This window comes from Lacrimispora sanguinis (assembly GCF_044987295.1).
Classification (GTDB): Bacteria; Bacillota; Clostridia; order Lachnospirales; family Lachnospiraceae; genus Lacrimispora; species Lacrimispora celerecrescens_B.
On sequence record NZ_CP173277.1, the window covers coordinates 1441788 to 1499458 of the forward strand.

The window sequence follows — 57671 nt, forward strand, 5'->3', positions numbered from 1 at the left end:
ACGTATTTAGGCTTATCGCTATTTTTCTTGTCGTCATGATATTTTTCCAAACGTTGCAGGGACCATTTACCCGTTTCCTTGTAATCCCTAGCAAACTCACGTTTTAACACATACTTGTCGAATAATACTCGACACTTCAATAAATGGTACAAGAAATCTTTTGCTTTTTTAGGTGTTGACCATGCCCAAGATAGGTTATTAAGGAAGTGTTTGTCATCAAGGCTTGCGTCTTCTTCTCCGAGATTTCTCATGACAGCATTGACTTGCAATAAGAAGTTTGGAAATGAAATAGTTGATTCAAAACGTTCATTCTCATTTTCGTATTGCGTGGTTGATAAATTAAGTAAACTATTCTCTCTTAAGATATCAATCAATGTTGTTTTATCTGCTGATTCATTCACTGACGAGATTTTACTTTTTATAGAATCAAAATCCTTTATTGATTGGCCTAGATTGCTCCAGTTCCTAGTAAAGATACTTCTTCTCACATTAACATCAAAATTCATCTGAACATATGAATTCATATCTGAACATTTTTCCCAAATCATAGCTGCTATATTTTTGTCTTCTTTGCTTTTAAGCACTTCTAGTAACTTAGCTTTAGCAATTTCATGAAGTTCCAACTGTTCCCCACGGGTATTCATAATCTCAAAATAATGGTTTAAATCAATGTTCCGAGGAACTTGAACTCGAATAAGAAAAACCTGTTTTAACTTTTTAATAAAGTTGTATTTGTCGATATTTTTATGCCTAAAGTAGTTATCAACCACTTGAAAACCATTTAAAATTTCTGGTGATGATAATTCTTCAATTAATTCCGGATTACTACTATTGCTAATATAAGAAAGGGTACGATTAGATTTTTCACGAGCCTCAAATCGTAATGCTTCTTTCGCAAATATAATCCCTAAATACTTCTCAAGAAGATATAAAGTTGTTAATCGCTGCTGACCATCAATCACTTCGTAAACATTGTTATCTGTTTGATTAACAATCAAATTCCCTAAGAAGTAATTTTTATTAGAACCGTCAATAGAGCTTTCAATATCTTCAATTAATTGTTCTATTTGCGTTTCACTCCAAGCATAATTACGCTGATAAATTGGCACTAGGTAATTGATGTTCTCAAAAACTTGCGATACCGGTATTTTTTTCAAATCGTTAGCCATATCCTACCACCTATTCCATTTGCAAAGCAATTCATAGACTGCTTTGTATTTTTCTTTATTAATGTCATCAATATCTGGCTGACTAAGTACAAGTAATTTCAATCCATCTGGATCCGCTATTTCGCTGATTGAAGAAAACATAGCAATTCCATAATTTGCTCTCTCATGCTGACCTTTTGCATATTTATTGATGGTCTGTGGATAAACCGCATTCATTGCAAGACGTAATGAATAACTCCATGTGTAAAGTTGCTGCATCACAGATTGGGTTAGGCTCTCAAGACCAAACCTATCCGCAAAAAATAATAAGGAGCATTCATACAGCTGCTTAATGTAAATATCACCAGAACGCTTGCATGGAATTTGATCCTTGTCATGAAAACAACTTATCTCTTTTTGTATTTTTTCTAGTAATTTTCCGTAATGAAGTGTGAAATTAAAGAATCGTTTCCCTGCAATTAAGGGCTGTGTCAATTGGAATTGATTCAAAAATTTTGTGGCAAGCATTTCATTACTACCATTAGCATTGAATTGTTCTACATACAGATTACTTGCTTTATGGTAAATTGCAAAACTATAGATATTTGCTCCCTTAATTCCTTTGAAAGAATCAATTTTACTTGTTGAATACCCTAAACCTTCTTTTCCCTTATACCATTGAGTCAGTGGGTACAAATAGCTTTTAAATAAATCATCTAGATCGTCTTGGTTCATGTTTTCCCAGCTATTTATAATTTTAACTTTTTGGTTTTCATCTTCATTATTCATTTCTCGTAAATGGTATGATTTTAACAAATCATGTGGTGCTAACTCTTTACCACGAGAATTTTGTGAATCGAAGAACTGAAATGCTTCTTGCTCACTATCTGTGACAATTTGAACCACAGTGCATTTATTCAGAAGATAATCTCTATATTTTTGACATTCATCTTTTGTTAATTCATTGACTCTTTTAGAAAGTACTCCATAATTTGTGACAATAACATCATTCGATAGTTTGCTGTATTTTTCTTTCAACATACTTTGTTTGCTATCTTTTAAACAAAAAAGCAAAATTGATAATGTAGTAAGCCTTTGTTGCCCATCAACAATATTATATTTTTCAGAGTATTCTTTGTGTAATATTACTGATCCTAGGCGATATTCGCTTATACCATCCTTAAACGCATCATATGTATCAACAAATAAGGTATTAGTTGACTTCACGCTCCATCTATATGGTCGCTGATAAGACGGTAACGCTAGATTTATATCAAACAAGTCTTTTAATTTGGTTATTTTTAATTCATCTTCAATTAGTGCCATTATTTATCTCCTAAAGTTTTTTATTAACATCATTTTCATCTTATCTGCTATGGCCTCAATAAAAACATAATAAACCATTTGGTTTCAATTTACAATAGAACCGTAATAAACTAAACCCGCAACTCAAGCACTAGAGCTGCGGGTAATTTTGCATTACTAATTATTTGTCTATTTGTATTTCTAGCCCTGATTTGAATTCAACGATGATGTGGTCATCAATGCAGATGGGTTGCTTTGCCATCTATGTGCAATCAAAGAATAGAAAGCACTTTTGGGCTATCCATGTTAAGGAATACCCCACCTTTAAACATTTCAAAATATATCACAAGCATAGCAGCTGAGATCAATATCACAGGCACATAGATGCTCGAAACCTTACAGTATATCGAGCAAATCAAAAGCAATATGCCTTTCAACTAAACGGAAGAAAACCAGTAGTGAAAATACTAACTGAAATAGTCAAGCATTAACAACAGTTCTATATGAGTAATCCGGAGCTGATTACACCATCTGTCCGGACTATGGAAACCGTTATTCCGTTTTAAAGGAAACCGACATTTCGGTGTTGGAAACCATTTAAACATAAAAGTCTTATAATGAAATCATGCACCCTGTCGGTGTAAATTCATTATGGGAGGTCACTATCATGACCAAATATCGAGAGATTTTAAGACTACATAGTCTACATCTCAGCCAACAGAGTATTGCAGATAGCTGCAGTGTCTCTAAAAAAACCGTCAACAGTGTTCTTAAGAAAGCCAGCGAATTAAATATTTCATGGCCACTCGATAAGAACCAGACCGACGAAGTCCTTGCTGGAATTCTTTTTCCAGAAAAAGGCAAGCATATCGAAGCATCGAATAAACGTATGCCTGATTATGCTTACATCCGCAAGGAGCTACTCCGCAATGGCGTTAGTAAAAAGCTCCTGTGGACTGAATACATGGAGGATTGCCGATTAAATGGCGATGAGCCTTTGATGTATTCCCAGTTCTGCTATTATATCCAGCAGGATGAGCAGAAACACCGTGCAACCATGCACATCAATCGTAAACCTGGTGAACAGGTGGAAGTGGATTGGGCTGGTGATCCAGCTCACCTCATCGATCCAGATACGGGTGAAATCATAAATGCTTACGTTTTCGTTGGTGTTATGACCTATAGCCAATACGTGTATGCAGAAGCATTCATTGATGAAAAGCAACCTGCGTGGATTAGAGCACATGTTCACATGTATCAGTTCTTTGGTGGTGTTGCTAAGATTCTGGTTCCTGACAACTGCAAAACAGCAGTAATACATAATAATAACTGGAATGATCAACGAATCAATGCCACATATCAGGAAATGGCTGAACACTATGGTACTGCTATTATTCCAGCCAGAGTGCGTGCACCTAAGGACAAGCCAAATGCAGAAGGATCCGTCGGAAATATTTCCACCTGGATTATCGCTGCACTACGTGATGAACAGTTCTTTTCACTTGCAGAATTAAATCGTGTGATACGTCAGAAACTAGAAGAATTCAATAAAAGGCTCTTTCAAAAGAAAGAAGGTAGCCGATTGGAACTCTTCCGCGACGAAGAACTGCCATTGCTGGCTCCCCTACCTGCTACCTCTTTTGAACTGGCGGACTGGAAACAGGCCACTGTTCAGTTCAATTATCACATATCCATTGATGGAATGCTATACTCGGTTCCATATGAATACATTAAACGCAAGGTAGATGTCAGGGTAACAGATACTACAATTGAAATTTTCTACAACCACAACCGCATAGCTTCTCACAAAAGACTTCATGGCAGAAAAGGTCAGTATGATACGATCCTGGAACATATGCCAGAAGACCACCAGAAATATCTGGAGTGGAACGGTGACCGTTTCCGTAAGTGGGGTGAGCGGATCGGTAACAATACGTACAAGGTAGTGGATGCAATCCTTACCTCCAAACGTGTGGAACAACAGACTTATAAAGGCTGTATGGGACTTCTTAAGCTTGCTGATAAATACTCAGTAGAGAGATTAGAAGCTGCCTGTGAAAAGGCTCTCAGCTACACAGCAACGCCTAGCTACAAAAGTATTAAAAACATACTCACCGCGGGGCATGACAAATCTGTTGATACTGATTTTGGAACAAAATCAGCAAACACACAAAACAAGTATGGCATCACAAGAGGTGCCGACTATTATCGGAGGTAAACACTTATGACAAACCAAAGTACGATTGATAAATTAATAGAAATGCGTCTTAGCTCTATGGCAGATGCATTCCGTAATCAGCTAAATGATCCAAAGATGAAAGAAGTTTCCTTCGAAGACCGCTTTGGTATGCTGACCGACATCGAATTCAGCAGCCGTAAGAATAATCGACTGAAAAGACTGATTCATAACGCTGGATTCGACCAGACTGAAGCAAGTATCATGGATATCGATTATACTTCAGGACGCAAGCTGAACAGAGAACTCATAAGGAGACTTGCTGCTTGCGAATATATATCTGAACACCGTAACTTATTTATTACTGGTGCAACAGGTAGTGGTAAGACTTACATGGCATGCGCGTTCGGTATGGAAGCATGTAAGCAGTATTACAATACTAAATATGTACGTCTCCCAGATCTTTTGATTGAGCTGGAGATGTCAAGAAATGAAGGTACATACAAAAAGGTCATGGCGAAATATGCCAATCCACTTCTTCTTATCATTGATGAATGGCTCTTGCTCAAACCAACTGACAATGAACAAAAAGATATATTTGAACTTCTGCATAGGAGACGTAAGAAATCATCTACGATTTTCTGCTCCCAGTATCTGCAGGAAGGATGGTATGAACAGTTAGGTGGTGAATCCAGTCCTCTGGCTGATGCCATTCTGGATCGTATTGTTTATGATGCCTATAAAATTAATATCCAAAGCATTGATCCTTCAAAGGATATCTCAATGCGAGAGGTATACGGACTAGACAAAAACATGAGCGAGTAAACTCGCATAAGGTGGTTCCCATGTTCCGGTCAATCGGTTCCCGATTTCCCGGAACTGCGGTTTCACCGCACAAGAATATTCACTATAGTCTCAACCAATCCTTAATACAGTAGTTTCCTTGTCTCGCAAGGCAAAAAGCAGTTCTGTGGTCTCAACTCTGACTTACATTTTATGTTCAAACTATACTAAGAGGATAAAAAACAAGGTGTCCAGCAATCGTTTATTTTACCGAAAGTCTGAAAACCTTGATTTCAAGCCTTTTATAGCCAATTTATTTATCTTTGCGTGACATCAATACAACCGTCTACCACATGCCTTGTTGCTGTAATTTGGATGGCCAGAGTACCTGATAACCCCTTGGCGTAAGTCTATATTTTCAATAATTCCAACACTTGCTTTTTATAAAATAGCTATGCTAATTACTCCTGCAGCATTTTCAAATACATATCCAAGCGTTCATTGATATATCCTGCAAATAGTTTTTCCATAGAAGAAAGATTATGTTTTACATGATATTCATCAAAAGCATTGTAGTATGCCATACGATCTGTAAATTTGATGTTAATAGGCGGAAAACCTGCTTTCATTAGTTCCAAATTCACAAGCAAACGTCCTGTTCTTCCGTTTCCGTCAATAAAGGGATGAATTCCTTCAAATTCAATGTGGAAACGCGCCAGCTTTGTCGCGGTATGCTCTGTGCTTTCAGCAAAATCAATCATCAACTGTTCCATTTTGGGTTGAATAAGATACGGCTGTACTGGTTCATTCTGCGCACCCATAATGCGAACAGGAACACGGCGGTATACACCTCGGTCCTCCTTCTTATCCGCAAGCACCAGATAATGAACCTGCTTGATAATACTCTCACTCATTGGAACATGGTCTTTTACCAGTTCACGAATAAATTCAAATGCCTCTTTGTGACCGACAGCCTCCATGTGGTCTTTCAGCGGTTTTCTATCGATGGTAAGACCTCTGAGAACCATATCCGTCTCACGCAATGTTAATGTATTTCCCTCGATGGCATTGGAGTTATATGTGTATTCAACAACAAATTCCTCATTCAGCCTGGTAACTTCACCTTCTGTGAAAGGACGTCTGGTGTCCAGTTCTTTCTTTTTGCGGTCAATCATATCCAATAGACTTTCTACCGATTTATATCTGCCGTCAGCCGGTTTCACTGCGTCTACTGGAATCTTCCATCCTCGTCCTTCCTGATATGCACCAGGAATTTTCCCTTCCGAACAAAGCACCCGGATTCGCCTATCGGAAATGCCCCATTTTTCTGTGGCTTGTTTTACACTCATAAACATAAAATATCCCTCCAGTCATTAATATTATACCCCTTTATCGGAACAATATCAACGAGTTCGGAATAATGTTTATATAAATATCGGAACACTATGGATTGTGTAATACTTCATCCGGATCCGGATTTGAAGAAATTACTTCCACTCCCTTTTTCTCCGATGTCTACCAGTTCCCTTTTCCGAAAACAAAAAAGCCGGAGAATCAGAATGCTGCAAATTCAGTTCAATTCCCCGGCTCTATCTGTGTTTCTGTTATAATTTTATTTCATAATCTCTTTTACTGGAAAGTGATTTCGGTATCATTTTGGAAGCTGCATCTAAAAATCAGCTTCTGCATCAGAATCACGCACTCCACATGCAGTGGAACGGAAGTTTTATACTACATAGCGATAATCCAGCATTCACCCTCTAAATTTAAGTCAGGCCTTTCACTTATAATAAAATAGCATGTCTTTAGTGTTTTTACTTATGTATTTAGCTTTTAGGTCAAGGAGTTACTAAAGTAAACTTATTCTTATGATTTTTTCCGCTATATTCAAATTACTTATTGCTAATTTATATTACAATTTATACTCTTTATTTTGGCTTTCTTACTGTATCTAAATGGTCAAAAATCACCTCTTTGCCATTCGCATAACCAACAATACTATCAAAATGTTCATTGTCAGATGATATATCAGATACTTTAATAATGCCATTAACACCCGTATCCCAAACTTCACATAGCGCCTCTATTATTAACCCCTGCAAAGTCTGAGAATGAAACCAACTTATACCATTATCAGGCCACTCTATGTATCTGTAATCACCGTGATATTGAAATATTCCTGGCTGCCCACTGTCTGACCAAAACACGTTTTCCATAAACTCCACTTTACAACTATGGTCTCTTTCATAAATATGTACGGAAGCATCCTGAATTACTAAATATGAATCATTGTTTTGCTCTTTTATATAATTTTCTATTTCATTATAATTACATGATCCGTTTTTATTAAACGCTATTTTTAACTGTTTTGTTTCACCTCCACACTCTCTAATGATGGATGCACATTCCAGTTCTGAATCCAATTCTAAAGAGAGATCTGATATAAGGTCAGCTTGATCTGTAGCCCACTCTTGCAAAGCTTGATTCGTAACTATTGGGATACCAATGTCTCTACTAGCCCTATCACTTTTCCCTATAAAAATGCCTATAATACCGCTTAAATGGGTAGTTCGAAATCCTCCAACAGTCACTACGCCATCTAAAAAATCTTTCCTTTTTAAACCAAAAGGTTCCTTGTAGATTAAAGCTCTGCCAACTATTTCCCCTTCTAACCCTTTAACAAAACGCATGTTTTTTGAGAGTTTCTGTAGAAATTGTTTTTCATCTTTAGTTAATGAATTAAAAGTCGATTTTCCTATGATTCTCTGTAACAATTTATAAGAAGAAATTTGCTTCCAATCATTAGCATTTATTATTGTTCTATTAATACTATTTTTTTCAAATAAAATATCACAATCAATACTAGGACAAAGATTTTCTATTATTTCTTCAAAACTTTTTTTCTTTTCCTTATGGCAATTTCTCATCAACATTTTTTCTAAAACACCTGCATCTTTTAGCCATACCCGAATCCTAGTGCCTCCGCTTTTTATAAATTCATTTGATCCAGCCTTCCTTAAGATTGGACGTACCGCAATGCCATCATTAAACTCCAATATTTTAGTTTTTTCCCTACCAGCTTCATACCTTCTGGTTGCAATTGTAACTCTTTTTCCCCACATGAATACAGAAAAAAAAACTATTCCGTACTTCCCCGTTGATGAAAATCCTTTTACTTCAAGACCAGGTAATTCTTCATGCATTAGTGAGGTACCCCATAATGATTTCCCAAAATCAAGGAATGGTCCAGTTAAAACTCGTTGCGACATACCTATTCCATTATCCTCAACTTCTATATAATAATGTTCATTTTTTTCTTTTCCAGTCCTAATAATAATATGACCATAATTTTCACCTTCATTTTCAAGTATCCTTCTTGCTCTAATAGCATCAGAAGCATTTTGAATTAACTCTCTTAAAGGAACAATAACATTATCTCCATATAATTGTGCACCTCCAATGCAGCCAACCAATTTAGCAACATCTGAAACTTTAATATTTGCATCCACAGGTTGCCATCCTTCAACAGAAATTAATTTAGTTAATCTTTTTGGGTCTTCAATTGCCGATATTCCATTAGCATTTAATCTTTGCCTATTGGTATCATGCAATAATGAATCTACAGAAATAAGTTCATCATTAATCATCTTTAACGTATCGTAACACAGCCACCAACTATCCGCCTCCGCAACTGTAAAAGGAAGCTTTGTGGTAAATACTAATCTGTTCCGTTCCAATCTTGGTTGATATAACTTTTGCTGAAAATCCCAGTGCGTTTTTGAGTAATTAGAAAGTTTTCTAATAGTTTTCAAGAAACTTGGTGCTCTCCGATCGTCGATTTGAATTGCATCTGCAATTCTAATAATGCAGGCCAGTTTTAATGGATCAATAGTCCAGCTTTGTGGAAAAATTCCTGGTGCCCCAAGAATATGATTAAACTTACTTTCAATATCATCAACTTTCCACCAGTGACTGTAGGCAATTAACCCGATTATTCTTCCGTAAGATTGTCTTAATTCAGCATTATCAATCAGAAAAATTTCTTCATCATTATTATTTTTCCATGAAATAAGAGCTAACCTTTCTGCTTGTTTTGCATGCAGTAGTCTTAGAGTATATTCTGTAGCTGTTCTTTCTATTTCTTCATCTAACTCCACATAATCCTCATCTGCAATTTGTCTTCCATATTTCTTTTTTATAATTGAGGCTACTGTGTCTTTCCATATACTTTCCTACTTCAGTTCATTAATTCCATTTGGGTAGGAATCTAGCCCCATACCTAAATCATGAACAAGAAAAGCTCCACCTAAAACAAATGCTTCTGCAGGAGTTAGATTAACAGCATCTTTAGCCACCAATTCCGCTGTATCCCAGAGCGCGTCAATATGTGTTATATCATGAACAGTATAATCTGGTAAAACTCTTGATATTTCGGCAGATAATATTTTAGCCTTATCTCTAAAATTCTCGTATTCGACTCTTAAAATATCTCTTTCCTTTTCATAACGATCTGAGTCAAGTTGTTTTGCTAATGTTTTCTGCCATATTGTAGTTTGCTCATAATAATTCATTTGTACCTCCCAAATCATTTATAAAGTATTTTTTAACTTCACATATATCTGATATAGTATCCTTTTATCTAAATACAATTTCTACATCTATTTTGGTTTTATAATTAATCATGCAAAATGTTTATCTACTTTACCCCACCCAGTTTCTGAAAACATATTTCAGTTTTTCTGTCCTCAAAACACAGGTTGATTCTTTCTCTCATACGCTCAACCCCTTTGATTTACTGCGGTTTCCGAGCGAGAAGCACGACAGTTTCCACATGCCCTGTTGCTGTAATTCTGATGACCATTGAGCCTAATATCCCCTTGATGTCAGGATGTTTTTCCAACATTTTTCGTATTCAATCTTTGTTAGAAGCTTCTTATTGGAACTCGATATCTTACTTCTGTTCTCCTGCTGTAATTATACTGTTCATACCTTACTCCTATTATATAAACAAGCCCCTTACCTGTTTAATAAGTAGGGGACTTTTATAACATTATGTACTTTATTCAAAAACTTTCTAAACTTCAGTTTTACAATTAACAAGTATGAGAAAAACTCTAAGTATGTAGACTATTTTTTTCGTTCATTGATTTAGAAAAAACATTTTGTAATTTTTATAAGATGCTTTTCTGATTACATACCTTGCTAATTCTTCGTCTTCATCCAATTCATGACTTTGAGGAAAGATACTAAGATTGTTGATAGTCTTTACATATCCTCAGTAAAGTTCATGATTGTATCTGCATAAGGGATATGCCAGAACAGTTGTATTCTTTAGAGTATTCATGCAAAAAGAATGAGCATACATTACTTATATAATATTATCCTATTGTTTGACTAGTTAAAATATCTAACATAATTCCTGATACCATTAAATAACCTAATACCAGAAAAATAATCCCAACAGCTATAGTATTTACAGGTCTCGAAGCCATTTTGTATGTATTTCGATTCAAGAATTCCCACATTCCCCTTAACTTGCTACTCAAATTCAAATTAATTAGCGAAACAAGATATATATTAGATATGAGAGCCGACAGCATATAAATTACAATAATTGCTAAACCTATTATCTGATATATTAAAAAGAAACTAGTTGATATATCTCCAAAAACCGAAATTTTTTCTGTCTGCGTTATCTGTACTTTTAATAGTTCTATATCCACTTTTCTTCCTTCACTTGCATTCCTTGCCTGCCAGACAAGAAATGGAACTGCAACTATTGAAAGTATATTAAAAACAAGCATTATATTTAAATCTTTTCTAAAGCGAAGCCCCCTGCGTATACAAACGCCTGCCATTCCCACTGCCATTATTCCAATTGCAGTTGACATAAAAATAACAATAAAGTGAATAAGATTATAATACTTTATGTAATTTACCAGTGCTACCCCCATAAATATCGCAATAAAAAATATTAGAAGATTAGAATCGTCATTAGAAGTACCACTTTTATAAACCACTTTTTCCTTAATAATAAATTTCTTAGATTCTATAATTTCTATAGGTTTAGTTGTTTTGACAGACTTTTCAGATGTCGGAATTAATAATTGTTCAATTAGTAATAAAAGTATTCCAACTATTAATCCAGAAATTATATCTTCAATCATACTTCTTCTCCTTCGTTATTTAGATAGTCGTCCATTTTCAATTAATTTTATCAAAGTAGATTTTGCAGCACCCCATAGGCCAAAAATTCCTATTGTTAATTGATTATACTTTTTGTTCTTTGCTATATTAGTAATAAGTCTTACATACGGTTCATAAAATAGCATATCTACTTCTGACGCATTATCCAACCACATAACAAACTCCTCCCAATATTTAACAAATGGCAATAAAGTACATTAGACGCAAGTTTAATGCCATTTTACCACTAGCCAAATATTTTTGCTATCATTTTCCTACTTTTTATAGTTTTAAGTATACTTTTATCAAAGAAAGACATACTTAATCTAACCCTGATTCCCTGACTCCCCTTTAATTTTTACAAAAATCAATATCTGCATCACTTTTTGGGGACGCATCTAAAAATCAGCTTTTGCATCAGTATTTTCGTAAAAAGGGGGGCCAAAATCGTGCTTTTTTGCTCCGATTTAAATCACAAGATCTTGTGGTTTATACCTATTTTTTGCTTTTTGATCCACTACGCTGCATTAGAACCACCGTCTCAACATGTGTTGAGTATGTGATTCTGATTCCTGGAAAGCGTGTTTATCCCTTGGCGTAATTGCTATCATTCTTTCCCAAATGGGCATCAAACTTTCTTTTGATGGCTCGTCTTCGTCCATTTCCTGCTTTTAGATTATACAATAAATTTTAAGATTTAGAGATACCTGTAGCGTCTTTAGAAAAAGAAGTGATTTTGCCAACGGTAAATACTTCCAACAGCAAAACTTTTGAGCACCATCAATCCAAGAACTTTATCCAATATGGTTTATGAAGATAAGCATTTACACCTGCTCTTAGAGCATATGTTTTTTTACTAATATCTATCTTAGAGGACAGCACTAAAATAGGAACTGGCTTGGTCTGTCGAATTGTCTGCAATAACTCTAAACCATCTATTTCCGACATAAGGATATCCATAATAACCAGGCAAAAAGACTGCTTAGTAAACAGTTCAAGCCCCTCGCGTGCAGAAAGAGTATAATGAACCTCTGTCGTTTCATTTTGAAGAGAGTATTTAATTTCCTTACACACTGATAAATCAGTATCAATAATTAATTTTTTACCTAATATCTACATATGATATACGATATACAAATCTCGCTCATACTTTAATTTATATTTTTCTATTCATAAACACAAGGTTTGAATTAATCTCATATCCATTTTTATTATAGAATCCTTCGGTCCTTGGATCTATCAAAGTAAGTAAATTAATAGCTTCTATCCCTCTTCGTTTCACATCCTGTTGAACCAAAGACAGCATTTTGCTTCCCAGGCCCATTCTGCTAAAATCAACAGAAATCACAAAATCCTGTATATGAAATTCTTTCACCCCTAAATAGGAAGTCATATATCCCATTAAAAACCCAACTATAGTTCCATCTTGGCGAGCTTCATATCCTATTGCCATGGGATTTTGAAGATAATCATTGATCCTCATACCAGCCATATCCAACGTCCACTCTTCATTCCAGGGTTCCATTCGAAAAGACTTTACATACAGTTCTAAGATTTCTTCCGAAACATTTCCCTGAATAATTTTCAATTCCATACTAAATCTCCCCTCATTGTAAAATCAATATAAATGATACCCGAACGGTACCGTTTAACAAATTATAAGTATTTTTTCCCTATACTAAATCCTCGGCCTCTTACCTCATTCACATGACTAATAATAACAAAGGCCTCGGCATCTATTTCATGAACCAGCTTTTCAAATTTAGATAAATCACTATTAGAAATAACAGTCAATAAAATATCCATCTCCCGCTCTAGATATCCTGATTTGCCATGCAAAAGTGTAACTCCTCGATCAAATCTCGAAATGATCGCATCTTTCATCTCCAAAGATTTGATACTTATTACTTTTATCTGTATTTTATTTGTGCCAACTAAAAGAAGTTTATCTAAAACAATGGAATAAATCATAACTAAAATAATGCCATAAAGAATTTTATCTTTATCACTAAAAGCCACCTGCAAAGCGAGTATGATACAGTCGCCTACGTATAAACTGACTGATACTGGAATATGCATATATTTGTTGAAAATCAAAGGCGGTATACTCATACCTCCAGTACTTGCCCCAACTCGGATCACAAGAGCAATCGCACTTCCTATACAAACGCCTCCAAATATTGTGCACAAAAAGATATCATCTGTAATTACAATATTTGCGAATAACTTCTGCAATACTTCCAAAGAAAACGGAAAAAATAATGTACTAATCAATGTAGTTAAAGCGAACTTTTTCCCCAGAACAAACAATCCAATCACAAACATAATTACATTAAAAGCTAATACAATACTTGATATAGGTAATCTTGTATAATGATTAACAGCAATTGCAATCCCCGTCGTACCTCCGGTAATCAACCCCGAAGGCATAATAAAAAACACAATTCCTACCGCATAAATAAAGTTCCCTAACATGATCGTTAAAATTTCCAGTGTTAATCTTCCTTTTTTCATCCTATCCTCCAAAAAAAAACACGTTTGCTAAGATTTTCCCTAGCAAACGTGGATCAAGGCTTGTGCCTAATATCTAAAAATTTATTTTTTATTATAATAACATAAGCACTTTAAAAACTCAACTACAATCGTAACTTTATTCAATAAGATCATTTATTATGAACGGATACCCGACGAGCCCATTTTACTCTCAATCGTTTTTAATATTTTGTAAAACATTTTCAAGATGGCTTACCACTGCTGCTTTTGCCTTATCTTTATCTCTTTCTTTAAGAGCCTTAATAATCTCACAATGCTCTTTATATATCTCTGGTCTGCGTTTCGTATTCTTAGTTGTATGGGCAACAACCTCATCAATGATATCATAATAGGAATCAATAAAATTCATAAATATCGCATTATGGGAAAGCTCTGCAAGACGATAGTGAAAATAGTGATCGATAGAACGTGCTCCTTTTTTCTTGTCTGTTTCTGAAATTAAATCATATAATTCTACAATCTCTTCATCCGATGCAGTATCAATGATCTTCTCTACGGTCCTTTGTTCTAAACAAATACGCATTTCAATTAAATCGCTATAAGTACCTTCTTTTAGTGTAATTCCCCCAGAAACATTCAAAACTTCCGAAATATTCGGATTAACAAAAGTACCCTCTTTCGGCTTTCTACAGATATAATTTCTTGCTTGTAATATCGTCAGGGCTTCCCTTAGAATTCCTCTGCTTACGCAGAATTCATCAGCCAGATCAAGTTCATTTGGTAATTTATCTCCAGGTTTTAAAGTACCGTCTTTTATCTGTTCCATTATAACCCGTACAACTTTATCTGATAGTCTTTCATTCTCAATTGGAGCAAAACCCATATTGATACCTCGCTTCATCTCTTCTTAACATTAAAAAGGTCTAACACACTAATTATACCTGAATTGATAGATAAGTCAACGAATTGCGCCGACCACTAAATCTCCATAATTTCAAAATCACCGAATAATGTTCTCCCCATGCCAATGGAACCACAGCCAAACATACCGTACCGGAAGCTGTCATCTTTAATATCTAATACCTTCTTATCATCTATGGACAAGGTAATCCAATCACCAACTGCTTCCAGAGTAAGTTTATAAGCAGTACCATGTTTCCAGGTAAAATCAGTTTCTATCAGTTTCTTAAAGCCAAAATCATTTTTATAAATTGCTGCTTTCCCCTCTTCAGAAAATCCGGCAATATATCCACGCATTGCACCTTGCGCACGGATTTGTAATAAGTGGCTTTCCCCATTGATCGGAGTAACCGGCACTGTCACCCTTACATCTTTTGAAAAATAATTACCGGCATAAGCAAAGGCTGGCTCACACCTCATGAGAGACAGCGCATCTCCATCTTTCCCCCAGGCTCCATGATCAACAGAAAATGGGGTAATTGTACCAAATTCCTTTCGCTGCTTTGCGATTTTAACCGTATACTTGCTTTTACCTGTAATAGAAAATTCATCTAAGTATAAGAGTCCCAGGGTTTTGGCTTTTGCAATGGAATAACCTTCGATTACAATACCTACTTCATCAATTAAATCCCCGTCTACCTCCGGTATCACAAAGGTTACGTCAATCCATTCTTCCTGCACTAATTTAATATATCCCTGTAAATGTTCTTTCTTATCGCTCATAGACCGAACATAAGGTGCTATCCCAAGTGTTTCCCAGCCGTTCCATTGATCCAGATAAAGCTTCATGGATACTATCTGCCCTGGGTATACCGTAGGTGTAAATACCGGCATATAACGCTCATCAGAAAATTCATCCCGGCGGTAAAAAGGTTTATAATACAGCTTACATTGATTCCCGCGTGTCATCCGATCGACTAATATCTTTAAAGACCCGCTTCCTTTATACGCTACATCGGTGGAATGGGTTGCAGTACAGTAAAATGAATCTGATATCCGCATATTATGAGTGGATCCCGGCAGTTCAAAATCAAAATGCACTTCTCCATCTTTTACACTATCAAGAAGGGATGCCGGGGCTTCCTCCTCAGCCAGTCTGTAGCCCAGCAGAGCAACCTCCTTCGCGTAAGTAGGTACATCCAGATTGTTTAAATAACCGGAAATACCAGATAGAATAATACCATCATTCATTGGCTTGCGATACCTTTCCGGCAGTCCTTCGATCCCACGCATAACCCCTAGCACGGTTCCTACGTTGCCTGCATTACAGTCTGTATCCCAGCCGCACATTGTCGCAATTTCAACGGTCTTTGCAAAATCTCCATTCCCATATACCATGGATAATGCACATACACCTGCGTTCGGTATAATATGGCAGACTCCGCCGTATTTATCGTAACCCCAATCACGTACCAGCATGTCATAACAGTCACGCCAATGATCATTTTCTTTATGAAAATCAAGTACTGCATTTACAACCTTTGCGTATAAGCTATGATCAGGGATTTGAGATAGGCCTACTTGAATAATTTCATGAATATCCTGGCATTGAAAAGCATGGGCAATGCATGCACAGAAGAAACGGGCACCGTAAATTCCTTCTCCGTCATGGGAAACACTGGCGGCACACTTCCCGAATTCGGCTGCTTTGGCCGGCTGGCACGGATTAACCAGTCCCCAGGTATCAATAAATATCTGGCCTCCAATCTGTTCTGCAAGTACTTGACCATTTTGATTCATCGACCCGGACTGCGGAGCCGGAATCCCATGCTTTAAGTTTAAATAAGCGGTATGCTCCGTACTGATGCCATAGCCGCCCCACCAGAACATGCCCACACCCTCACGGGCATAATTCAGCCATGCCCTGGCAACATCCTGAGGTTTTAAATTACCGTCTTTTGCATCATCGTATAAAGCACGAAGAAAATAGACCGGCCCATTTACATCATCATCTGCGGCAAAATTTTTAAAGTCTTTTACATAATCCGTGATTTCACCGTATGTGTTTAAAATACGTTCATACGTCCATATCGTTGGCTCTACAGGCGCCCCTAACCGAATACCAATATTCATCCCCAAAAATCCGGAATATACCTTTTCCAAATATTTATCAGGTATCATATTCTCATTCTCCTTTGATAACTATGACCTGTCTGTCAATCAGACAGACAGGTCATACGATATTATTTAATTAAGGCTGCTAATTTTGCTGCCCGGTCAAAGATATCAATTCCTTTTGTGAAACCTAAACAGGTTCCGGATGGATATCTGGTTTTCTGCAGCCACTTCTCCGGTATTCCTTTTGCACCGTATTTTGCTCCAAGAACTGCTCCTGCTACCGCTCCAATGGTATCTGCATCCCGTCCGAAATTGCCTGCGAGAATCAAACCTGATTTGAAACTGCTATGTTCTAATTTTAAGCATCCAAATACTTCCGGCAACGCCTCCGCCACCGTAGAACGGTGTGTGGAGAATAATTCATAATGCAATGGCATCCAGGCATCTGCAATATCACCCTTTGCATCATCCACGATCCGAAAGGCACGTAATAATGTTTCCTTAAACCAGGACTCTTCCGGCGCTGTTTTTAAAACAGCATCTAATATTTCGTCCATGGAAGCATCAACCATTGCCAGGGAAACTGCAACGGCAACGGCCTGTGCTCCCCAGACACCATCCATATGATGGCTTATGCTGGCATCAATTTCTGCCAATCTGGCTGCTCTTTCGGGATCACCAGCGCATAGAATCCCAATTGGACCGCTTCTCATGGCTGCTCCATCGCTTAAATAATAAGCATTAAATCTTCCTGATTCCGGCGGACGCATACCTCTCCGCAGATTATTGCATGCTTCCACCTCGCTGACACCGCCGCGTTTCAGTTCATCTTCTGTTGCTACATGTTTTAGCCACATATTAACTACATCTTCTGAAGTAAAGTCACCACCGGCTTTAATCATTGTTTCAGTCGTCAAAAGTGCAAATTCCGTATCATCCGTACTCCAGGAAGAACCTTTATTAAAATCCGTAGTGATTCCATAATCTCTTTGGTTTTCCGGACTTCTTGCAGCATCACCAAAGGAGTCACCGATCGCCAAACCACAGAGTGAACCGATTGCTTTATCCAGCGCAATTTCTTTATTTTGAATCAGATATTCTCTTGTTACCATCATACGTTCCTTTCTTTCCCCGGCTATTTCAGTATTGTGTTCGCGTATTCTGTAATTTCTGCTCCGCCTAATGCATTCCAATCTGTTACAAATTGATCGAATTCATCAATGGAACGGTTACCGCTTATTACATCGGCTGCAAATTCTATGTAAAGTGCCTGGCTTGCATCCCAGTTTGTTGCATATTCATCGGGTATAACAAATGCATTGTCAAAAGAAGAATAGGTGTTGACCATTTCTAAGGATTTAAGGGCTGCTTCGCTAAAATACGGAGTCTTACTTGATATAGGCGCATCAAAATTTGCAATTGATTCATGGAAACGAGGCCACCATTCCGATATTTTATCAGTTAATACAATTTCATTGTTCTCTATCTTGTATTCTTCGCCTTCGTAACCCAGTTTATCAAGAAGCTGACCTTCCTTACCGGCCATATACTCTAAGACTGCAAACGCAACATCCTTATGATCCGAATATTTGCTGATTGCCCAGCCGCGGGATTCCTTGCTGACATCACCGGGAGTATATCCTTGTGCTGCACCTTTTGCCGGCGGAAGAATAACTAACTTTGCATTTTCACCATTTTGTGTGACCATCTTATTATTATAAATATTAATGACACTGCCTTGGGTTCCGCTTACAACTCCAACTTCTCCATTATAAAAAGCACTTTCTTTTGTATCCCACTTTTTTGTTAACCATTCATTATCCAATAAGCCCTCTTTATAAAGCTCTGCATAAAATGCTAATTTTTCTTTTTCTGCATTTGAAACTTTCGCATATACATACTTATCGCCTTCTTTTATCCAGGTTGATTTGACCCCAAAGGCCACATTGAATACAGTATCCAACTCAGATATATCTCCGGGGACGGTAAATGCAGCTTTTAAATTGTTGTTCTCTTTTAACTCCTTAAAGAATGCTTTATAATTTTCTGCAGATGGATTATCTAAAAGTGCCTTACTTGATTTTGCTGCATCAAACCAGTCTTGTCTCACAACAGGGACTTTTATTCTATCCGGTGACAACCATAGAAGATAGGGATAGTTCGCTAATCTTTGATTGTTAAATGGCTGCATTAATGCTTTAATATTCGTTGAATTATTAACATATGGGTTCAAGTCTTCCAGGATTCCTTGGGTAATGGCAAATTGATAATCGCCGCCCTGGAAATACATCAGATCAGGAATTTCACCGCTTTGCAGCAACAGACTCATACTTTCCGAATAAGTTCCATCAGAGATCGGCGCCAGTTCAATATGTACTTCCCTGCCAAGATCTTTTGATACACCGCTGCTTACCGCCTCCAGAAATTTTACGGAAACTTCATCATCTGCTGACAAATCCTTTATTACTGCCTTAATTGTTACTGATGATGAATCATTCGTGGTATCCTGAGTGCTCGGTACAGTGGAACCGGAATCAATCTTTTTACCGCAGCCTGCCAGGGACAGTACTGCCATTCCCATAACTAATAAATACGAAATAGTTTTTTTCATTACATACCCTCCATTAATTAATATAATTTTTTCTATGCCTTCCCGCAAAGCAAACAATTATCTATTCTTTCACACCTCCTGACATAACACCATTGGTATAGTATTTTAGAATAACAGGATATAATAATAAAATTGGTACAACAGCCACTACAATGGTAGCAGCTTTTAAAGAACCGTTATCCAGTTGGGCAATATTATTATTCGCTAAAATATTGGCTGCACCCACAATTACCTGTGAATCGGAATTAACAACAAACTGCCTTAAAAGCACCTGTAAAACAGTGTGATTTTTGCTGGTTAAAAAGATACTGGATTTAAAAAATTCATTCCAGCGGAACACCGCATAAAACATTCCTACCGTAATTAAAGGGATTCTGCTTAAAGGAATCATGATCTTAAATAAGACATCAAAATGCCCGGCTCCATCAATTCTTGCAGCTTCCTGAATGGAAGCCGGAACTTCTTCCATAAATCTCATTAATATGATTAAGTAATAGACATTTACACTTCTATAAATGACCATGGAAAACAAATTATCCAATAAATGAATGTTTTTCATCAAAAAATATTCCTGCACAATACCCGGCTCAAATATCATCATTATAATAAAGAAATACATAAAGACTTTTTTACCAACCAGTCCCGGCCTTGTTAAAACATAAGCCGCACTGGCGGTCAATATAATATTTAAAAACACACCGGCAACTGTAATAAATAAAGAGTTCAGGATACTCCTGATTACAATAGGCTGTCCTAAAATAACCTGATAATTAACCGTGGAAAATCCTTTGGGCAGTATATCATATCCTTTCAGGCCATGAACTAAATCCGGTTGTGAAAGAGATCTTGCCAGGATATTCAATAATGGAACTAACATACATAAAGCTAAAAGCATCATAATAAAGCCGCATAGAAGTTTGCCAATTGATATTTTCTTTCTTCTTTTCATACTTTTCCTCCTACCATGCACCCTTACCAGTCAGCTTTTTAGAAAACAGATGGGTAGAAACAATTAAGAGTGTACCGATTACACCTTTAAATAAATTCGCTGCTGTTGCTAAAGAATACTGGGAATTTTGCAGGCCGATCCGATAAACATAGGTGTCTATGATATCAATCTTAGAATTAACCGCAGCATTGGTAAAGTTCAGCACCTGATCCAGACCTGCATTCATAAAGAAGCCGATATTCAGAATTAAAACGGTAACCATTGTTACAGCCAAAGCCGGCAAAACGATATTTCCAACAATCTGAAAACGGTTAGCCCCATCTATTTTTGCTGCTTCATATAGAGTTGGGTCAATCCCCATGATTGCCGTTAGATATACAATAGAATCCCACCCAATGGATCTCCAGGATTCTGATGCCAGCAGAACCCATCTGATCGATCCTTTACTTGTTAACAAATTTACTTTTCCAAAACCAAGATTGGACAAGACGCTGTTTAAAATTCCGGTAGAAGGAGATAAAAATTCAAACCATATTCCCGCAATTACAACCCAGGATAGGAAATGCGGCAGATAAGAAATTACCTGCACACTCTTTCGAAAAGGACCAGCCTTGAATTCATTTAGCATAATTGCAAAAATGATAGGCATCGGAAAAAACAGGAATATCTTCATCGCACTGATAATCAAAGTGTTTTCTAATATCTGTAAAAATACCGGAGTCGAAAATAACTTTATAAAATATGTAAATCCTACAAATACATTGTCACCCTTGATCCGGTAATCATAAAAGGCCAATTTCATACCAATGATCGGAATCACATGGAATACAAAGAAATATAGTAATGTGGGCAGTAAGGTAAGATATAAAACCCTGTCCCGCCAGATGCGCTTTAACTTTGATTGTGCCCCCCCGGCTTTTCGTTTTGCCATCACCCGACACTCCCTTTCTAAATAGTAACTATTAATTCACTTAAAGGTGCATGTTGTTGTGCCCCATAAACATCGGTATCGTAACAAGTACCTGAAGATATTTTTCTCGCAAATGTAATTTTAAACCCCAACGCCTTGTCATAAAAAACTATTTGTGTAATCTTATCCTCAGTCAAACGGTATAGATTACAAATCGTAATTTTATTAATCATATTACTGTCTTTTATTTTTTGATATATCACCGGATCATCAAAAAGTACGTCCAGAGTAATCTCAAAAGGTCCGCTGTTTTTTGAACGTATTACTTTCGCACAATCATATAACCTGCATTCCGCCATTTTTATCTCCTCCTTTCCATTACATATCCGGATATTCAATAGGAAACATCTGGCAGCTATCTTCCACTTCCATTAAGTGGTAAACGGAGAATTCATATACAGCACCAAATGAAATATCACTTGGGGCGAAAGGGAAAGCCAGATTTCCGGCCGTTGACTTTCTTCCGATATAACCATAATGAAGTAAACTGGATCGGAGTGAACCGCATACTGAATCAGCAAGTTCCTGAGACTTTGCAATTACCTCAAACACAATTCCGACTTCATGGGGTAATTCTTTAGACGGTTCTAACTCTCCCATTACCCCATTCATTCCATAATTAATAAAGTGAATCGTATAATCTTCCTCCGGTATATCTGAATAATACGTTCTGACCTGTTCTTCTGCAAGTCTTTCTATTTCCTCTAACTGTGATATCATAAGAGAATCTCTTACACCAGCTACCACAAAGGTTCTGTAGGCAACCTTCATGGCTCCCTCTAATTTAATACAGTAAGGACTTGATTCTTCAATCCTGCTTCCGGTTACAAATACACTCCTTTCATCAACTTGTTTAAATTCACAATCTTTTAAATTTAAAGTTATTCCCGGACCATGGAGGATATATGGATGATCTTTTTCATAAAATGTATGTGCTGCCACAGAAAGAGGAGTGCAGATTCTTTCATCAGATAATGGTGTAATCATGAATCCTTCCTCAGTTATGGTTCCAAGCATGCAATCTTTTGTAGTTCCAGGTACGGCACAAAGGGCTGCACACTCAAGAATCTTACCGGCATGGTATCCATAGCTTAACGGTAATCCGTGATACACGGCTACCGCCGCAAAGGGAGATGGGTCATAAGCCCTTCCGCAGATTATGATATCAGCTCCCGATTCCAATGCATTTACAATCGGCTCATGCCCCATCTGAGCCACAATACCATTGGTTAATTTAAGCCGTTCTTCCGTCAATTCTTTTACAGAAAGCCCCAACGGCTGAACTTTGCCATTATGTAATTTTTCTTTTACCACTTCCTTAGGAATATCCGCCCATATGATTGCTACTTTTTGTGATTGCAATGCTTGTTCCTTAAGAATTTCTTTTATAATATTCCAGGTCCATTCAACATGAACCCTTCCCCCGCTTCCTCCGGCTGACCCGATGATTACCGGGATCCCGGCTTTTGCCCCCTCCGTGATCATGATTTCCAAGTCTTTTTTACAGGCTTTTTCACTTACAATTGCCACTCCGGCACCTAATTTATGCGGTCCTGCATCGGTACTTCCCGCATCAACAACAATCGCATCCGGTTTATAAGACATTCCTTTTAAAAAAGAGGACTTGGGATATCCGTAACCTAGGATTCCACAGGGTGCCAGTATTTTTATTTCTTTCTTCATATGACCTCCAGAATTCTATGTACTATTAAAGCTCATAAGTCTAATGATTTAATTGTTTAACAATTAGATTATAGCACAATCATCCAACAAGTCAATGATTTTTAATCATTTTATATCCTTATTTACCAACCGTACTTTTCCGCCATATCATTAAATATTTTTTCACCTTTCATCATCCCATAGTCTTTCATATTCATAACCTCAACCGGAATATCCGGGTATTTTTTTACGATTGAATCCTTCATATATCCTACCTGGGGTCCGAGCAAAATCACATCACTGCCCGGAGCTGCCGACTGCAAACTATGAACTGAATAGGCTTCGCATTCTGTACCTGCATAGCCTTTCTTTTCTGACTCTGTGATAATTTTCTTACACAACATACTGCTTGACATACCGCCGGCGCAGGCAAGTGTTATTTTAAGTTTTTTCATATTTCTGCTTCCTCTCTTCCATTTGATTCATTAATTGCTTACTCTATTGTCAGTCCCGTCCCGCCTCATAAAGCTTCCACGCAACCATGTCCGGCCTTGTGAGAGTATCCGTAAAGTGGTCCCCGTCGCCGACAATAAGGCGGAACTGTCCAAGTCGTATCGACATGTGCGGATTCCAGCCGTAGCCCTCTCCTTGGGGTAATGCATTGTCTTGGAAAAAGTACACATAGCTTTTGGATATAGGCAGCCCAAAGAATGTTTTAAGGTCCAGCTTCTCAAAAAGCGGTTGGGCCGGTTCCGGAATGACGCGGGCATACAGCCATATGGCTTCTTCTAAGGTTGCCGTATTGACAAACAAATCCCGAAATATGGGAAATGGCAGCATAATCGTATCATCCTTCGATTCAGCCCGGAGTTGCTCGAATCCCTGTCGCGTTTGGGGCGGCATCTCATCGGCAACCGACTCTCCATCGTTCAATACGAACGCATCCCAGAATACAAGCCGCTTAATGCGGTCTGGCACCTGTTCTGCAACCTTTTGGATGACACTTCCTCCGAAGCTGTGCCCAACGAGAATGAAGTCACGTAGGTTCCGTTTTGTTATAAAATCAACGACTGACTTTGTTATCATCGCATGTGTAACCTCTTTATCCGAATCCTTGCCGTGGCCTGCGTATTCCGGCGTATATACGATATGCCCCTGACTGCAAAGCACTGCCGCTACCCTATCCCAGAATTGAGCATCAGCCCAAGAGCCATGAACAAGCACGAAAGTAAGTGGCTGCTGTGCTGTTAAATCATATCTTTCATCCGTTTCGAGTGCACCCCTTAAATTATTATAATTATAAGGCATAAGACTCTCCTTTCAATAACATAGTAACATATTAATTATCTTATAATATGTAAAAGCAACTTCCTTAATGAGTGTAATTGTCTGCCGGAATAAAAGTATGCTCCTTCCTAAGTGACAAGCTTTTTTATTTCACTTGTCAACCCAGAAGGGAGCATATCTAATTTTACATCACTCTGCCAAAGCCTTAATTTCCTGATACTTTTTATGATCCGAATATAATTCTCCGGTATATGGATTTCTGTTTGTCTTATGCATTCTGTGAATCATATAGACAAATACTCCGATATTTGCAAGAAGAGCAAGCAAACTCATGACAAATAAAAACGTAGTATCCGGTGATACACCTGCCACCGGTTGGATTCCTATTCCGGTCAATACCGTGTACCCGTCAGGAGAAAGCATTCCTTCCCGTATTGCTGCTTCTGCAATTGCCTTACTGGATCTGGAGTGCACCAGAAAACGGCTGGCATCCTGAAATGCCGGAAATGTCTGGGCAAACATGCACCACAGAGCCAGAGTCTGGGCACGATGCTGCAGCCATGCCCCCTTACCAATTGTAAATGCACAGATTGTAGGGGCCAGTAAAAGTGCTAATCCACAATACCATGCGTGAGTGGGAAGGCAGTTATAGGTATAAGCAAAATTCCACAAATCATAAGCAATAATCCAGAACCACATCATATCAGGCCAAAGCATATCCTGGCTTTTATCCTTACTGGTCTTCTTTCGAATACAGATGCCAAACCAGCCTGTAATGGTTACAATATTTAAAAGACCTGCAATTCCATTCATGACATTCCATGGGCCGCCGATATAGTACTGAACCTGATTGTTCATATACTCCATAACCGGTGTCACATACTGGCTTACTTCAAAATCCCGGAAACAGGCTTCCAGGATATTGACAGCCAGAATCAAAGGCGGGAAACACAACGCAATTTTATTATGCTGTAGCTTCTTGATATGGCGGATACACCAAAAACCAATACAGCCCGCCGTAGAAGAATAAACCTTTGCCAGATGAAACCAGTCCATATAAGAAGTATCCTTTAACGTCGTCAACCATAAGACTGTTAAAATAACCGGAAGGACAACAAAACAGGCAAACCCCACCCATTTAAAACGGCGGCTCAATTCATTTGCGGCAAACAACGATAAAAACACACCAAGCCATACCAGTAACACCAATATTGCAGGAACACTTTCTGAAAACACAAACATACTCATTCCTCCTTGTTTAACACGCTTACTTGCACACGATTTCCTTAATGATCATGTCATCGCCCTCCAGGATTTCCATATCATGACTGCCGCAGTCAGGGCAATTTAAATCACTGTACACGGCATTAAATACCCTGCCACAGCCTTTGCATTTCACAATACCGGGAATGACGATAAGCTCCAGCTCTGTTTTTTCCATAAAAGTCTTATAGGAGGCGGCGGGCCAGCTTTGCTCTAAGTATCTTGGCACGATACCGGAAAGCTCGCCAACTTCGATGACAAGCTTATGAACCTCAGATAGGTTCTGCTCCTTTACGATACGCTCTATGGTGTGGACCATAGAGTTCAATACACCAAGCTCATGCATTGTTACCTCTCCTATCTCGTCAGCTTCTTACAACGCTTTCTTTGAGGGCGGTTGCAGCAATCTTTCCGGTACGTACAATTGCGTTGGCAGCAATCTTTACAGGAAGTTTTTCATAGGTATTGGGAACCGTGTTATAGGTGCGCTCCAGATGAATTGCATCAAATTTACATTTGGTCGTACACATTCCACAGCCAATACACATATAACTGTCGATCTCTACCGCCCCGCATCCAAGGCAGCGTTCCGTCTCTTTCTTTAACTGTTCCTCGGTGAAGGTCATACGTTCATCATAAAAGCTGCCCTTTTTCTCAGGTGAATGGCCTGGTCTCTGGCGGGGAGTCGTATCAAAATCCAGTACGCCGACAGCAACGTTATTCTTATCAAAAGCATGGTATTCCCGGCGGTCACGGCCAAATACAAGCGACTGTCCCGGCTGTACATAACGATGAATCGAGATTGCACCTTCTTTTCCGGCTGCAATGGCATGGATCGCAAATTGGGGTCCGGTAAAACAGTCACCGCCCACAAAAACGTCCGGTTCCGAAGTCTGTAAGGTCAAACTATCAGCTTTGGCAGTACCACCGCGTCCAAGCTCAACTTTACTTTCTGAGAGAAGTCCGCCCCACTCGATGGACTGGCCAATGGAAAGCAGCACAGTATCAGCTTCAACGATGATGGTATCAGTTTCATCGTACGTTGGAGCGAAACGCTGGTCTGCATCGAATACACGGATGCAGCGCTTAAATTCCACACCGGTCACCTTTCCGTCTTCTGTCAGGATGCGCTTAGGGCCCCAGCCATTATGAAAGGATACTTTATCTTCCTCTGCCTCTGCGATCTCATCTGGTAGTGCCGGCATTTCACTGGGACTTTCCAGACAGTAAAGATCAACAGCATCAGCCCCCTGTCTTACCCCTGTACGGGCTACGTCAATTGCTACATTTCCGCCGCCGATTACAACTACATTACCGGAGAGCTCTGCCTTTCTTCCAAGGTTTACATTACGAAGGAACTCAACGCCGGAGATAACACCCTCAGCTTCTTCCCCTTCAATACCAAGGCTTCTGCCACCTTGTGCGCCGATTGCCAGATAAAATGCTTCATAACCTTCTTTGCGAAGTTCATTAAGAGTCACATCTTTTCCGACTTCAATTCCGGTTTTAAAGGTAACGCCCATCTCACGCAGAACATCTATTTCAGCATTGAGAACCTCCTTTTCCAGGCGGAAGGATGGAATACCAAGGGTAAGCATACCACCAAGTTTTTCTTCCTTTTCAAATACCGTTACCTGATAACCATCAATTGCCAGGTAATATGCACAGGAAAGACCGGAAGGACCGGAGCCGACTACCGCGATTTTATTTCCAAGGTGATAACGCATAGGCGGGATATAACGGATCGAGCCATCCAGCTCTTTGTCTGCAATAAATTTTTTGATTTCATCGATGGAAACCGGTTCATCAATATCACCGCGGGTGCATTCGCTTTCACAGCCATGTGGACAGATACGTCCGCAGACAGCAGGGAAAGGATTTTCTTTTTTTATCAGCTCCAATGCTTCATGGTAGCGGCCGGAAGCAGCAAGCTTTATGTAACCTTGTACGGAGATATGCGCAGGACAGGCAGTTTTACAAGGAGATGTACCTTCTTCCGTAACATCTTTACGGTTCTCACGGTAATCCACATTCCAGTTGCTTTCTTTCCAGATATGATCACGTGCGGTAGGTTCTGCTTTTATGGTAACAGGTGTTTTGGAACAGAGCTTTTGGCCAAGCTTTAATGCATTAACAGGACAGTTTTCCACACACTGTCCGCAGGCTACACAGTTCTCCTTTGATACCTTTGCAGTGAAGTTGGAACGTATGGAATCTGGAGTGTTAAAAAGTGTTGCAAGACGCAATGAGAAACAGGAGCAGCCACAGCAGTTACAGATTGCCGCCGATTCACCAAGACCGTCGGTATGGGGCATTTCATGCATCAGGCCGTTATTCTCTGCAAATTTAAGAATTTCCTTTGCTTCTTCCCGTGTAATCTGGCGGCCCCTGCCTGTTTTTATATAATATTCAGCACCTTCCCCCATCTGAATACAGATATCTTTTTCCAGATGACCGCAGCCCTCATCCAAAACTCGGCGTGACTGGCGGCAGGAGCAGTCAGATACCGTGAACGTATCATATTTATCCAGGTAATAGGAAAGACGTTCCCAGGGTTGTGTACCGGGAATATCCTTGATGGCCTCTTCTACCGGAATGACACGCATCATTGCCATGCCTTGAGGAAATTTTGCTGCCATAGGCGCAAGACGCAGTCTGGTATATTCTTCAAAGGCCTTCCCGATTTCCGGATGTTCGTTAAGCTGTTCCCGGTTATTTACCATCATTTCTAACATACCTGGGGCAAATATATTCACAAAAAACCGCTCTTTATGATCCTCCTTATCCTTCCACACTTTGGCGACACCTGTGTAGGCCAGCTGCTCTAAGAGGGTCTTCGTCTCTTTTTCACTCTTTCCAGAGCGCTTAGCGATATACTCGAAGGTACGGGGTTTACGCAGCCCGATAATCATCGCAATATCAGCCATATCATCTGTTACAACACAGTTTAGAGCATAGTATTCGGGAGAATTTTCATCGATTTTGTTCATAGCTCCGGCGATGCCGCCTACCATTTTTGCCAGTTTTACAATTTTAGGTCTTAATTCACTCATAATTTCCTTCCCTCTCTTGTTTTACGCATTTGAAGTTTATGGATACTTTTTATGATAGTGATACGTTTGTTATTCACACCAGGATTTTACTGCATTGCTTAACCAGTCGGTCCATTCCTTTATCCCCTCATCTTTTAGGGCACTGATTGGAATGATAATCGCGTTGGGATTACGAAGTCTGATATTCGCTTTGCATTTTTCCATATCAAAATTAAAATAAGGCATTACATCCATCTTATTGATCAGTATCACATCGCAAATAGAGAACATCAGCGGGTACTTAAGAGGTTTGTCATCTCCTTCCGGTACGGAAAGGATCATCGCATTTTTTACTGCGCCGGTGTCAAATTCTGCAGGACAGACCAGGTTGCCCACATTTTCTAATATTACAAGGTCAAGACCGTCTGTATTAAGACCCTCCAATCCCTGGCGGGTCATTTCCGCATCCAAATGGCACATACCACCGGTATGCAGCTGGATGGCCTTTACACCAGTTTGCTGTATGGTACGGGCATCCACGTCAGAATCAATATCTGCTTCCATAACACCAATATGAATGTCGTTTTTCAGCACATTGATCGTCCGGGTCAGAGTCGTGGTCTTACCGGCACCGGGACTGGACATTAGATTAAGAAGAAAGACCTTCTTCTCCTTTAATTCTTCACGAAGCTTTTCAGCTTGTATGTTGTTGTCAGCAAAGACACTTGTTTTTATCTCAAGAACTTTAAAATCTTCCATGTGTCGCGCTCCTTTCTTTCCATCCTTCTTTATTCCACTTGTTGTCTTAAATACCACCTTTTGGCATTTTCTCTGGTTCAGCCAGTTGAAGTGATTAGTTTATTTTTTAACAATATTATTATAAAATATTCCATAGAAATTAGCAATATTGCAAAAAATTATTGTCATTATTACTTATTTATTTGTTGAGTTTTAGTAAGAATGTATGATAAAATAGTATTGATTTCTGGTATGACCAGAGCCAGATCAAGGGGGAGAGACGATGGAATTTCAGAAACTTAGCGCTTTGAGCTTAAAAGAAATGTTTATTTGTCAGATTCGTGACATGATTTTATCAGGGCATATTCCGGTTGGAAGCAAATTACCTCCGGAAAGGGAGATTGCGAAACAGATGCAGGTGAGCCGTGCAGTGGTTAACAGCGGATTTGCAGAACTTGAAAAACAGGGTTTTTTAGAGGTGCATCCAAGGCAGGGGGTATTTGTAGCAGAATACGGCAAGTACGGAAATATCAATACCCTAAATGCAATTATGGAATATCACGGAGATACACTTGGTCAGGCAGATATTTACTCAATCCTTGAAGTACGCCGGGCGCTGGAACATCTGGCAACGGATTCGATTATAAAGAATTCATCGAATGAGGATATTCTTGGATTGGAAGGATTATTAGAGGAAGTTGCAAATGCAAAATCCATTGAAGATACGATTTCAGCCACTTTTTCTTTTCATCACAAACTATCGGTTATCAGTGGAAACAGTATTATCCCTTTAATTTACATATCTTTTAAACCTGTTGTAACACAGCTTTGGAAGCGTTTTTGTCTTCGCTATGGGAAGGAGGCACTATACGACAGCACACTTTGTCTGTATAAATGCATCAAAGAGCGTGATGTGGAGGCGGCAAGAAGATGTACTGATAAACAGCTGGATGAAGCCTTGGAAGGTGGGCATAAGATATATTAAGCGGATACATTAAGAGGGTTCGGAAAAGGATCCTCTAAAATATGAATTAATTCATAGTTTCGGCATATATTTGTTATAACAAAATATAAGGGCATAATTATGGACCGAATAAAAAAATATAAAAGTATTCTAAAGAATATGATATTGATCATCACTTACTGCCTATTATCTGTTTCTATCATCAAAAGTATATATAAAATCCATGTGGTCTCTTCTACAGAACCGGTTGATGGGATTTTAGTTCCGATTATCATGTATCATCAAGTAAAAAATAGTGGTTTTGGCAATGATGTCATTAGTCCCAAAGAATTTGAAAGTGATCTAAAGTATTTAAAAGAAAATAATTACAATACTATAACAATGACACAATTAATCGATTATGTTAATGATAAAAAGGAATTACCCCAGAATCCTGTCGTACTTTCTTTTGATGACGGGTATCTAAGTACCTATTTAAATGTTTATCCTCTAGTGAAAGAGTATAATATGAAAATCGTTTTATCTGTAATTGGTAAAAGCGTGGATGACTTTTCGAAAGTTTGCGATGAAAATATTAATTATTCTCACGTAACATGGGATGAAGTAAAAGAAATGCAGCAATCCGGACTGGTTGAAATACAAAGCCATTCCTATAATTTACATAAAATTTCTAATGGACGCTATGGATGCTGCAAAATGTCTGATGAACCATTGGAACAATTTGAAGAACTTTTCACGAATGATTTAAATAAACTGCAGGAAGAAATTTTGTCTGCGACGGGGAATAGTCCAAATACCTTTACCTATCCATATGGAAAATATAACGATGAAATAGAAACCATCGTTAAAAAACTAGGTTTTAAGGCGACCCTGACTTGTAAATTTGGGGTGAATGTGATAGATCATGATCCCGAAACTTTATACAGTCTAAAGAGAATACGCAGAGCCCATAATCAGAGTATTAAAAAAATGATAAAAGAAGGAATGGACACTGTGAAATAACTTACAGTAAACCTCCAAACTGATGTAAGATGCATTATCAGTTTGGAGGTATTTTATTTCACCTGATTTTATTACGATGTTTTTCTGCTATCTCTAATAATTCCTTCTCATTTACGTAACGTGTTAAACAGCCAATCCCTTCTACACATAATCCGCCGGTTATGTTACCAAACAGTATGGCATCTTTCACGTCATAGTTATGATATAAACCATAAATAAAACCGCTTAAAAATGCATCTCCTGCTCCTGTAGCATCTACCGCTTTAATATTCTCTAAGGGCGGAATGATATGTGTGGTATCACCTTCTACCAGCATACAGCCGTTCTTGTCAAGTTTAATAATAACCTGATCAAAATATTCTTTCAGTTTCTCCGCGGCATCCTGCAAATTATTTGTTTTCGTAATCTCTAATGCTTCTTTTTGATTTGGCGTAAAATAATCTGCAAGCTTAAGATACTCCGAATATTTTTCTAAAGACATTCCGTCTTCCCAGCCCACATCAAAAACCAGTATGGTACCATCCTCTTTTAACCGCTTATAAACTTCTAAATACCCCAGTTGCATATCAGCTATTTTTGCACCTTTTAGTTTATCGTATATTTTATCCTGATCTTCTTCATAAAGTGTAAAGTGATTGCGATAAGAGATAAAGGTACGATCCCTTTGTGTTGTGATTATAGAAGTTATGGCCACGGGCATACCGCTTCCATTGTAAATATTATGATACGATGTATGATAGCGTTCTAACTGAGTTTTTGCATAATTGGAAAACATATCATCTCCTAAGAAGGTACATAGCTCAGTAGGAACTCCAAGGCGTGCCAGGTTAATCATCGTTGCCGGAATCCCCCCACCTAATTGAATATCAAATTCCTTGGAATATATTTCTTCCCCTTCATTGGGAATTCTCTCAATTCCTGTATAAAGGATATCCACATTAATCATTCCGACTCCTGATACGTGCTCCATCCTACTTCCACCCCTTAATATATTCTGTATTGATGCTTAAGTATTGTTCCATTAAGGCCTTAGCCAGGGAATAAGAATTTACCAGCGGATGCAGCATGAGGCAATCCACTGCTTCCTTTTTATCCCGATTTCGAATAGCGGAAGAAGCCAGTCTTTCATAAGACTTTACTCTTCTTATTAACTCCATTTGAAGTTCACCCGGTTCTTCAATCTTGTGAGGAATATAACCATCTCTGGTAATGGTACAGCTGATTTCAACCACATCCGTATCCTTTAATCCTTCAATCGCCCCATTGTTGGGAACACAAAGAATCATGTCTTTTGGCTCTCCAGATAATTCTGCTTCAATATATTTTAAAGCGACCCCAGCATAGCCACCGTTATCTTTCTCATTTATATCAAACTTAAAAGAAGGTTTATGGCTTTTGATTCCCGTTTCATTCGCCATATAAGCGCTCTCTCTTTTGTCATACCATTGTTCATATACCTTTAAACAATGATCAAAGTCACCTTCTATATCCATCTTAGATAATTCCTCTGTCATATGTATATTAATGTCTTTGATTACTTCACCTCTCGTTACGTTTGCTGCAAGAATATTGGCTATGGCTTCCTCACGATAATAGAAGTAATATAAATATTCATTTAAGATACAACCCAAATGCAACGCTAATTCTTTCTCAAAAAACCTCATATCCGTGGACTCATATACACGGTCATCGACTAGTAAATCCGGCATAATTTCTTTCCCGTTTAACTGAATGCTCTTAAAGAAGGAAAGATGATTCAGTCCATAACACTCTCCTGTCATTTCATCCTGGCTGACTCCGTATAGTTTCGCAAAGGAATGCAGCAAACCGCTAGGTGCATCACAGATTCCATAAGTAAAATCAAATCCCATATCCCTTAAAGTCTGGGAGACTACTCCCGCAGGATTGGTAAAATTAAATACTTTCACCTCTTTTTTTGCATGTTCTTTGATTAGCTCACAGTATTTTACCAAAGCAGGAACGGAACGCATTGCAAAAGAGAAACCTGCCGCACCGGTTGTCTCCTGCCCTAATAAATCATAGGAAAGGGCTATCCTTTCATCTTTCACTCTCATGTCATCTTCTCCAACACGTATGGTAGTAATGACATAGTCGGCATCTGTTACTGCTTCGACAGGATCAGTTGTAAGAGCAAATGTAAGAGAAGGATCAATTCTTTTTGCAACTTCTCTTGCCATTTTTCCATAGATATTTAATTTTTTCTTATTATTATCCATGAACACAAGATCCGTGATTCCTAATCTTTTCGCATTCTGGGACAGACTCTTAGCAAGAAACATGGAGCGAACCCCGCCGCCACCTATTACAGTAATCTTCATTCTTATTCTCCTATCTTTTTATTAATAATCTGACTCACTCATACGGAACAATTTATTAATTGCAAAAACAGCAAAGATTCCCAGGATAATCAGTAAAACTCCCATCATATTCGCATATCCATAATTATTATCTGTCAACGAGGTTTTATATAGATATAAGGGCAGATTAAGGGTAGTATCGCCAGGTCCGCCGTTGGTGGTCAGATAAATCAATTCAAATTCTCTTAACATACTGGTTGCTGATATAATTACACAGGTTCCAAGAATTGTCCGTACCAACGGAAGCCTTATTTTAAAATCAATTTGTAAACCGGAGGCTCCGTCTATTCTCGCCGCTTCCAGTACGTCTTCAGGAACAGACATAACACCTGCCAGAACAAGTATCATAACAAGACCTGCATACAACAGCCAGCTCCAGGTCACGGTAAGGAACGCTGAGTTCTGATCAAAGTACCAATTTTTAGAAAACGTACTCCCGGATAAAGTACTGATCATGGAATTAAGCAGTCCATATTTGGGGTTAAATACATTTAAAAAGATAACGCCTAAAGCAGCTGCCGATATAACATTTGGAATCATGAATATCGTTCTTAAGATCTTCCAGCCTTTTATTTTACGGGATAGTATAAATGCAGTAACTGTACCGATTCCGACGTGGACAGTGGATTGGAGCAAAGCCCATATTCCAGTATTTTTTAATGCCTGATGCATTCTTGTATCATTTACAAACGCCTCGATATAATTGTGAAGACCAACAAAATGAAAAACTCCGCCTGATTTCCATTCACAGAATGAGGTTACAAATACAATTCCCATGGGTATTAGATAAATTAAAGCAAACAACAGGATACAAGGTAATAAGAAACATACCATCATTCTTTTTTTAACGCGCAATCTCTGTCACCTCTATTCTTCTTTCCCCTGCCGGTAAAGGCAGAGGAAAGAGTTGATATTGTCTATTAATTTTTCTCTGCTGCTTTGGTTAAAGCGGTTGCAAATTCTTCCGGAGTTATTTGTCCCTGGGCAAGGAGCGGATACTGAATGCTTATCTCATCAACCACATTGGCATACCATAAACTCTGGAAATCATTAATATTTCTGGCTGCCTTGTTACTATTTTCTATAACTTCAGTTACAAGTGGATAAATGTTATCGGAAGTTACGTTAACCTCAGCCGGAATTTCTCCTGTCATTTCCAACATTTTTAGCTGGCTATCCGCAGATGTCATAAATTTAACAAAGTCAAGAGAAGCTTTTAATTGTTCTTCTGATTTGGATGCAATATTAAAACCAATCTTTCCGCTGTTATACATGACATCGCCCGGGAACATTGCTGTTCCGATCTTATCCGAAAAACCTTCTTCTACCATGTTCGCATCATAGAAATCACTGATCATCCAAGGTCCATTTGCTATGATTGCTGTCTGTTCCATAAAGAAGTTACTTGCTCCGTTCTCATATTTTCCGCCAACTGCATCCTGAGTCGTATAGTTCTGGAACAATTTTTGAATCATTCCGGCTGCATCTATGAATTCCTTGGTATTATAGTTTTTAGGAAGTGACGTATTCATAAACGTTTCGCCTTCGTCATCGGAAGCAATCATGGCGCCTAACAGCAATGAAGTCAGCCAGCCTGAATCTGCTGTATCCATGGATACCGGCGTAATACCTGCTGCCAATAATTTGTCACACTGCGCAAAGAATTCATCCCAGGTTTTCGCTGGTTCTTTGATTCCCGCTTTTTCAAAAAGATCCTTGTTATAGAAATATCCAATGACCTGTCTGGAATATGGAATGCCATAGATGCTTCCGTCTCTTGAATTTACATCCCAGCATACTTCACTGATCGATTTTTTCCATTGATCGTCCACATAAGGCGTCAAGTCAACCATCTGATCTTTCATTGAATCGATCAGGTTATAGCCTCCTGTACTAATTACATCCGGTAAGGATTTGGAGGAGTATAAAACCTTTATTTTATCCACATAAGCCTGATCACCGGCAATCTCTTCTACCACCACCTTATATTTATCCGAATATTGTTCATTAAATGCTTTTAAACGATCATTAAACCATTCTGTACTTGAACTAACTCCAACCCAGGAAGTAGGAAAATTAATTTCAATTATCTTACCAGATACGTTGCCGCCATCCGATACCTGTGTATTGCCGGTATTGGATTTGTTTCCGGTTTCTTTGTTTTTTGCCCCACACCCTGACAACATACTTATAGCCATAACCCCGATTAGTAGTACCCCTACTACTTTCCTAAAACCTCTTTTCATCATAAATCCCCTTTCTTTGATACATTATATTTGAGACACCATCGTGCCTAAGCACCATTCACTTTTTTCAGCCTAACCCTTAATGGAACCAGCTACCATACTATCTGTAACCTGTTCCTGCAGCAGAGTATAAATTAATATACTTGGAATAATCACCATCGCTAACGCTGCAAACATTGCTGTGTAATTAAATGAAAACTGAGATGTAAAATAATTGAGTGCTAATGGTAATGTTCTTGCCAATGTACTTTTTGTTAAGATTAATGCGAACATGAATTCATTCCATGAAGTTAAGAATTGGAGTATTGCCGCAGTTGCAAGCCCTGATTTAGCAATCGGAAACACAATTAAAAAATATGTTTTCGCAAAACCCGCCCCGTCTAAGTAGGCTGCTTCTTCCAATTCTACCGGAATACTTTGAAAATAACTCTTTATAATAAACAGCGAGGAGGGAAGCCCCAATGCTGCGTATACAATGATCAGTCCTGTTTTCGTATCATACAGACCAATCTTTGTCATAATGATATAGATTGGCATTAATAAAGAGGAAGTAGGTATTAATAACGAGGAGGAAAGCAGCAATGTTAAAAATGTTTTCCCTCTAAACCGACATCTTGCCAAAATATAGGCTGCCATTGATACTACAAGAATATTTAGAATGGTACTAACCATGGAAATCAATAAACTGTTATTATAAAACTTAAAGATAGGAGCCAGTTTCAGAGCTGCTTCATAACCTGCGAAACTTAAATTTGAAGGTAATGCGAATGCAGAGGATAAAATCTCTTTGTTCGTCTTAAACGAAGACATTACAATCCATAATAATGGTCCAATTGAGATAAACACAAAGAATATCAGATAAATCCATCTTAATATATCGGATACTAATGTCCCTATTCTTTTATTTTTCATATATATTTACTCCCCTATTTACAGCGCAAGTATCACGCTTTACAATCTTATATGGCAATGTAATCTCTACTTTATCGTTTGTATTGTCTAAATCCTGAAACGCCTCTAAGGTCCTCGTAACAAATTCTTTGATTGGCTGATGGATCGTGGTTAACCTTGGTATGAATCTGCTTGCCAGGGCAATATCATCAAACCCCAAAACCGATACATCCTCCGGTACCTTAAGCCCATAATCATGCAATGCAGATATTCCTCCCATTGCCATCTCATCACTAAAAGCAAAAATAGCGGTAAAGTCTGTTTTCTTATCTAAGAATTGTTTGGTTAACCGATAACCAGTTTCATATGTAACAGTTCCGCATCCTAACATTTCATTTTCATTTAAATCCACTCCTATCTCATCAAGTGCACGTTTACAACCAGTAAACCGTTGAAAAGAGGATCCGATATTTTTAAAAAAGTCTGATAGAATTATTATCTTTTCGTGTCCTAAACTAATTAAATATTTAGTTCCTTCATATGCGGCTGCAATATCGTTGATATGTACCATTTCTGACCTGCTATCAAGAGATCCTCCGGCAAACATCACCGTTTTGATTTTCTTGGAAGAGATGTAGTTAATAATATCCCGGTCAATGAATTCATCAAAATATATTATGCCTACAATGTTCATTTCCTTAAAGAATATCTTATAATGCTCACTATCCGGTGTGGTTGGTATAAATACAATTCTGTAATTATATTTGGGAATCTCTTCTATCAATTCTTTTAACGCTTCTCCATAAAAACCTAGTTGTAAATTAGGAATCAAAACTGCTATCACGCCATTATCTTTGCATTTTTTAAATCTTGGTATATAACGCAACTCCTTCGAAGCATCTTCAATCTTTCTGGCCGTCTCTTTACTCACAACTCCACTGCCAGAAAAATATCTTGAAACAGTGGCTGGAGAAACACCTGCAATCTTTGCAATATCTCTTACTGTCAATGGCATTACTTTCACCTCTTTCAATTTGTTTCAGAAACAATAATTATATATAATTACTATATTTTTTATATTTAAGATGATTTTTATATCATATTTAATAATTTGTATCATACGGGACTAGAATATCTTTGTCAATATGGTCATAAGTTTTACATCTGTTTCATGATTGTTTCATTTGTTTCATAGTTTTTTTGATATAAAATGCTCAAAAGGGGCGTTACCATGGTAAAAAAAGGAAGCTATATGAAGTCAGATTACAACTTCTCATAGCTTCAATCATATACCCATGTCTTCCTTGTAAATGGTAAAAAAAGAAAGGTACACTATCTTATATGATAATGTACCTTTCTTTTTTTGTCCTTCTCATTTCATCAAATAAATTATGCTTACGATTTTCGTTGTATCCATAATCTATTTGTGGAGGGGAAGCATCTCACGCCACTCGATTCAGTAATGTGGGAAATGTCTCACTTATTTAAATAGTCAGTCACGGCTTCATTCGCTTTCCGAACCAAATTCTCTTCGTCCACTCTTACCAGCCGGCCTTCTTTCACAACAATATCGCCATTTACAACCGTATAGTCCACGCTGCCCTTCAGTCCCACCGTACACAAAACAGACATTGGGTCAAACTGAGCGCCTATCATATCAATACGGTTTAAATTGACCAGGAAGAAATCCGCCGCCATACCTACAGAAATTTCTCCTAAATTTTCCCTGCCAAGCACTCTCGCACTCCCTTTGGTTGCGATTTTCAGCATATCATATCCGGTAGGCGCCTTCCGGCTGTCATTTAGCCTGTGGAGAAGGTAGCCCACTCTCAGTTCTTCCAAAAGATTGGAACCGTCGTTGCTGGCCGATCCGTCCACAGCCAAACCTACAGGGACATTTAAATTAAGCATTTCCGGAATGGAAGCGATGCCTGAAGACAGCTTCATGTTGGAAATGGGACAATGGGCTACACCGGTCTGAGTCTTGGCCAAAAGCTTCAGTTCATCCTCGTTAAAATGAATCCCGTGGGCATACCATACATCGGGACCTACCCAGCCCAGACTTTCCATATATTCTAAAGGCCGCATGCCAAAGTGTGAAAGGGTAAATTGCTCCTCATCCTTTGTCTCCGCCAAGTGAGTGTGAAGTCTCACCCCCAGCTTTCTGGCCAGCTTTGCCGATTCCTTTAAAAGTTCCCCGGTCACACTGAAGGGAGAACAAGGCGCCAATGCCACCTGGCGCATGGAATATGGGCTGTCGTCATGGAATTTTTTTACAGCATCTTCGGAATCCTTTAAAATCTCGTCCACTGTCTGTACAACGGAATCTGGCGGCAAACCGCCATCCTTAACACTCAAATCCATGCTTCCTCTTGTGGCATGGAAACGGATGCCAAGCTCCTCTGCTGCGGAAAACTGAGCATCTAAAAGTCCTGTCCCGGCATGTTTTGGGAACACGTAATGATGGTCTAAACAGGTAGTACATCCTGTTTTTAACAGCTCCCCAAGTCCGGTAAGGGAACTATAATAGACCACGTTCTCATCTACGTGCTTCCAGATTTCATATAAAGTTTTTAACCATGGGAATAATTCCATCCTCTGAACTTGAGGCAAATTACGGCTGAAGGTTTGATATAAATGATGGTGAGTATTAATAAGTCCCGGATACATCACCATATCAGATGCGTCAATCACATCATCAGCTGTTTCTACATTGCTGCCAACTTCGGCTATTACACCGTCCTTGATCAGCACATTCACTCCCTCCAACAGTCTGTCATCAGCGTCACATGTCACAAGATGTTTTACATTTTTTACAAGCAGGGTTCCTTTCATCATTACCTCCTAGTATTAAATAAATAACAAGCTTTGTTTCATAGACTATATGACTGGTGTACTGCCGGCGGTTTGGGTGGCCACGAAACACCCTCATACGCTTATCGGTATATATGATACCAGCAGTATGCCTCGTGTTCCCAGCTACGTTTTAAACAGCTATATAGATATGATTTTTTCAAAGAACAATTGATACACTACTATTATATTTATTTTCTTTTTATTAGTCAATGTTAATTATATAGCAATTATCAGAGTTATTTTGTGTAAAAATAACAATTAATCATGTACCCTTGTCAGCCTTGAAAATGGCAAAAAATAAAAGCCACGAGCGTTCACGCCTGCGGCCTACTATTTAATGGAGATAGTGGAATTCGAACCCATGGCCTCTTCTCCCCCCAACTCCCCTTCCCCTTATTTCGAGGTGATTGTGGGGAAAGGGGGGAGGGTCACTTTGATGTATCCGCTACTGTAAGCTTTTTTCCAGCCGAACCACATTCCAACTATGTCTTCCAAACACAGTTGAAAAGTTACCATTTTCCAGTCTGGAAGCCCTGGAACTCGTTGGCTTTACTGTGTCAGGAGCTGCCTCCGTATTCACTGCTTTCATATCATCATGAGTCAGCACCTGATGATCTTTCACCTGATATCCTTCAAACTGTCGTAAATCACATACAACTTCCACATCTTCCTCCAAATCTTTGTTCACTGCAAAGATCGTAAGTGTCTCAGACTCCTGATCCCAAATACAGACGCTGTCCAGTATGGACACGGTCCCGTAAGTCCTGCTCTCATATACCGGTGCCTTGATCTGAGTCAATAGAACAGTTCCTTTCCCATAAACGGAAGCATGCATGTAAGGATAGAATATGGTCTGACGCCAGGCGCCTGTATCCGATGTCATGATTGGAGCGATTACATTTACCAGCTGCGCCATGCATGCAATCTTTACTCTGTCCGCATGTCTTAAAAGGGTAATCAGCATGCTGCCCACTAAAAGTGCATCTTCAAAGTTATATACATCCTCAAGCTGATGGGGTGCCTTATTCCATGGTTTGATCTGTTTATCCTGTTCGTTGCTGTGATACCAAACATTCCACTCGTCAAATGATAAGTTAATTTCCTTCTTTCCATGTTTTTTCGCTTTCACCGCGTCGCAGAGAGATATGACTCCCGATATAAAATCATCCATACCCTTCGAGCAGGCAAGGAAATCTGATGTATCATTGCTGCGGTTTCCGTAATACTGATGCAGTGAAAGATAGTCCACTTCATCGTAGCACTCATTTAGTACCTGATATTCCCATTCACCAAACGTGGGCATCATCATACCGGAGCTGCCGCAAGCCACGGTTTCAATGCTGGGATCCAGCCATTTCATCAGCCGAGCAGTTTCCGAAGCAATCCGGCCGTACTCCTCAGCTGTTTTGTGGCCCATCTGCCACTTTCCGTCCATTTCATTGCCCAGGCACCATACCTTGATGTCGTGTGGTTTTACATAGCCATGAGCCTTGCGCAAATCACTGTAATAAGTACCGCCCTCAAAGTTGCAGTATTCCAGAAGATTCTTCGCATCCGCCGGACCTCTTGTACCGAGGTTGACCGCCATCATGATATCACTTCCGGTCAGCCGGGACCAGTCTGCAAATTCATTTAAACCAAACTGGTTTGTCTCGATCACCTGCCAGGCCAATTCTGTCCTTGCCGGCCGCTGTTCTTTAGGGCCCACGCTGTCCTCCCAGCAAAAACCAGATACAAAATTACCTCCCGGATAGCGCACGATAGGCACATTCAGTTCCTTTACCAATTCCAGGGTATCCTTTCGAAATCCCTGCTCATCAGAATTTACATTTCCCTCCTGATAGATTCCGCCGTAGACAGCCCGTCCCAAATGTTCAATAAAAGAACCGAATATCCTCTGATCAACGCCTCCCGTCAGAAAATACTTATCGATAATGATCTCTGCTTTTTTCATTTTTCTCTTCTCCTATTTTAATTCTTTGATGTTTACTCATACCTTAAAATAATCAAACCAGGCAGAACCACCTGTTTCTTTTGTTGCATAACTAAACAAAGCGAAGCGGTAGCCCACAAAATGTGTTAATCTGTATGACATGTTCAATTGCCTGCCAATCCCACTCCATCTGCTGCCATCTAAGCTATAGTAGAAATCAGCAGTGTCAGCCATGTCACGAAAATCAAAGTCAATGCGAAGATATATTACTTTCTGATTGAAAGGTATGCTTTCTGCAATTACCTCTGGCTTTCCTGTCTTATATTCCATATTATCAGGCTCAAACGGTTCCGGTTTTGCCATTGCCATAATGACTTTTGCTCCATCAACCTCCATCTTAACTCCTACATAACCATACTGATCCTGAAAAGCACACAAACCTGCAAAATCACCATTCTTCATATTTGATATATCAAGCAAAGCCCTGCCAGAACAAACGGGGCCAAAGGTTCGTTGTGTTAATGTATTAGGGGCATCGGATATGTTGCGGCAAAGCGTACCATTGGTCAACTTGAGCCAGCCTGGCCTTTCGCTCAGTGACCAGTATCTGTCATCGTGATTGTGATTCCACTGCCACTGGAGAGATAACGATAATTGATTAAAATCATCCGATTTCACGATATTGAGGCTGGTAAGTCTTTCCGGATTTACATGGTTTATATTGGGCAGCTTACCACAAGCCTCAAATACAGGCCACCCCTCTTCCCAGATGAACGGGACAAGAACCGGAATCCTGCCCACCGAACCATGATCCTGAAACATCAGGGAATACCATTCTCCTGTCCCGGTATTAAAAATCCCTCCCTGTGCAACACCTTTATTGTGAAATCCCATATCATGATCGAGGAGCACTTTTCCATCATACTCACCATCAATTCTATCTGAGCGATAACATATTTGAATTCTCCTTCCCGAATACAAAGGGGCGGGAGGCCATGCTATTAAGAAAATATAGTACATTCCATTCCACTTATATATGTGAGAGCCTTCGGCCGGAAGGCCGCCTTTTCCACCCACATCAGCTTTAGGAATCACAACTTTATCCATGCCTTCCGGTTTAACAGCCTTTGCATCTGATGTTAATTCAATGACCCGGATCGTTCCACTCCCAAAAACCATATAAACCTTACCATCTTCATCAAAAAGCAGAGACATATCATGGTAAATACCCTCAAGCGTATACCTGTCCCACTTATTGCTTTCAATATCTTTTGTCTGAAATATATATGTTTTATTCGCATTGTATGCTGTGAATGCAACATAAAAAGTGTGATTAGCGTACCTCAAACAGCTCGCCCATGATCCTCTGCCGTAATCATGCCTTCCCTTTTTCAAAGCCATTTCATCGCTGGTTTCCAGAATATCATAAACATAACTAACAATTTCCCAATGAACCAGATCCTTAGATCTCATAATTGGACAGCCCGGCGTAAAGTGCATTGTAGTGCTGGTCATATAATACGTATCATCAACCCGGATCACATCCGGATCCGGGATATCAGTCCACCAGATATGTATTCCCCTTTTATCTCCTATGGTTTTACCATATTTCTGCATACCCTGCTCCTTTTACTCTCATTATTCTAAGGTGAATGAACTTAAACTGATTCCGCCCTCGCCTTTAAATTCAAAGAATAAAGCCTGAACTCCGTCCGGAATCATGATTTCAGCAGGATTTACAACCCAGACGTTTGAATAACCTACCGGAATTTTCCCTAAGGTTTCACCATCCCACGCAGTTTTTACTTCAAAGCACCCGTTTCCATATCCTCTCGTTTTAAGAGAAATCTTTGTGATGCCCTTACACTCAAAATACTTAAATCCGGCTATCGTAGAATCCTGCATATTGGCTATATATCCTATCTCTTCATCGCCATCCCGACCATCCTGTGTAATTCTGGGATATTTCCCGTCAATCCAACCAGCGTGATGAAGCAGATGGTCGTTTTTCATTGTTTTAGAAAACAAATTACAGGCAGTGTATGCAAAGTACTCTCCCTTTCCAACCAGAGGGGCGCCATTTAATCCGCACGAGGTCATTTCAACTTGTTCCATTGAGCCGTCCTCTTTAATCTGAACCGGTTCGGCACAGCCCTGACGGCTGAAATTTGTTCCATTTGTATGTCTATGATAAAAAATATACCACTGCCCAAATACTTCTACCATGCCGCCATGATTGTTCCCGGGAACATATGTGTGCATCCCCGCAGGCTTCCCATTTGTAATATTCTCATCACAATTGCTTACAATTACGCCTCCATAAGAAAAATCCTTTGTCGGACTCTTACTGGCTGCATAGCATAATTCATGCATCCGGCTCGAAGAATAAACGAAATAATATGTATCTCCATGTTTTCTGATGGATGGTCCTTCAAAGAACTCATGTCCTTCAAACCCAGTTCCGCTGCCATAACAATTTCCGGGAATTATGATTACCGGCTCCTCAATGATTGTCAGCATATCCGCCGCAAGCACTGTCGCCATAGCACCTTTGCGCGACTTATCTCCAGGGCCGCAAAAACCTGTATACAAATAGACTTTATCACTCTCCAATAAAACTGCAGGATCAAATTGCGGCTGATCATTGGCTCTTTCCCCCAGCCGTGTTCCATTCGTATCACGCACATAACCGTAAAAGCTGTATTTTCCTGCAGGGGTTTCACAGACCGCCACAGAAACAACTGGAACTTTATCCAAAACATAATACAGATAATATCTGCCATCCGGTCCTCTGACTACATCAGGTGCATACAGACACATGCTGCCGTCTGCATTAAAAGGATCGTTCGTCTTTTCATAGATAACACCTTCATACTTCCAATCGCGCAAATCATCTACCGGCGCAGAATAACAAACATAGTCATTTAAGCAATATGCGAATCCATTGAAACGGTCATGTGAACCGTACACATATACACGCTCCTCAAACACATGTGGTTCGCCGTCGGGAATGTATTCCCATGACGGCAGATATGGATTAAACACCTGTTTTTTCATTTCAATTCCCCCTCCTTTTCCTTATTACCCCTTAACTCCACCTAACACGATACCTTTCACAAAATATTTTTGCAGGAAAGGATATACCATAACAATGGGTAAGGAGCCTAAAAATATTTGTGCAGACCGCAGGGTTCTGTCTGATATCGTAGCCATTTGCTGGATTTCTTCTCTTGTCATCATACTGAATGAGCGCTGAACCGCAATGGTTTGTATGTATGTCTGTAATGGATATTTATCCGGATTGTTCATGAGAATCAGGCCATCAAACCAGCTATTCCAGTTTGCTACAAGCGAAAACAGCAAGAGTGTTGCAAGAGCAGGTTTTGATAAGGGTACATATATTGTCCAAAGAGTGCGCCAATGTCCGGCTCCATCAATAAATGCCGCCTCCGCAAGTTCTCTTGGAACTTCACGAAAAAAATTGAGCAATAGAATAACACTGAAAACAGGTACGGCGCCAGGAAGGATTAATGCCCAAATACTATCCAAAAGGCCGAATTGTCTTATTACCATGTACCAAGGAATCAGTCCGGCATTAAATATCATTGTAATAAAAAAGAACCATGCATAAACTGTTCTGAACCGAAAGCTTGCCTTTGGCTGAGACAATGGATACGCTGCCGTAATTGTAAGTAAAATACTTAAACCCCCGCCCATAATAATTCGAGTAACTGAGACTTTCATTGATCGCCAAAATGCAGGGCGCTTTGCAACAAATGAGTATGAACTTGTGGTAAAATCCTTAGGCCATAATGATACGTCTCCGGCGGAGGCCGCTGCACTGGAACTGAACGAAACAGCAGCAACATGAACAAGCGGTATCACGCAGATCAAAGCAAGCATGACAAGGATAATAGTATTTAATACCGGAAACCACTTAAACTTCTTATTCTTTTTCATATACGATTCCTTTCCTAAAACAACTGATAGTCTGCAAACTTAATAGCAAACCAGTATGAAACCGAAATTAAAGTCAGTGAAATAACTGATTTAAATAGACCTACCGCTGTAGCAACTCCAAATTGTGCCTCCAACATACCAATCCGGTAAACAAATGTATCAATAATATCTCCGCTTGCATATACCGGCGGACTATACATATTGAAAACCTGGTCAAATCCTGCATTTAATACATTTCCAAGGCTTAACACCATTAATAAAACGATAACCATTCGCATACCCGGAAGGGTGATATGCCATATTTGCTTCCAGCGATTTGCCCCGTCAACCTGTGCTGCTTCATATAGGCTTAAATCAATACCCGTTATTGCTGCCAAATATACAATCGTTCCATATCCAAATGACTTCCATGTCTCAGTTACTATCAAAGTAAATGGAAACCATTTATTATCACCCAAAAAGAATATGGGCTGACCACCGAAAGCTTTTATCACCTGATTAATCAGACCGTCCCCAGGAGCAAGTATGTCTATAAATATACCGCCTAATACTACCCAGGATAAGAAGTGGGGCAAGTAAATTGCCGTCTGAATGCCCCGTTTCAATGTATTATTTTTCACCTCATTAATCAGAATCGCAACTACAATCGGAATCAAAAGTCCGAAAATAATCTTCATAACGGCAATAAAAAGAGTATTCCAAAGTACGCTCATGAAATTTGGTAATCGGAACAGATATATAAAGTTGTCAAATCCAATCCATTTCTGGTCACCAAACAGCCCTTTGGCAGGCACAAACTTCTGGAACGCAATAATAATTCCTCCCATCGGTAAATAACTGAAACAAATGAGCAATATTACACTGGGTAAAATCATTAGATGCAATGGCAGTTCCCGCATTCGTCCACGTTTCATAAATATCATCCTCACTTCCTGTTTGAAAAAAAACGAGAGGAAAAGTTTTTTATTAAACCTCTCCTCCCTTAACTTATTTATTATTTTTTAACGGACTGATACCATTCGTTAACTTCCTTTGTCATCTGAGCCCCACCAAGAGCATTCCAGTTTTCAACGAACTTATCAAACTCATCTATGGAAACATCACCCATGATAATCCGGGCAAACATCTCCAGTTCCATAGTACGCAAAGAGGATTGTTTATCTACCATTGTCGGCGTAGGTGCACCTACAAACTCTTCTCTCATCACCTGTCCATTTTCAATATATCCATTCAGCGCATTAAAGACTCCTGTAGACCCATATATTTTATCCCAGCCCCACTGAGTGGTATCACCACCATAATAAGCTTCCAGATTTTTCTGAATTACAGCTGGTTCACCTTTCAGGATACTCATATCTCCCAGCTTGCGTGCTTTTTGAAGCTCATTAAATGCTTCAAGGTTCTTATTGGTTGGAGCCGGTGCGACCGGTGAAAACTTCCATACACCTACAGCACCATTTTCAGCCGGCATATAATAATGATCAAATTCATTGTTCTCACCCCAGTTTTTCTCAAGGTGCAGGTTAATCAATTTTACTACGGCCTCAGGGTCCGCATAGTCTTTGCGAACAGCATAATACCATTGAGTACGGAACTTCTGTGGAACTTTAGGTAATGTATCGTCATTTGATACGATCGGATAGCCAACCCAATCTGCTTCCGGGTCATTTTGATAGTTGCTGATAAGCGGATACATTGGATTCCACTGCTCACCAAAATCAATACCTATTTTTCCTGCTGCTATCATCTCTGCAACCTTGGCGCCGTCTTTGATTCCAAATTCCGGATCAATTTCTCCGGCCGCATACATATCTGCCAAAGCCTGCAATGCATCCTTTGTTTCAGGAAGCACACTTCCCCAGGCTAAAGTTCCTTCCTCCGTTTTCACCCACATATTGGGATAAGAATGATATCCTGCAAAAAAACCTTCTACACCCATGGCACCGCTGTATAAACTTTTTGTAATAGCCATTGCATAGGTATCATCTTTGCCATTTCCATCAGGGTCAAGGGTAGTGAACGCTTTTGCAATTTTCAATAAATCCTGCATTGTCTTGGGCGGTTCCAGATTAAGCTTATTCAGCCAATCCTGACGAAGCCATAGATATTGTGTACTTTCCACTGATGCATCTGCATAAGGCACAGCCATTAAACGTCCATTAAACGTAGCAGACTCCAGGATTCCAGGACCTTCTGAATTATAAACTTCCCTTGTCAGTTCGCTGGCATACTTGTCATAATACTCTGTCATATCTACGATCATATCTGATTCTGCCAATTGTTTCAACTGTGTCCGGTTTACGATCAGTACATCTGGTAAGTCACCGGATGCAATAGTAACATTTAACTTCTGTGTATAAGCGTCATCATTGAGACCACCTCTTACAGTCCAGGCATAGCTGATGTCAATACCCAAGTCCTTTGAATACAAATCCAACCATCTGTTGTTTTCAATTGTTTCCCCTGGAGTTTTCGGCAGTATGTTGTCATTCAGATCATTATCTACCGTACGGGCAAACGTCATTTTAATAGATGGATCATATTTTCCAAACGGATCCCCTTCTTCTGCCGAAACGGAGCCGTTTGCTTCAACAGCAGAGCCTGTTTCCTTTGATCCGCTTGCAGAAGATGATGAAACCTCCGAACGGTTGCCTCCGCAGGCAGTAAGCAATAACCCCCCAATCATTACAGCAGATATACCTGTGCTAATAATACGTTTTCTCATATAGCCCTCCTAGTTTTATACTTTATAACCAACTCCTCCCTCTATTATAGACACTTATTTAGCAGCTTTCCATGACCATCTTTTGATTTACTTAACACCTTTTTACTATAATAAACAAATATCTTTACATATTTTTACATCCATAACATATCTTTAGTTTTTAAGCCTTTTCGTTGTGATACATGAATCCCGGTATTCCTGAGGCGAGATTCCCTCTGCTTTTTTAAAAAAGCGTGTAAAAGAGGCTGCTGTGTCGTATCCAACCTTCTTTGCGATTTCATATATCCTTTCATGAGGATTTTCAAGTAATTCTTTTGCTTTTTTTATTCGTGAATTTTCTATAAAAGTTGAAAGCTTATGTCCGGTCGTCTGATGATAAAACCGCGAAAGATAGGATGGATTTAAATAAGTCTTTTCAGACAAACTGGTCAGCGATAAATCTTCAGACAAATGATTTTCAATATGCTGCTGCACAAAATTTATTGTATCATTTGTCCTTTTGCTCTGCTCCTCTTTTTGTACGCTAAAAATCAAATGAGATAATTCAAAAAGATGCTCAACTGCCTCCTTCCATGTAGCATAATTTTCGCTGCTATACAGCCAGTTTAAATTATGGGAATCTGAAAACCGAGCCGCCAGCTGGAAACGATTTACACAGGAAAGGAAGAATGTTATGATTGTCTGATATGCCTCTAATGCGATCACATTATTTTTGTCCTGTATTTCACCAAGCGGTTCGAGCCATCTTCGCAGAGAATCATAGTAATCCTGTTCTTCTCCAGTTTCTATGGAATGATACAGATTACTTAAGTCTTTGCGGAACAACAATCCCTGCAATAAGGTGGTCGCAGTATTGGACTCGGCCCCAAAAGACGGAGTAATTGTCTGTCTCTGCTTCCGAAACTCCCTTTCATCAATGATTGTTTCCATGTCATGACCAACCTGGTAATTGAGCAAATCAACGAGAGCTACATATTTCTCTGCAACTTCCTCCCATTTACATGGTTTTTCAGCTAAAGCAAAACTTACAGGAGCATTCAGCCTTTCCCGGCAGGCTGACTGAACCATTTCCAAAGTCCCTTTTAAGAATACACTCATACTGCCATGGGGCTGATCCGGATATGATTGTATTTTTGAGGGCTGAGCAAAAACAGCTATTTTTTCATCCTTAAGCGGAACTACCAGGCTGTTGATATGCATGGCAAAGTATCTGACTATCAGCTGCTTTATGGAATACAAAATCTGGTTTTTCTCCCAGAAGTCTATGGTTTTAGGTAAAATCAATATTTCGCCTAAAATCAGCATCACAGGCTCATCTGCATTTAGATGGATAAAGAGCCTCTCAAATTCCTTCCCATTAATTTTTAAGGAATTATCATTATTAAGTAATGCATAAAAATACTTCTGGCAAAATAAATCCTGAGCAAGATTTATTTGGTCCTTAGCACTTTGTATCAATTCATTTGTCTGGTTTTCATCTTTTAACTCCTGGATCACACGTTCCACTGTTTTTATGATCTTGCCATATCCCTCAGTCTTCAATATGTAATTTACATTGCTATATTGAATTGCCTTATATGCATAGTTAAATTCACTATGCCCTGTAAGGAAAATCACGCGGCACCACGGCCATCGTTTTTTGATTTCATCCAGCAGCTGAAGTCCATCTATTTCTGGCATATTAATATCTGTCAAAGCAATATCAATTCTTGTACGTCCCAGCCACTGTATCGCTTCTTCGCCAGAATATGCTTTATATACATCCAGTTCCAGATTTTCAAGACTGGAAAAGATGTCATATAACCCATTAACAATAATCTCCTCATCATCTGCAATTAAAAGTCGATACATTTTAATCCCTCCTAAGCCCTAAAACCAATTTAACCATAAGTCCTCCCAACAGACTTCGCTCAAGGAACACACCGCTGACTTCATCGTACTGCAATTGTAATCGTCTGTTAATATTAAGCAATGCCGTTACTTCTGCGTCATCAGGTTGTGATATCAACATTTTTTGCAGCTCTGAAAGTTTTTCATCTGTCAATGTGGTGCCATTATCCTCAACAATAATATGAAGTCTGTCAATATGATTTTCAAAAGAGATAGATATGATCCGGTCTTTCATGCGCTTTTCCACCGCATGTTCAAATGCATTCTCGATCAAGGGCTGTAAAATGAGCCGGGGAACGGGATATTGTTCATATTCCTCTGGACAGGAGCTGAATTTAATATCAAGATTCTTTGTAAAACGCATGGACAGAATGCTGGTATAAGTGCGTGCATGCTCAACTTCTTCACAAAAAGGGATTATATCTGCTGCGTTCCTGGTAAGATAGCGGTAGTATTCCCCCAGATGATTGGTAAACTCTAACAGGTTTTCGTCCCCCATCCGAGCCATCGTATTGATAATAAAAAAACTGTTATATAGAAAATGCGGTTTGATTTGTGCCTGAAGCTGCTTTAGTTCAGCTCGCTGAGTCAATATTTTCTGCTTATAGGCCTGATCAATTAACATATTTAAGCTATCAACCATTTTGTTGAATCTGGTATACAAATAAGCAAATTCTTTAGATCCAACATCATTTGTGTCCAAACTTATCTGAAGGTTCCCTTTTTCTACCTGCCGGAAAACCTCTACCAATTTTTTAATAGGTTTATTAATGAAGCTGTTCATAGATAATGTGAAAATTATAATTACTGTTATTGATACCATGATGAATATCCATATCCAGTTAGTAAAATTTTTCATCGGTGTAAATACCAGATTTTCAGGCAAATACCTGAGCAGCAGCATATTTAGATACTTAGACTTTGTGTACACGGAATAGCAGCGATATCCCTCTATATTACTAAGATTATTGCCACTTTTATCGACAACATTAAAATCGCCCAAAATCGCATGAGATTGTACGGGTTTCCCTGTACTTGCCATGGCGATTTCATTGGAGTTTGTTAGATCTATTAAAAACGATCCGCTATTAGGATAAATGTTAAACTGCTCTAAATCTTCTTTAAAAACATCTTGATTCAGCTCTATCTCTATCACATAGTTACTGATTCGTCCTGTTTTGTCAGAAGGATAGACGGTTGTAAGATATAAATCATCTTCATATCTGACGATTTGAGCCCCCGTCAGCCCGGCTGCGGCCTTTGTGCGTTCATATGCCCTTTCGTCTAAATCATCTACTCCCCTGGAAGACGAAATTGTTTTATTAATTGAAAATATATGTGCGCTGACATTTTTTACATAGCTACTGCTATACTCAATAGTAATAAGACGTGCCTGAAGCTGTCTCATATTGCTGACAATTTCATAATCACTCATAATGCTATACTGGACTGCGAGACGGTTCAGATGCTCATCATTTAAACAAGTGTATTGCAATATTTTAAGCCTTTCAATTTCTTTTTCCAGCTGGCTTACATAAAATTCAATCTGAGCGGTTGACGATTTTGACAACTCTTCACGTACCGTGTTGGCTCCCCAATTGCGGATATAAATTCCAAGTATAAGAATTGGAGTTATAACTATTAAAAAGATAGTTATTATTTTCTTGAAAAGACTTATATTTAGCTTATGAACTAATGAGTGCATTTTTCCCTCCCTGGTATGGCGGTTTTACGTTTGGGCCTCTAAAAGATATCTACAATCCATAATTAGTTTAAGCATATCAGGTCAGATCCTTTTTAACAATCATATATTTTTCTTTTTACCTGTGTTCCGAAGACAACCTATTAAAAATGTTGATATAGCCTATATTTACAGGTTTTTCTTCGGAGAATAGTGTAAAAGGACATAGATAAATAGGTACATCCTCGTAGTTGAAGATATACCTTTCATTATCAGTCCTTGATTTCTACCATGATCCCATCTCTATATAATTTAATGTTACCAGCCTCTAAAAATGCTTTGATCAGATGAAACTCCGTTTCAGTTACATCCAAAGATTGGTACGGGTAAACCATACAATATCGTTCCTGTTCATATTGGATAAATATTTTTCCCATTTCATAATCCTTTGCTTGGCTTATAATTCTCAGATATTGTTTCATGGAATTCTGAATCTGCGTCATCTCCATAATCAACTGTCAACTCTCCACTCACTAATTCTTTTATTTCTGCAAGTGACATTCCCATAATCTTAGAATTTTTGATCAAATCAACAAGAATGAACTGTTCCACCGTATAATAGCGATAATTGCTGTCTGCATCTACCTTTGCCGGATTAAGAAGCCCGATTTCATCGTAATAGCGCAATGTCTTTATAGGGATATTATAAAGTTTTGATAATTCTCCGATAGTAAATAAATTATTCTTCATACTCCGTCACATTCATTTCCTTTGCGTAACTCCCTACTGGGAAGTTTGTAACTTTGGTCATCTCATATGTTTCATATCCGCGGATTTTTCCATAGGAACGCATAACTGTTTCATTTAAATCTTCCATTACCGTTCCAATGGTAGGAACAACTTTTTCTAGCCATGTAAACCAATACAAATTGTCTGTAATCTTATAATAATGGCATCGATCGGTATCACACAGTCCTTTTTCAATCCCTTTGATGCAATGCCATACATAATAGTTTTCATTCAAATAAATATGCTCATATATATCATTGGTGCTATATCTAAACTGGATTCGTTTCCCAACGAGTTCTTTTGTCTACTCATGTACTTGGGTACTCTCATTAAATTCTACATTGACTGCAGCATGCTTAAAAACTGCTTTTACGGAAGTCATTCCCATCCCTTTGTCTGCCCGTTCGAACTGTGAAATCATAACCTCCTCACGATTCGGAAGTTTACCAAATAAAGTAGTCGCAATACCTTTGTTTTCATCAATCACTGTTGAAATAGAACAGGTATCTCCATAAGACTTCACAAAATCCAGAAAATAAATACCCTTTCTTGGTGATACTAAAACATAAGTTGCAGCAACCGTTTCCTCTGTGTCATTAAAGTAATAGATATCTTTCATTAAAACAGGCAGAAGAAAACCCCCAAATCTTTTTGACTTGGAGGCATTCTTCTACTCATTTAATCCTTAAATAATAAAAACCAATCGACGAAAATTGCGATTGCTATATACTCCATTGCTGTTGTCTCCACTGATCAAGCCACTGAACCAATGTTTTTCCAAGTTTGTAAATGATAACAGTATCAACATCTTTCGAATAAGTAGGAAACATCTCGTCAATACTCTGTGCCTCAACAGCGGCTTTAAAGTCATTAATTTGTGTCTTAATATAGCCCATAAATTCAATATGTTCCTGTTCACTTTCAAATACTGGTATAACCGTAAAAGCTTTATTGTACGCTATTTGATCCGCTTGGTAACATTGCTTTGTAAAAAAAAGATTGTAAGCAAGAAATTCAATACTATTTCGTATATAAGCATAGTACTTGATTGAATTGCTTATGTTAATAAGACGTACTCCTAATTCGCTATCCCAGTATGTACCTGGCTCAATGTGGTAATAAGTTTGTCTTGTGGCTTGGACTCCATAAAGCGAAATATCTAGCTTTCTACCATCCAAAAAGATATCCCATTTTGCTCTCCTACCTATTTCTCCTTCACCTATGTTCCAGTTAAATATATGAGTAAACAAATATGGGAAATCCATTACCCAAGTGCCCGTCTCAGCTCTTCCTTCGCCTATTTTAACTTCAAGACTATAATTATAATCTCGCTCAATTCTAATATCACCATATTCGCTATTGTAAAGTGTGTCGTATTCGTCGGTCGAATACCAATTATTTGAATTTTGCAGACGCTTAACAACCTTAAAATCGTCTGACCCGACCAATCCAAATCGCTTCTTCCACAAAAACTCTGCTGCCTGCTTCGTAGCGCACTCCGCCGAACTTGTGTTTCGATCCCCCACTCTACTATAAAGCACCCCTGCACGAATAATTGTCTTATTCCTTCCAGAATCAATGGTTTTTGAATAATCCTTCAACAAATAATACGGAGTAACATCACTTTTATAAATTATAAGCACGTCAACTTCTTTTCCACCAATTTCTACAGTTTTTACATCCACGTTGGGGATTTCTTCTCCTGACCAAGCTTGGGAACTAAGAAATCCGATAATGTTTTCTTGGTTTTTACGGTTACTATCTTCTGAGACACCAGTAATGTTGAATGTACTATCCTCAATACCAAATATAATATATCCGTCTTGCATATCAACGGTTGTGTTGTTAGCCATACAAATAATATCTTTAAGTAAATCTGCATTGTTGCTATGCCAGCTTTGCTTAAAATCCCAATAGCTGCCCTCTGAGGCTTTATTGATAAATGATTCTACAATACGTTGCAATTCCATTCGTATTCTCCCCCTCTTTACTTTTGTACCTATACCAGTCATATATCTCCTTTCATGGTCTATTCCACTGGTATCCACTTTACTATTATATCTTTTTAGCCTATACCCATTATAATCCCATCTCTATATTTTCACCAGTGCCTACTTACAACTCTGTCAAATATTTGAAAAAGAGGTCAATCTTTCCTTCTGTTGCATTTCCATCGCTTTGTCCTATAACACTGGCGTTTATTTTTCTTATTAGAAATTTTTTGAAATTATTCATCATCTGACTGGCAGTTCAGAGTGCTACTCTTTTCTTCTTCCCTCCTCTTGCAAAAATTTAGAAACCGGTCTTAAATTCCGTTTTTTTGCCCTGTGCATCTATGAAAACGGCAAAAAATAGGGCTAAAAATTGCTCAAAAATCAGCCATTTTTAGCCCAAAATTCACTCTCATACACAACAGCTTGTGTTCAAACCTTAATTGTTCTTTTCACCACAATACTCCATCAGAATCACCGACTCAACGTGCCTAGAGGAGATAAAAAAGATGGCCGTTGAACCTAGTATCCCCTTTTAAGAGGGTATCTTTATAAAAATAGCCTTGGATGCAAATTCTTACACAAAGTCTTGCACTTTTTTGTTAATATACACTTCGATATTACTGCATAACAATGATTTTTCATCATTCAACTCTATACATACTCAAAACTTCTACGTTTTTTAAATCCCAAGCAAAGACCCTATAAAACCAATAACTTTTATGCCGTGCTTATGCGGCAGAGCCAATTAGACAAGGAGGTTAGGAACATTGTCCAAAACAAAAAAGCAGCCGATACCCAATCTGAGCAAAGCGGACAGGCAGGAAATAAACGCCGCCATTAAAAGGACAAGACGTGAGAACAAAAAAGAAAAATCTGCACAGGATACTATCCCATATCTGATGATGTATCCAGACGGGATATGCCGGGTAACGGATAAGCTCTATACTAAGACCATGCAGTTTCAAGATATTAACTATCAGCTTGCACAGAACGAGGATAAGACAGCTATTTTTGAGAGCTGGTGTGATTTCCTCAATTATTTTGACAGCTCCATCAAGTTTCAGCTATCGTTTCTGAACATGACTGCCAACGCACAGGACTATGAAAGCAGCATTGCCATTAAGCCTCAGCAGGACGATTTTGACAGTATCCGTACCGAGTACAGCGGAATGCTGCACAATCAGCTTTCAAAGGGCAACAACGGCTTGACTAAAACAAAGTATCTTACTTTTGGCATTGATGCTGACAGCGTGAAAATCGCAAAGCCACGGTTAGAGCGAATTGAAAATGACCTGTGGAACAGCTTTAAGCGGTTAGGCGTTTCAGTAGAAAACCTGAACGAAAAGGAACGGCTGAAGCTCTGCCATAACATTCTTATAATGGATGGCAACGAACCGTTCCGCTTTGATTGGAAATGGCTCGCTCCACCAGGGCTGTCTACCAAGGATTATATCGCTCCGTCCTCCTTTGAGTTTCGTGATGGCAGAATATTTATGACAGGTGGAAAATTTGGTGCAGTATCCTTTTTGCAGATACTTGCCCCCGAACTGAATGACCGCATTTTAGCAGATTTCCTTGATATGGAAAGTAATCTGCTCATCACTATGCACATTCAGTCGGTAGATCAGACAAAAGCTATCAAGACCATCAAAAGAAAAATAACCGATCTCGACAAGATGAAGATTGAAGAACAAAAGAAAGCGGTACGCTCCGGCTATGATATGGACATTATCCCCTCCGACCTTGCCACCTATGGCGGCGAGGCAAAAAAACTGCTTTCAGATTTGCAAAGCCACAACGAGAGAATGTTCCTTTTGACTTTCGTGCTGCTCAATACAGCCGATACCAAACAGCAGCTTGAAAATACTGTGTTTCAAGCATCAGGCATTGCCCAAAAGCACAACTGCACCTTGGTGAGATTGGACTTTCAGCAAGAACAGGGTTTTATGTCCTCTCTGCCATTGGGACTAAATCAGAATGAAATTCAGCGAAGTCTGACCACCTCCGCAACGGCAATTTTTATCCCTTTTACCACGCAGGAATTGTTTCAATCAGGCGGTGAGGCTCTCTATTATGGACTGAACGCCCTTTCTAACAATCTCATCATGGTAGACCGTAAAAGGCTCAAAAATCCCAACGGTCTAATTTTAGGAACACCGGGCAGTGGTAAATCTTTTTCGGCAAAACGGGAAATCACCAATATTTTTCTCATTACAACCGATGACATCATCATATGTGATCCGGAGGCAGCCTATCTTGGGTGATCTTTATGATGTACTTGGTAAGCAGGAGGAAAAAGAGGCACAGCACATCAGATCCGCCCTTGAAATCTATGTCAAAGGCTCTCTCAATGTATTCAACCATCGTACCAATGTGGATATTACCAACCGCCTTGTCTGCTTTGACATCAAGGAATTGGGCAAGCAGCTTAAAAAGCTAGGTATGCTTGTGGTGCAAGATCAAGTCTGGAACAGAGTAACGGTAAACCGTGCCGAAAAACGCTCTACACGCTACTATATGGATGAGTTCCATTTGCTTTTAAAAGAAGAACAGACTGCCGCCTATTCGGTGGAAATTTGGAAACGCTTTAGAAAATGGGGCGGCATCCCGACGGGAATTACGCAAAACATCAAAGACCTCCTATCCTCCCGTGAGGTAGAGAATATCTTTGAAAACTCTGACTTCATCTATATGCTCAACCAAGCATCGGGTGACAGACAAATCCTTGCAAAGCAGCTTAA

The 57671-nt window shown here is 38.9% G+C and carries 48 protein-coding genes and 2 pseudogenes (2 of these 50 cut by a window edge); 6 read left to right on the forward strand and 44 right to left on the reverse strand.

Going from position 1 to position 57671, the window contains the following annotated elements; all coding sequences use genetic code 11:
- Together ACHZES_RS06760 and ACHZES_RS06765 are read right to left on the reverse strand one after the other, a co-directional pair.
- On the reverse strand, positions 1-1169 hold the 5' portion of the coding sequence (locus ACHZES_RS06760) for a DUF262 domain-containing protein (RefSeq protein ID WP_154525858.1). It extends 619 nt beyond the left edge of the window; 1169 of the gene's 1788 nt are visible here — the first part of the coding sequence; its start codon is at positions 1167-1169; its stop codon lies beyond the left edge, outside the window.
- A gap of 3 nt (positions 1170-1172) precedes the next feature.
- Positions 1173-2474 (reverse strand): DUF262 domain-containing protein, encoded by a 1302-nt coding sequence (locus ACHZES_RS06765; RefSeq protein ID WP_154525860.1) that lies wholly within the window; start codon positions 2472-2474, stop codon positions 1173-1175.
- 646 nt (positions 2475-3120) lie between these two features.
- Between ACHZES_RS06765 and istA the strand changes: the two genes are divergently transcribed.
- Positions 3121-4671, forward strand: a complete 1551-nt coding sequence (istA, locus tag ACHZES_RS06770) for an IS21 family transposase (protein WP_395549405.1) — start codon at positions 3121-3123, stop codon at positions 4669-4671.
- A 6-nt stretch (positions 4672-4677) separates the two neighbouring features.
- Complete coding sequence (gene istB / locus ACHZES_RS06775; protein WP_395549404.1) at positions 4678-5454, forward strand: IS21-like element helper ATPase IstB; 777 nt, start codon at positions 4678-4680, stop codon at positions 5452-5454.
- 419 nt (positions 5455-5873) lie between these two features.
- Here the strand turns inward: istB and ACHZES_RS06780 are convergent, their stop codons facing one another.
- From ACHZES_RS06780 to hypB, 22 genes are all read right to left on the reverse strand, one after another.
- Positions 5874-6767, reverse strand: a complete 894-nt coding sequence (locus tag ACHZES_RS06780; protein ID WP_395548450.1) for a Fic family protein — start codon at positions 6765-6767, stop codon at positions 5874-5876.
- A gap of 573 nt (positions 6768-7340) precedes the next feature.
- A complete protein-coding gene (locus tag ACHZES_RS06785; protein ID WP_154521378.1) occupies positions 7341-9569 on the reverse strand; it encodes an ATP-binding protein in 2229 nt (742 codons plus the stop codon).
- 75 nt (positions 9570-9644) lie between these two features.
- On the reverse strand, positions 9645-9983 hold the full coding sequence (locus ACHZES_RS06790; RefSeq protein ID WP_154521381.1) for a hypothetical protein: 339 nt from the start codon (positions 9981-9983) through the stop codon (positions 9645-9647).
- An 807-nt stretch (positions 9984-10790) separates the two neighbouring features.
- The gene (locus ACHZES_RS06795; RefSeq protein WP_154521384.1) at positions 10791-11579 is read right to left on the reverse strand and encodes a hypothetical protein; all 789 of its coding nucleotides are present in this window, start codon (positions 11577-11579) and stop codon (positions 10791-10793) included.
- A gap of 15 nt (positions 11580-11594) precedes the next feature.
- A complete protein-coding gene (locus tag ACHZES_RS06800) occupies positions 11595-11774 on the reverse strand; it encodes a hypothetical protein (protein ID WP_154521388.1) in 180 nt (59 codons plus the stop codon).
- 604 nt (positions 11775-12378) lie between these two features.
- Entirely contained in the window at positions 12379-12672 is a 294-nt protein-coding gene (locus tag ACHZES_RS06805) for a response regulator (protein ID WP_404820343.1), read from the reverse strand.
- 82 nt (positions 12673-12754) lie between these two features.
- Positions 12755-13192, reverse strand: a complete 438-nt coding sequence (locus ACHZES_RS06810; protein ID WP_395548449.1) for a GNAT family N-acetyltransferase — start codon at positions 13190-13192, stop codon at positions 12755-12757.
- A gap of 62 nt (positions 13193-13254) precedes the next feature.
- Positions 13255-14112, reverse strand: coding sequence for a YitT family protein (locus ACHZES_RS06815; protein WP_395548448.1), 858 nt, complete (start codon positions 14110-14112; stop codon positions 13255-13257).
- A 190-nt stretch (positions 14113-14302) separates the two neighbouring features.
- A complete protein-coding gene (locus tag ACHZES_RS06820) occupies positions 14303-14917 on the reverse strand; it encodes a FadR/GntR family transcriptional regulator (RefSeq protein ID WP_404820344.1) in 615 nt (204 codons plus the stop codon).
- Positions 14918-15069: 152 nt separating this feature from the next.
- Positions 15070-17172: an ADP-ribosylglycohydrolase family protein gene (locus ACHZES_RS06825; RefSeq protein ID WP_154521400.1), complete on the reverse strand. Its 2103-nt coding sequence runs from the start codon at positions 17170-17172 to the stop codon at positions 15070-15072.
- A gap of 62 nt (positions 17173-17234) precedes the next feature.
- Positions 17235-18224, reverse strand: coding sequence for an ADP-ribosylglycohydrolase family protein (locus ACHZES_RS06830; protein ID WP_242843042.1), 990 nt, complete (start codon positions 18222-18224; stop codon positions 17235-17237).
- Positions 18225-18244: 20 nt separating this feature from the next.
- A complete protein-coding gene (locus tag ACHZES_RS06835; RefSeq protein ID WP_154521403.1) occupies positions 18245-19720 on the reverse strand; it encodes an extracellular solute-binding protein in 1476 nt (491 codons plus the stop codon).
- Between the two features lie 61 nt (positions 19721-19781).
- On the reverse strand, positions 19782-20669 hold the full coding sequence (locus ACHZES_RS06840) for a carbohydrate ABC transporter permease (protein WP_038277974.1): 888 nt from the start codon (positions 20667-20669) through the stop codon (positions 19782-19784).
- 10 nt (positions 20670-20679) lie between these two features.
- Positions 20680-21600, reverse strand: coding sequence for a sugar ABC transporter permease (locus tag ACHZES_RS06845; RefSeq protein ID WP_154521408.1), 921 nt, complete (start codon positions 21598-21600; stop codon positions 20680-20682).
- Positions 21601-21617: 17 nt separating this feature from the next.
- A complete protein-coding gene (locus ACHZES_RS06850) occupies positions 21618-21938 on the reverse strand; it encodes a DUF4387 domain-containing protein (protein WP_154521411.1) in 321 nt (106 codons plus the stop codon).
- 19 nt (positions 21939-21957) lie between these two features.
- Positions 21958-23322, reverse strand: a complete 1365-nt coding sequence (locus ACHZES_RS06855; protein WP_154521414.1) for an acyclic terpene utilization AtuA family protein — start codon at positions 23320-23322, stop codon at positions 21958-21960.
- Positions 23323-23444: 122 nt separating this feature from the next.
- Complete coding sequence (locus tag ACHZES_RS06860; RefSeq protein WP_154521417.1) at positions 23445-23756, reverse strand: PTS sugar transporter subunit IIB; 312 nt, start codon at positions 23754-23756, stop codon at positions 23445-23447.
- Between the two features lie 49 nt (positions 23757-23805).
- Positions 23806-24609, reverse strand: coding sequence for an alpha/beta fold hydrolase (locus ACHZES_RS06865; protein ID WP_154521419.1), 804 nt, complete (start codon positions 24607-24609; stop codon positions 23806-23808).
- A gap of 168 nt (positions 24610-24777) precedes the next feature.
- On the reverse strand, positions 24778-25830 hold the full coding sequence (locus tag ACHZES_RS06870; RefSeq protein WP_154521422.1) for a DUF5692 family protein: 1053 nt from the start codon (positions 25828-25830) through the stop codon (positions 24778-24780).
- A gap of 25 nt (positions 25831-25855) precedes the next feature.
- Positions 25856-26197 (reverse strand): hydrogenase maturation nickel metallochaperone HypA, encoded by a 342-nt coding sequence (locus ACHZES_RS06875; RefSeq protein ID WP_154521425.1) that lies wholly within the window; start codon positions 26195-26197, stop codon positions 25856-25858.
- 19 nt (positions 26198-26216) lie between these two features.
- A complete protein-coding gene (locus ACHZES_RS06880; RefSeq protein ID WP_395548447.1) occupies positions 26217-28904 on the reverse strand; it encodes an FAD-dependent oxidoreductase in 2688 nt (895 codons plus the stop codon).
- Positions 28905-28973: 69 nt separating this feature from the next.
- Positions 28974-29642, reverse strand: a complete 669-nt coding sequence (hypB, locus tag ACHZES_RS06885; protein WP_038277925.1) for a hydrogenase nickel incorporation protein HypB — start codon at positions 29640-29642, stop codon at positions 28974-28976.
- A gap of 262 nt (positions 29643-29904) precedes the next feature.
- Between hypB and ACHZES_RS06890 the strand changes: the two genes are divergently transcribed.
- Positions 29905-30606, forward strand: a complete 702-nt coding sequence (locus ACHZES_RS06890) for a FadR/GntR family transcriptional regulator (RefSeq protein ID WP_038277923.1) — start codon at positions 29905-29907, stop codon at positions 30604-30606.
- 99 nt (positions 30607-30705) lie between these two features.
- Positions 30706-31587, forward strand: a complete 882-nt coding sequence (locus ACHZES_RS06895) for a polysaccharide deacetylase family protein (protein WP_395548446.1) — start codon at positions 30706-30708, stop codon at positions 31585-31587.
- Between the two features lie 58 nt (positions 31588-31645).
- Here ACHZES_RS06895 and ACHZES_RS06900 read toward each other — a convergent pair whose 3' ends face one another.
- From ACHZES_RS06900 to ACHZES_RS06995, 20 genes are all read right to left on the reverse strand, one after another.
- Positions 31646-32557, reverse strand: coding sequence for a carbohydrate kinase family protein (locus ACHZES_RS06900; protein WP_395548445.1), 912 nt, complete (start codon positions 32555-32557; stop codon positions 31646-31648).
- Position 32558: 1 nt separating this feature from the next.
- Positions 32559-33926 carry a 6-phospho-beta-glucosidase gene (locus tag ACHZES_RS06905; RefSeq protein ID WP_395548444.1) on the reverse strand — a complete coding sequence of 456 codons (1368 nt, stop codon included), beginning with the start codon at positions 33924-33926 and terminating at the stop codon, positions 32559-32561.
- Positions 33927-33947: 21 nt separating this feature from the next.
- On the reverse strand, positions 33948-34742 hold the full coding sequence (locus ACHZES_RS06910; protein WP_395548443.1) for a carbohydrate ABC transporter permease: 795 nt from the start codon (positions 34740-34742) through the stop codon (positions 33948-33950).
- A 143-nt stretch (positions 34743-34885) separates the two neighbouring features.
- Positions 34886-36163 (reverse strand): ABC transporter substrate-binding protein, encoded by a 1278-nt coding sequence (locus ACHZES_RS06915; RefSeq protein WP_404820345.1) that lies wholly within the window; start codon positions 36161-36163, stop codon positions 34886-34888.
- A gap of 120 nt (positions 36164-36283) precedes the next feature.
- Positions 36284-37123: a carbohydrate ABC transporter permease gene (locus tag ACHZES_RS06920; protein ID WP_395548441.1), complete on the reverse strand. Its 840-nt coding sequence runs from the start codon at positions 37121-37123 to the stop codon at positions 36284-36286.
- Positions 37113-38117 (reverse strand): LacI family DNA-binding transcriptional regulator, encoded by a 1005-nt coding sequence (locus tag ACHZES_RS06925; protein ID WP_395548440.1) that lies wholly within the window; start codon positions 38115-38117, stop codon positions 37113-37115. Before ACHZES_RS06925 ends, ACHZES_RS06920 begins: the two co-directional genes overlap by 11 nt.
- 461 nt (positions 38118-38578) lie before the next feature.
- The gene (locus ACHZES_RS06930) at positions 38579-39937 is read right to left on the reverse strand and encodes an 8-oxoguanine deaminase (RefSeq protein WP_395548470.1); all 1359 of its coding nucleotides are present in this window, start codon (positions 39935-39937) and stop codon (positions 38579-38581) included.
- 466 nt (positions 39938-40403) lie between these two features.
- Positions 40404-41912, reverse strand: a complete 1509-nt coding sequence (locus ACHZES_RS06935) for an alpha-N-arabinofuranosidase (protein ID WP_395548439.1) — start codon at positions 41910-41912, stop codon at positions 40404-40406.
- Positions 41913-41948: 36 nt separating this feature from the next.
- Positions 41949-43508, reverse strand: a complete 1560-nt coding sequence (locus ACHZES_RS06940) for a glycoside hydrolase 43 family protein (protein ID WP_395548438.1) — start codon at positions 43506-43508, stop codon at positions 41949-41951.
- Positions 43509-43529: 21 nt separating this feature from the next.
- Entirely contained in the window at positions 43530-44948 is a 1419-nt protein-coding gene (locus ACHZES_RS06945) for a family 43 glycosylhydrolase (RefSeq protein ID WP_395548437.1), read from the reverse strand.
- 24 nt (positions 44949-44972) lie between these two features.
- Positions 44973-45851 carry a carbohydrate ABC transporter permease gene (locus ACHZES_RS06950; RefSeq protein WP_395548436.1) on the reverse strand — a complete coding sequence of 293 codons (879 nt, stop codon included), beginning with the start codon at positions 45849-45851 and terminating at the stop codon, positions 44973-44975.
- 14 nt (positions 45852-45865) lie between these two features.
- Positions 45866-46765 carry a sugar ABC transporter permease gene (locus ACHZES_RS06955; protein ID WP_038277985.1) on the reverse strand — a complete coding sequence of 300 codons (900 nt, stop codon included), beginning with the start codon at positions 46763-46765 and terminating at the stop codon, positions 45866-45868.
- 80 nt (positions 46766-46845) lie between these two features.
- Positions 46846-48576, reverse strand: a complete 1731-nt coding sequence (locus ACHZES_RS06960) for an extracellular solute-binding protein (RefSeq protein WP_154521484.1) — start codon at positions 48574-48576, stop codon at positions 46846-46848.
- 153 nt (positions 48577-48729) lie between these two features.
- The gene (locus ACHZES_RS06965; RefSeq protein WP_395548435.1) at positions 48730-50427 is read right to left on the reverse strand and encodes a response regulator; all 1698 of its coding nucleotides are present in this window, start codon (positions 50425-50427) and stop codon (positions 48730-48732) included.
- 1 nt (position 50428) lies between these two features.
- Positions 50429-52036 (reverse strand): sensor histidine kinase, encoded by a 1608-nt coding sequence (locus ACHZES_RS06970; protein WP_404820346.1) that lies wholly within the window; start codon positions 52034-52036, stop codon positions 50429-50431.
- 383 nt (positions 52037-52419) lie between these two features.
- Positions 52420-52584, reverse strand: coding sequence for a hypothetical protein (locus ACHZES_RS06975; RefSeq protein WP_395548432.1), 165 nt, complete (start codon positions 52582-52584; stop codon positions 52420-52422).
- Position 52585: 1 nt separating this feature from the next.
- On the reverse strand, positions 52586-52897 hold the full coding sequence (locus ACHZES_RS06980; RefSeq protein ID WP_395548431.1) for a MerR family transcriptional regulator: 312 nt from the start codon (positions 52895-52897) through the stop codon (positions 52586-52588).
- A complete protein-coding gene (locus tag ACHZES_RS06985) occupies positions 52887-53216 on the reverse strand; it encodes a MoaF C-terminal domain-containing protein (RefSeq protein WP_404820387.1) in 330 nt (109 codons plus the stop codon). Before ACHZES_RS06985 ends, ACHZES_RS06980 begins: the two co-directional genes overlap by 11 nt.
- 24 nt (positions 53217-53240) lie before the next feature.
- Positions 53241-53555 carry a MoaF N-terminal domain-containing protein gene (locus ACHZES_RS06990; RefSeq protein ID WP_395548430.1) on the reverse strand — a complete coding sequence of 105 codons (315 nt, stop codon included), beginning with the start codon at positions 53553-53555 and terminating at the stop codon, positions 53241-53243.
- A 103-nt stretch (positions 53556-53658) separates the two neighbouring features.
- On the reverse strand, positions 53659-54906 hold the full coding sequence (locus ACHZES_RS06995; protein WP_395548429.1) for an ATP-binding protein: 1248 nt from the start codon (positions 54904-54906) through the stop codon (positions 53659-53661).
- Positions 54907-55600: 694 nt separating this feature from the next.
- Between ACHZES_RS06995 and ACHZES_RS07000 the strand changes: the two are divergent.
- Together ACHZES_RS07000 and ACHZES_RS07005 are read left to right on the forward strand one after the other, a co-directional pair.
- Positions 55601-55771, forward strand: a pseudogene (locus ACHZES_RS07000) (PrgI family protein); the annotation flags it as partial.
- Positions 55698-57671 (forward strand): annotated as a pseudogene (locus ACHZES_RS07005) (VirB4-like conjugal transfer ATPase, CD1110 family); it runs 160 nt beyond the window's last position. The pseudogenes ACHZES_RS07000 and ACHZES_RS07005, both read left to right, overlap by 74 nt.

Coding starts and splice junctions, on each gene's coding strand:
- ACHZES_RS06840 (WP_038277974.1), bottom strand. CDS start 20,669: ATGAAAAGAAGAAAGAAAATATCAATTGGCAAACTTCTATGCGGCTTT.
- ACHZES_RS06955 (WP_038277985.1), bottom strand. CDS start 46,765: ATGAAACGTGGACGAATGCGGGAACTGCCATTGCATCTAATGATTTTA.
- istA (WP_395549405.1), top strand. CDS start 3,121: ATGACCAAATATCGAGAGATTTTAAGACTACATAGTCTACATCTCAGC.
- ACHZES_RS06870 (WP_154521422.1), bottom strand. CDS start 25,830: ATGTTTGTGTTTTCAGAAAGTGTTCCTGCAATATTGGTGTTACTGGTA.
- ACHZES_RS06890 (WP_038277923.1), top strand. CDS start 29,905: ATGGAATTTCAGAAACTTAGCGCTTTGAGCTTAAAAGAAATGTTTATT.
- ACHZES_RS06765 (WP_154525860.1), bottom strand. CDS start 2,474: ATGGCACTAATTGAAGATGAATTAAAAATAACCAAATTAAAAGACTTG.
- ACHZES_RS06920 (WP_395548441.1), bottom strand. CDS start 37,123: ATGAAAAATAAAAGAATAGGGACATTAGTATCCGATATATTAAGATGG.
- ACHZES_RS06825 (WP_154521400.1), bottom strand. CDS start 17,172: ATGATACCTGATAAATATTTGGAAAAGGTATATTCCGGATTTTTGGGG.
- ACHZES_RS06930 (WP_395548470.1), bottom strand. CDS start 39,937: ATGAAAGGAACCCTGCTTGTAAAAAATGTAAAACATCTTGTGACATGT.
- ACHZES_RS06875 (WP_154521425.1), bottom strand. CDS start 26,197: ATGCATGAGCTTGGTGTATTGAACTCTATGGTCCACACCATAGAGCGT.
- ACHZES_RS06940 (WP_395548438.1), bottom strand. CDS start 43,508: ATGCAGAAATATGGTAAAACCATAGGAGATAAAAGGGGAATACATATC.
- ACHZES_RS06950 (WP_395548436.1), bottom strand. CDS start 45,851: ATGAAAAAGAATAAGAAGTTTAAGTGGTTTCCGGTATTAAATACTATT.
- ACHZES_RS06855 (WP_154521414.1), bottom strand. CDS start 23,322: ATGAAGAAAGAAATAAAAATACTGGCACCCTGTGGAATCCTAGGTTAC.
- ACHZES_RS06935 (WP_395548439.1), bottom strand. CDS start 41,912: ATGAAAAAAGCAGAGATCATTATCGATAAGTATTTTCTGACGGGAGGC.
- ACHZES_RS06980 (WP_395548431.1), bottom strand. CDS start 52,897: ATGAAGAATAATTTATTTACTATCGGAGAATTATCAAAACTTTATAAT.
- ACHZES_RS06925 (WP_395548440.1), bottom strand. CDS start 38,117: ATGCCATTGACAGTAAGAGATATTGCAAAGATTGCAGGTGTTTCTCCA.
- ACHZES_RS06835 (WP_154521403.1), bottom strand. CDS start 19,720: ATGAAAAAAACTATTTCGTATTTATTAGTTATGGGAATGGCAGTACTG.
- ACHZES_RS06845 (WP_154521408.1), bottom strand. CDS start 21,600: ATGGCAAAACGAAAAGCCGGGGGGGCACAATCAAAGTTAAAGCGCATC.
- ACHZES_RS06960 (WP_154521484.1), bottom strand. CDS start 48,576: ATGAGAAAACGTATTATTAGCACAGGTATATCTGCTGTAATGATTGGG.
- ACHZES_RS06790 (WP_154521381.1), bottom strand. CDS start 9,983: ATGAATTATTATGAGCAAACTACAATATGGCAGAAAACATTAGCAAAA.
- ACHZES_RS06815 (WP_395548448.1), bottom strand. CDS start 14,112: ATGAAAAAAGGAAGATTAACACTGGAAATTTTAACGATCATGTTAGGG.
- hypB (WP_038277925.1), bottom strand. CDS start 29,642: ATGGAAGATTTTAAAGTTCTTGAGATAAAAACAAGTGTCTTTGCTGAC.
- ACHZES_RS06975 (WP_395548432.1), bottom strand. CDS start 52,584: ATGGGAAAAATATTTATCCAATATGAACAGGAACGATATTGTATGGTT.
- ACHZES_RS06780 (WP_395548450.1), bottom strand. CDS start 6,767: ATGTTTATGAGTGTAAAACAAGCCACAGAAAAATGGGGCATTTCCGAT.
- ACHZES_RS06865 (WP_154521419.1), bottom strand. CDS start 24,609: ATGCCTTATAATTATAATAATTTAAGGGGTGCACTCGAAACGGATGAA.
- ACHZES_RS06905 (WP_395548444.1), bottom strand. CDS start 33,926: ATGAAGATTACTGTAATAGGTGGCGGCGGGGTTCGCTCCATGTTTCTT.
- ACHZES_RS06990 (WP_395548430.1), bottom strand. CDS start 53,555: ATGAAAGATATCTATTACTTTAATGACACAGAGGAAACGGTTGCTGCA.
- ACHZES_RS06895 (WP_395548446.1), top strand. CDS start 30,706: ATGGACCGAATAAAAAAATATAAAAGTATTCTAAAGAATATGATATTG.
- ACHZES_RS06900 (WP_395548445.1), bottom strand. CDS start 32,557: ATGGAGCACGTATCAGGAGTCGGAATGATTAATGTGGATATCCTTTAT.
- ACHZES_RS06910 (WP_395548443.1), bottom strand. CDS start 34,742: ATGGGAATTGTATTTGTAACCTCATTCTGTGAATGGAAATCAGGCGGA.
- ACHZES_RS06820 (WP_404820344.1), bottom strand. CDS start 14,917: ATGGAACAGATAAAAGACGGTACTTTAAAACCTGGAGATAAATTACCA.
- ACHZES_RS06850 (WP_154521411.1), bottom strand. CDS start 21,938: ATGGCGGAATGCAGGTTATATGATTGTGCGAAAGTAATACGTTCAAAA.
- ACHZES_RS06945 (WP_395548437.1), bottom strand. CDS start 44,948: ATGAAAAAACAGGTGTTTAATCCATATCTGCCGTCATGGGAATACATT.
- ACHZES_RS06915 (WP_404820345.1), bottom strand. CDS start 36,163: ATGGCTATAAGTATGTTGTCAGGGTGTGGGGCAAAAAACAAAGAAACC.
- ACHZES_RS06880 (WP_395548447.1), bottom strand. CDS start 28,904: ATGAGTGAATTAAGACCTAAAATTGTAAAACTGGCAAAAATGGTAGGC.
- ACHZES_RS06965 (WP_395548435.1), bottom strand. CDS start 50,427: ATGTATCGACTTTTAATTGCAGATGATGAGGAGATTATTGTTAATGGG.
- ACHZES_RS06795 (WP_154521384.1), bottom strand. CDS start 11,579: ATGATTGAAGATATAATTTCTGGATTAATAGTTGGAATACTTTTATTA.
- istB (WP_395549404.1), top strand. CDS start 4,678: ATGACAAACCAAAGTACGATTGATAAATTAATAGAAATGCGTCTTAGC.
- ACHZES_RS06860 (WP_154521417.1), bottom strand. CDS start 23,756: ATGAAAAAACTTAAAATAACACTTGCCTGCGCCGGCGGTATGTCAAGC.
- ACHZES_RS06830 (WP_242843042.1), bottom strand. CDS start 18,224: ATGATGGTAACAAGAGAATATCTGATTCAAAATAAAGAAATTGCGCTG.
- ACHZES_RS06995 (WP_395548429.1), bottom strand. CDS start 54,906: ATGGAATTGCAACGTATTGTAGAATCATTTATCAATAAAGCCTCAGAG.
- ACHZES_RS06800 (WP_154521388.1), bottom strand. CDS start 11,774: ATGTGGTTGGATAATGCGTCAGAAGTAGATATGCTATTTTATGAACCG.
- ACHZES_RS06810 (WP_395548449.1), bottom strand. CDS start 13,192: ATGGAATTGAAAATTATTCAGGGAAATGTTTCGGAAGAAATCTTAGAA.